Raw genomic sequence first — 42,012 nt, forward strand, 5'->3', positions numbered from 1 at the left:
TGTTCATCATGGTGGCCGAGTCCACCGAGATCTTGCGGCCCATCACCCAGTTCGGATGAGCGCAGGCTTGCTCGGGTGTGACCTCGGCCAGCGTGGCGGGGTCCCGCTGGCGGAAAGGACCGCCAGACGCCGTCAACACGATGTGATCGATGCGCTGCGCCCAGGTTTTGCGATCCTCGGGCAGGCATTGAAAGATGGCCGAGTGCTCACTATCGATTGGCAGCAAGGTGGCACCGCCCTGCTTCACCGCCTGCATGAACAAGGCGCCACCAACAACGATGGCCTCTTTGTTCGCCAACAGCAGTCGCTTGCCAGCGCGCGCAGCGGCCAGGCATGGTGCCAAACCAGCGGCGCCGACGATGGCGGCCATGACCATGTCGACGTCCGCATGGGCCGACACCGTCGAGAGGCTGTCCATGCCGTCCAAGACCTCGGTCTTGCTGCCCTGCTCGCGCAACAAAGCGCGCAGTTGCTGGGCCAGCGCCGCATCCGGCAGCACCGCAAAGCGCGGCTTCCAGGTCAAGCACTGCGCCAGCAAGGCGTCGACACGGCTCATCGCCGTGAGGGCGAAGACCTCGTAACGTTCCGGGTGGCGGGCCAACACGTCCAGCGTGTTAACGCCGATGGAGCCGGTGGAACCCAGCACCGTGATGCGCTGAGGACGGGAGTAACTAGTCATTGAAGAGGGCTCAAAGAACTCAAGGCCATGGCGAGCGGGAACACCGGCAACAAGGCATCCACACGGTCCAACACACCGCCATGGCCGGGCAGCAATTGACTGCTGTCCTTGGCGCCAGCGGCGCGCTTGATCAGGGATTCAAACAAATCGCCGACGACGCTCATGCTGGCCAAAAAGACCAGGGCCAGCAGACCCCATGGCAGGGCGTTGCGCTGCAGCAGGATCTGGTAAAGGCTGGGCGAATCGACTGCGAACTGCACATCGATGTAGTAGGCCCAGAAGAAAGCGAGCGCGATCACGCCGAGCATGCCGGACCAAACGCCCTCCCAGCTCTTGCCGGGGCTGATGGACTTGGCCAATTTGCGGCGACCGAAGGCGCGGCCACCAAAGTAGGCGGCGGTGTCGGCCACCCAGACCAGGCAAAAAATCGACAGCAAGAAATTGATGCCAGTGCTTTTGGCTTCCACCATGGCCAGCCAAGCGGCGATCAATGCCACCATGCCCAGCACCATGCGTGCCGTCTTGGTGGCATGCGGCCATTGTTCAGGTCCGCCACGCAGTGCATAACCACCACCCAGCACCCAGAGCAGTGAGGCCATGAACCAGCTCCAAGGCGGCGCCGCCTCCCAACCGACGAGCAGATGCAAGCCCCAGGCCAAAGCACCAGTGACTGCACCAAAGACCAAGGCCGATGGGCCCGTCACGCCGTTCAGACGCGACCACTCCCATCCTGCGGCAGCAATCATCAACAAGGTCAACAAGGCAAATGGCAATGCCGTGCCCGCCAATATGGTGGGCAACAAGGCCAAGAGCAACAGCACTGCGGTGATGATGCGCGTTTTCAGCATACTTCGTGCTCAGGCCTCGGCGACAGCCGGTGCCTCTTTGACACCGCCAAAGCGGCGATCACGCTCACGGAAGGCTTCAATCGCAGCATCCAACTGCGCCTCGCCAAAATCAGGCCACAGGCAGTCAGAAAACACGAACTCGGTGTAGGCCACCTGCCAGAGCAAGAAGTTGCTGATGCGCACCTCGCCGCCGGTGCGAATGAAAAGATCCGGGTCCGGCGCATAGTTCATGGCCATGAACTCGGACAGCTTGGCTTCGGTCAAGTCTTGCGGCTGCACACCCGCCTGCATCGCGGACTTGCAGGCCTGCACGATGTCCCAACGGCCGCCGTAGTTGAAGGCCACCGACAAGGTCAGCTTGCTGTTGTGAGCCGTGGCGGACTCGGCTTCGTTCCAGGCATTGCGCAGCTTGGCCGAAACGGCTTCCCGGTCTCCAATGATGCGGATGCGCACGCCCATGGAGCCCATGCGGGCGAGGTAGCGGGAGACCGCCGCCAGCACCAAGCCCATCAGGCCCGACACCTCGTCACTCGGACGCTTCCAGTTCTCGGACGAGAAGGCGTAAACCGTCAGATGCTCAATGTCGCGGTCGATGCAGGCTTGCACCACCTTGACCAAGGTGTCCACGCCTTGCTTGTGACCGAAGAAGCGCGGCAAGAAACGTTTCTTAGCCCACCGACCATTGCCATCCATGACGATGGCCACATGGCGCGGCACGATTTTGTTGCTGTCATTGCTCACTGCGTCTTGTCTCTCGTGCTCGGGGCGTCAGCGCTTAAACAGCCAGAATTTCGGCTTCTTTGGCGGAGATCAGACGGTCGATCTCGGCAATGGTGCGGTCGGTAATTTTTTGCGCTTCGTCCAAGCTACGACGCTCGTCGTCTTCGCTGATCAGCTTGTCCTTGGTCAGCTTCTTGGCCTGCTCATTGGCTTCGCGACGCAGATTGCGCACTGCGATCTTGGCGTCTTCGCCCGCATTGCGAACCACCTTGGTCAGATCACGGCGGCGCTCTTCGTTCAGCGGCGGCATCGGCACGCGGATCAAGTCGCCTTGCGAGGCCGGGTTCAGACCCAGATCCGACTCGCGGATGGCCTTTTCGATCTTGGCGCCCATGCCTTTTTCCCAGGGCTGAACGCTGATGGTGCGGGCATCCAGCAAGGTCACGTTGGCGACCTGGGAGATCGGCACCATGGAGCCGTAATAGTCAACGCTGACCTGATCCAGAATGCCCGGGTGAGCGCGCCCGGTGCGGATCTTGTGCAATTCGTTCTTCAGGGCCTCAACCGATTTCGCCATCTTGGTTTCGGCGTTCTGCTTGATGTCTGCAATGCTCATATCTCTAAACCTTGAAAAGCTGATTCACCTTAACGCATGAGGCCACTCAAACGTGGACCAGCGTGCCTTCGTCTTCACCCATCACCACGCGCTTGAGAGCACCCGGCTTGAGGATGCTGAAGACACGAATCGGCAGCTTCTGGTCACGGCACAGCGCGAAGGCAGTGGCGTCCAGAACTTGCAGGTTCTTGGCGATCGCTTCATCAAAGCTGATGCGCGAATAACGGGTGGCGCTCGGGTCTTTCTTGGGGTCGGCGGTGTAAACACCATCGACCTTGGTGGCCTTCAGCACGATCTCAGCGCCGATCTCGGCGCCACGCAGTGCTGCGGCCGTGTCTGTGGTGAAGAAGGGGTTGCCGGTGCCGGCAGCAAACACGACGACCTTGCCTTCTTCCAAATATTGCAGTGCCTTGGGGCGCACATAAGGCTCCACCACCTGCTCGATGCCGATGGCCGACATCACGCGCGCGACAATGCCTTCTTGACGCATGGTGTCCGCCAGCGCCAGCGAGTTCATCACGGTGGCCAGCATGCCCATATAGTCAGCGGTCGCACGGTCCATGCCGACCGAGCCGCCCGCCACGCCGCGGAAGATATTGCCTCCGCCAATCACGACGGCCACTTCAACGCCTGTTTGCGTGACTTCCCGAATTTCTTGCACCATGCGCACAATGGTGGCGCGGTTGATACCGAAAGCGTCATCGCCCATCAGGGCTTCGCCGGAGAGCTTGAGCAGGATGCGTTTGTGCGCGGGCATAGGGACCTCTTGATGCTGTGTTGCTGCGGTGTTCTCGAACCAGTGCCGCGCAGAATCCACCTCGTGAGCAGACCCATGCAGCGGCACAAGTGTAAAGGGCGCCAGAGGCGCCCTTTTTGACTTCAGAGCTTATTGCCCCTTAGCGGCGGCCACTTGCGCAGCCACTTCGGCGGCGAAGTCGTCCACCTTCTTCTCAATGCCTTCACCCACCACGTACAGCGTAAAGCTCTTCACGTTGGTGGCCTTGTCCTTCAGCATGGCGGCGACGGTTTGCTTGCCGTCAGCGGCCTTCACGAAGACTTGGTCCAGCAGCGAGACTTCCTTCAGGAACTTCTGCACCGAGCCTTCAACCATCTTGGCGACGATGTCGGCAGGCTTGCCGGACTCGGCTGCCTTCTCGGCAGCGATCTTGCGCTCTTTCTCGACCAACTCAGGCGCGACTTCGGCGGAAGACAGCGCAGCCGGCTTCATCGCAGCCACGTGCATGGCGACGTCCTTGGCGGCGACTTCGTCACCATCGAACTCCACCATCACGCCGATGCGGGTGCCGTGCAGATAAGAAGCCAGCTTGGCGCCGCTGTTGTACAGCTTGACGCGACGCAGCGACATGTTTTCGCCGATCTTGCCGACCAGACCGCGACGCACTTCTTCCACGGTCGGGCCAAAGCCTTCTTGCGACAGCGGCAGATTGCCCAGAGCAGCCACATCGGCCACGCCGTGCTCAGCAGCCAAGGCGGCGCAAGCATTGGCGAAAGCCAAGAAAGCGTCATTCTTGGTGACGAAGTCGGTTTCGCAGTTCACTTCCAGCAAAGCGCCGGTCGTGCCCACCACGGCAGCAGCGACCACGCCTTCGGCGGTCACGCGCGAAGAAGCCTTACCGGCCTTGTTGCCCAGCTTGACGCGCAGGATTTCTTCACCACGGTCCAGGTCGCCGCCGGCTTCGGTCAGCGCCTTCTTGCACTCCATCATCGGGGCGTCGGTGCGGGCACGCAGTTCGGCCACCATGCTTGCGGTAATTGCAACCATCTTGAATCTCCGGTGTTTGTCAGGGTTTAGCAGTAGAAGATTCCGAGGAATCAGTCATACCGCTCAAAAAATTTTGAAAAAAAGGGGCTGAATCAGCCCCTTTGTTTGGCAGCTGAAATTCAGGCGCCTTCGCTCACTTCAACGAACTCGTCGCCGGCAGGAGCCTGGGCTTGCACGACTTCGTTACCGGCGTTAGCACGGCCTTCCAGCACGGCGTCAGCGACGGCGCGGGCGTACAGAGCCACGGCCTTGGCCGAGTCATCGTTACCAGGAATGACGTAGTCGATACCGACAGGCGAGTGGTTGGTGTCAACCACGCCGATGACGGGGATGCCCAGCTTCTTGGCTTCGGCGATGGCGATCTTGTGGTAGCCAACGTCGATCACGAAGATGGCGTCAGGCAGACCGTTCATGTCCTGGATGCCGCCGATGTTCTTTTCCAGCTTGGCCAGATCGCGTTGGAACATCAAAGCTTCTTTCTTGATGGCGGGCTGAGTGCCGGCATCCACTTGAGCTTGCATGTCCTTCAGGTTCTTCAGCGAAGTCTTGACCGTCTTGAAGTTGGTCATCATGCCGCCCAACCAACGCTGGTCGACGTAAGGCATGCCGCAACGCTGGGCTTCCAGAGCGACGACTTCACGCGCTTGACGCTTGGTGCCGATCATCATGATGGTGCCGCGCTTAGCCGACAGCTGGCGCACAAACTTCATCGCCTCTTCGAACGCAGGCAGCGTCTTTTCGAGGTTGATGATGTGGATCTTGTTGCGATGGCCGTAGATGTACGGGGCCATCTTGGGGTGCCAGAAACGAGTTTGGTGACCAAAGTGGACGCCTGCTTCCAGCATCTCGCGCATAGTGACGGACATATTCTTTACTCCGAAGGTTGTGTCTAAAATCCGGCCCGAATTGCTCTGCGCAGTGACGCTCATTCACCCAGCTGGGGATTGAACTCGAATACAGCAGCAACACCTCTCAGTGGCCGGTTTGCGATTTGTTCGCAAAGGACTTGCGAAACATTTCAAATTTCACCCGCTGCATTGAGCAAAACGCCCAGTGCCGCCCGGCAAAACCCAAAGAGTATACACGATTCATGAGCATTGACCTGAGCGGCGCCCTGCTGCAGCTGCAAGATGGGCGCCTCAGCGCCGCCGAAGCTGCGCAGGAAAACCAGCGCCAGGCCCTCTCGGAAGGCTGCAAAAACGCCTATGTGCGAGAGTTCTTCAAACAGGCCCAGATCTGCGCCGCAGCCATTGACACCCTGGCGCAGGCTGGAGCTCCTCGGCCCCGGCTGGGCGGCTTAGGCATCAGCATCAAAGACTTGTTCGACGTGGCCGGCGCCGTGAGCGGTGCGGGCTCGCGCGTCCTGAGCCAAAACGCGCCCGCCCATCAGGACTGCCCGGCCGTCGCCCGTTTGCGCCAAGCGGGTGCGGTGCTGACCGGACACACGAATATGAGCGAGTTCGCCTTCTCGGGCGTAGGCATCAACCCGCACCACGGCACGCCCCTGAACCCCGTCACCTTTGCAATGGATGGGCAGGCTCGCATCCCGGGCGGCTCCAGTTCGGGCGCAGCGGTCAGCGTCTCGACCGGCGCCGCATGGGCGGCACTTGGCTCCGACACCGGCGGCTCGATCCGCATCCCGGCAGCTTTGCAAGGCCTGGTCGGCTTCAAGAACACCGCGCGACTGACACCGACCGAAGGCTGCATTCCACTGTCTACTACTTTGGACACGGCCTGCGCGCTCACACGGTCCGTGCGCGACGCCATCTTGCTGCATGAGGTGTTGGCAGCACGCCAAGTTCGCATCAGCCCGCGCCCCCTGAAGGCGATGCGCCTGGCCCTGGTCAAGCCGCTTTTTCAAGATGGCATGGACGACGCCGTCAGCCGCGCTTTCGAGCGCAGTCTGAAGCGCTTGCGCGCGGCCGGCTGCGATGTTGAGGAGATCGATCTCCCAGCCTTGAATCAGCTTTCCGAGCTGCAAGCGCAAGGTGGCTTTGCGGCGGCAGAAAGCTGGGCCTGGCATCGCCAGCGCCTGCAGAACTCCGAACAAGCGGCACTCTACGATCCACGCGTCAGTGCACGCATCCGACGCGGTGAGGCCATCAGCGCCGCCGACTACGTCGACTTGCTGAATCGGCGCCGCCAGTGGATCGCCAACATGGAAGCCTCGCTGGCTGGCTTTGACGCGGTGATCAGCCCTACCGTGCCCATCGTTGCGCCCTTGCTGGCGCCACTGCTCGCCAGTGACGAACAATTCTTCGCCACCAACGCCCTGTTGCTGCGCAACCCGTCCGTTGTGAACCTCTTGGATGGCTGCGCCATTTCGCTGCCCTGCCAAGAGGAGGGAGAATTGCCGGTTGGACTGATGCTGTGGAGCACCGCAGCGCAGGACGACCTCTTGCTGAGCCTTGCGCTACAGATTGAACACCTTTTGAACGCGAGACCCTGAGCGCATGCGTATTGCCATCATCGGCGCCGGAATAGCCGGCGTCACCAGCGCCTTCGAGTGCGCAGCCGACGGCCATCAAGTCACCGTTTTCGACCGTCGCGGCAGCGTGGCCGCCGAAGGCAGTTTTGCCAACACCGGCCAGGCCGCCCCCGCCATGGCCCTGCCCTGGACGCAGGCCTCATTTCCTCGGCCAGGCGCCGGCTCGCTGAGCTGGCAATGGCGCCGCTGGCGTGCTGAACGCAGCAAGGACCGAGCCACGAAACAAGCCCAGCTGCTGCAGTTGGCCCTGTACAGCCACAGCCGCCTGCAAGAGCTTCGCAAGCGCTTGCAGCTGGACTTTGAGCGCGCCGAAGGGCAGTTGCTACTGCTGCGCCAGGACCGCGATCTGCGCGCGATTCAAGCGCAGCTGGATCTTTTGCAAAGCCTGGGGCTCCAGCAGCAGTTTTTGAGCGCCGAGCAGTGCCTTGCCCTCGAGCCCGGCCTGAACCCGGACACGGCGTTGCATGGTGGCATCCAACTGAGCCCAGCCGAGGTCGGCAATTGCCGCCAGTTCAGCCACTTGATGCGCATCGAGGCACAGCGCCTGGGCGTGCAGTTCCGCTTTCACACCACGGTTCGCAGCCTCACGCCCGGCACGGTCGCCTCGCTGATTCACGAACACACCATCCCGCCCGAAGGATTGGGCGCTGCGACGCGCGCGCCAGAAAAGCAAGACGCCGGCGACACTCAGCCCGCACCGCTTGGGCCCATGCAAGAGAGCTTTGACGCGGTGTTGATCTGCGCGGGCGCCAGCGCCCTGGATCTCTTGCAGCCGCTCGGCCTCAAGCCCGCCATGGGCTTGGTCCATGGCTACACCATCACAGCGCCCCTGCGACAGCTGGAGGCCCACCCCGACCTCGGCCCCAGAGCCGGCGTTTTCGATCTGCGCGAGCAAACCTCCATCAGCCGCATCGGGCAACGAGTGCGCGTGGCCGGCAGCGTCGAGCCGGGCGCCGCCCCGCAAAGCTTCAAGCCCGCGACACTCGCTTCGCTGCACCGGGTCTTGAACGACTGGTTCCCCGGCGCCATGCAAGTCGGCCAAGAGCAACGCTGGATCGGCTGCCAAGCCCTACTACCCGATGGACTCCCCCTGCTCGGCGCCAGCGGCCTGCCCGGCATCTGGCTGAACTTGGCTCAAGGGGCCGCTCACAGCCTGGACTGGCCGCTGGCCTGCGGCGCAGCGCGGCTGCTGGCCAACCAAGTCAGCAAGCGCAAGACGGACGCCGAAGCCCCGGAGATCACAGGTCTGGACATCTCGCGCTTGGCCTGACAAGCTGGGGCCATGCACAAACTCCTGCCCGCAGAGCACAACTGGCCCCTGCACTCAGCAGCCAGCAGCCGCGCCATCGAACGCGCAGCTCTGGCGACCTTGCCCCCACACGCCTTGATGGAGCGCGCCGGCACTAGTGCTGCGCGTTTGTGTCTAGCCCTGAGTTCGAGCAGACACAGCATCTGGCTGCTCTGCGGCCCCGGCAACAATGGTGGCGACGGCTTGGTGGCGGCGAGACTGCTGCGGACCCACGGCTTGGATGTAAGCGTCAGCTTGATCGGCCATGGGCCGGAACGCCCGCTCCCGCCGGATGCACAGGCCGCATTGGCCTCAGCACAGCTGGCCGGCGTGCACATCAGCGAAGGCCTTCGATCGCCGCAATCCACAAGCCTCGCTGTAGATGCCTTGTTGGGCCTGGGCTTGAGCCGCGCACCCACCGCCGAATTCACCGACGCCATCCACTGCCTGAACGCAAGTGGGTCGCCGATCTTGGCGCTGGATCTACCCAGCGGCCTGCTGGCCGATACCGGCAACTTGGCGGGGTCGGTGGCGGTACGCGCCCAGCACACGCTGAGCCTGCTGACCCTCAAGCCCGGCCTCTTCACGGCGCAAGGACGAGTTCATTGCGGACAAGTTTGGTTTGACTCACTAGGCGCCCAGCACGAAATCGAGGCCGATGCCTTGCTGCTAGGCGCCGCAGCGCTCCAGCCACTGACCCACTCCCGACTAAGCCGCCACGCGCAACACAAAGGCAGCCAAGGCGACGTCCTGGTCCTGGGTGGCGCGCCCGGTATGCGCGGCGCCGCCCGCTTAGCAGCGCGTGCCGCGCTGGCCTCAGGCGCCGGCCGCGTTTATGTTTGTTTGCTGAGTTCCGACTCAACAGCTTCGGTGGAAACCGAAGCCGATGTCATGCGTCCAGAGTTGATGCAGTTCGCGAAGCAGCGCCTGGCGGATGCGCAATCATGGCAAGACAAGGTCGTGGTCTGCGGCTGTGGCGGCGGAGAGGCCATCAGCGAATGGCTGCCTACGGTACTGCGCCACGCCAAACGGCTGGTCTTGGACGCAGATGCCCTCAATGCTGTCGCCAGCAGCGCAGAATTGCGCGCACTGCTGGCCCAACGCGCAGGACAAAGCTTGGCCACCGTACTCACCCCTCACCCGCTTGAGGCCGCACGCCTGCTGAATTGCAGCACCGACGATGTCCAGGCCGATCGATTGAAAGCAGCGCGAACCCTGTCCGCTCAATTCAACAGTCAGGTCATTTTGAAGGGCTCGGGAAGCGTCGTCGCCGACTCAAAATTAGACCGCCTGGCCATCAACAGCAGCGGCAATGCCGCCCTGGCCACAGCGGGCAGCGGCGACGTCCTGGCGGGCTGGTTGGGCGGACTGTGGGCGCAACACCCAGACACACCGCCCGCCCTGCTGGCCAGCGCCGCTTGCTATTGGCATGGACGCGCGGCCGATGAACAAGAGGCCGGCCCCCTGCGCGCAGCCGACTTGGTGGAACGCATGCATGCCCTCCACCGCCTGACATTGGCACCTGAATTGGGATCAAGGACCCCAAGCACCGCTTAACTGCGCTGTGAACAAACAGCTCAGCAAAGTTCTCTGAACTTCACCGACGCTTGCGCGTCCGAGGCTCCAAGCCGGCCGCCGAGGGCTTTACTTCCGCCTTGCCCCGTGCCGCCTGCCTGACCGCCTTGATGGGATGAGCCGCAGACGCCCCCGATGCACCCAAAGCCCCAGGATTGGCCGCACGCCCTGGCTTGCCCTTGCGCCCAGCTTTGCTGGCCTTGGCCGCCTTCTTCACCGCGCGGTCATCGCGCCGCACTTGATCCAGTTCCGCCACCGCCGACAAGGGCTGTCTGTCTGCTGCACCCAAACCCGCTTTGTCTCGCTGCGCGCGCGCGACCAGCTTCGCTTCACCACTCTCTTGCACCAGCCGGAAGTCAATCTTGCGCGCATCCAGATCGACGCGACTGACCTGCACCTGAACCCGTGCGCCGGTGGCATAGCGAATGCCCGTGCGCTCTCCGCGTAGCTCTTGGCGGACCTCATCGAAGCGGAAATACTCACCACCCAACTCGGTGATGTGAATCAGGCCCTCGACATAAAGCGCGTCCAGTTGCACAAAGAGTCCAAAGCTGGTGGCCGCGCTGACCGTGCCAGCGAACTCCTCGCCCAGATGCTCCCGCATATAGCGGCACTTCAGCCAGGCCTCGACGTCACGCGAGGCCTCGTCGGCGCGCCGTTCGTTGGCACTGCAATGCGCGCCCACCACTTCCCAGCGCTCGATCTCGGTCGTCGCCTTGGCCGGATCGATGGGCGCAGCGCGGCCCGGCCGCTTCGCAGCCATCGGCACTTCCATCTTGCCTGCGTCCAAGTGGTAACGCTTGTCGGCCAAGATGGCTTTGATGACCCGGTGCACCAACAAATCGGGATAACGTCGAATGGGGCTGGTGAAGTGGGTGTAGGCCAAGTAAGACAGGCCAAAGTGCCCGGCATTGGCCGAGGTGTAAATCGCCTGCTGCATGGAGCGCAGCAGCATGGCGTGGATCTGCGTCGAGTCGACCCGGTCCTTGGTCGCCGCGGCAATCGCTGCGTACTCGCCCGGCTTGGGGTCGTCACTGATCGATAGACCCAAACCCAGCGCGCGCAAATAAGCTTGCAGCGCAATGCGCTTCTCAGGCGTCGGCCCCTCGTGGACCCGGAACAAGGCGCCATGCTTGGACTGGGCAATGAAGTCAGCCGCGCAGACATTGGCGGCCAACATAGCCTCCTCAATCAGCTTGTGCGCCTCGTTACGGGTACGCGGGATGATCTTTTCGATACGTCCGTTGTCATCGCAAACGATCTGCGTTTCGGTCGTGTCAAAGTCAATCGCACCCCGGCGTGAGCGCTCGGCCAGCAAAGCCCGATAGACCTCGTACAAGTGCAGCAAATGCGGCACCAGATCACTGCGCTTGGCCGCCTCAGGCCCATGGGTGTTGCCCAAAATGGCTGCGACTTCGCTGTAGGTGAATCGCGCATGCGAGCGAATGACTGCTGGGTAAAACTGGTAGGCCTGAACTTCCCCGCTCTCGTTGACCAACATGTCGCAGACCATGGACAAACGGTCTTCATAGGGATTCAGCGAGCACAGACCGTTGGAGAGCTTCTCTGGCAACATCGGGATGACACGGCGCGGGAAGTACACCGATGTGGCGCGCTCGTAGGCATCGGCATCCAAAGGATCGCCCGGCTTGACGTAATGACTGACGTCGGCTATCGCCACCAACAAGCGCCAACCGCTGAAGGCCGTTTTGCCGCGCCCTTGTTTGTGCGGCTCGCAATAGACGGCATCGTCAAAGTCTCGCGCATCTTCACCGTCAATGGTCACCAAGGGCACATCGCGCAGATCGATGCGATGCTTCAAGTCGGCTGCACGCAATTTGTCCGGCAGTTTCGCGGCTTGCGCCAGAGTCTCGGCACTGAAGCGATGCGGCACCTCGTACTTGCGCACCGCAATCTCGATCTCCATGCCCGGATCATCGATTTCGCCTAACACCTCAACCACACGGCCTACCGGCTGCGAGTAAAGGGACGGCGGCTCGATCAATTCCACAGCCACCACTTGCCCAGCGACCGCATTGGCCAAGCCGTTCTTGGGGACCAAGATGTCCTGCCCCATGCGCTTGTCTTCAGGTGCCACCAGCCAGATACCCGACTCCAAGAGCAAGCGCCCGATGATGGGCTTCTTCTTGCGCTCCAAAATTTCGAGCACCCGCCCTTCGGGCCTGCCACGCTTGTCCATACGGACGATGCGCACCCGCAAGCGATCACCATGCATGACTGCATGCATTTCCTGCGATGACAAATAGATGTCCTGCTGCCCCACATCGGGCTGCAAGAAGCCATGCCCGTCCCGATGTCCCTGCACAGTGCCTTCGACCTCGCTCAATAGCGAGCCGATTTCTTGCTGGCCCTGCGTACTTGTGTTCTTAATGTTTTTGATGATAGAATCCTTGCTTTCCTGAAATGCCCAGGTGGCGGAATTGGTAGACGCACTAGTTTCAGGTACTAGCGGGTAACTCCGTGGAGGTTCGAGTCCTCTCCTGGGCACCAAGATTGAAATAAATCCAAAGAGATGGTCTCATGTCGAAATGCATGAGGCCATTTTGCTTTGTGCCGTACGAAGCTCGAATGAATTTCGAAACTTTCGCCCAGTCTTTTTGAACAAGCGCCGGCGAATTCCCTGAAGCGCGCACGCTCACCCCGCAAAGCTTCACCCTCAAAGCAACAAGCCGACAGGTTTTCACACTGCCGGCTTGATTAACTTTCATGCCTTGAAGCCGCTCCAGCGATTCAGACCACAAACTTTTTGGCCAAAGCATCGGGCCGCATATCGTCGTACTCTTCGAATGGCTGGTGAATCCAGGGGCTGGTATCCAGCATCTCGACATAGTAGTCCGGCGTGTAGGCCGAGACGCCCTTGGTCCAAATCACGGCCGAGCGCAACTCGCTGATGGCAGGCATGCTGCGCAGACGCTCAACCACAGCCTTCAGCGTGACTCCCGAATCTGCCAAATCATCCACCAGCAAAACACGGCCAGCCAACTCGCCTTTAGGCATGGTGATGTACTTGGCGATGTCCAAGCGGCCTTGAATGGTGCCCGCTTCGGCGCGATACGAGCTGGTGGACATGATGCCCAGCGGCTTGTCGAAAACGCGCGACAGCACATCCCCGGGGCGCATACCACCACGGGCCAGACATAGGATCTGATCAAACTCCCAGCCAGATGCATGGATCTTGAGCGCTAGGCGCTCGGTCAACATGTGGTACTCGTCCCAGGACACGTACAAGTGCTTGCCGTCGTCGGTCAACATAAATGGTTTCTCCTGTGGAGTGAGGCGGTCAGACTCAGAAATTGATTGAAGGCAAGCAACTCAGACTGCGTAGGGGTGACGCAACAAAATGGTGTGCTCACGGTCTGGGCCGGTCGAGACCATGTCAATCGGAGCGCCGATGACTTCCTTGATTCGTTGCAGATAGTTGCGAGCATTCTGCGGCAAAGCATCCCAGGATGTGACGCCAAAAGTCACCTCAGCCCAACCGGGGAAAGTTTCATAGATCGGCTCAGCGCCGACGATTTCATCACCATCCAAAGGCAGGATGTCCAGTGTTCGGCCATCGGCCAATTTGTAGCCGACGCACATCTTGACCTCGGCCAGGCCATCCAGCACATCGAGCTTGGTGATGCACAGACCCGTAATGCCGTTGATGATGACCGAACGCTTCAACGCCGCCGCATCGAACCAGCCGCAGCGACGAGCGCGACCGGTCACAGTGCCCTTCTCCTGACCCACTGTCGACAGGTGATAGCCCACCGTACCCTCCTTTTCCCACTCCAACTCGGTCGGGAACGGGCCTGAACCCACGCGGGTGGTGTAGGCCTTGGTGATGCCCAGCATGTAGTGCAGCATCTGTGGCCCCACGCCCGCGCCAGCCGCAGCATTGCCAGCCACGCAGTTGCTCGAGGTCACATAGGGATAGGTGCCGTGGTCGATGTCCAGCAGCGTGCCTTGCGCGCCTTCGAACAAGATGTTGGCACCAGCCAAATGGGCCTTGTGGATCATGTAGCCCACGTCAGCCATCATCGGCTTGATCACTTCGGCCATCTTCATGGCTTGGTCGAAGATGGGCTGGAACTCCAATGCCTTGGAATTCAGGTACCCCGCAAGGGCGAAGTTATGCAAAGCCAGCAGCTCTTGCAGCTTCTTGGCAAAGCGCTCGGGGTGCTTCAGGTCTTGCACGCGCAGGGCGCGGCGAGCCACCTTGTCTTCGTAGGCCGGACCAATGCCCTTGCCGGTGGTGCCGATCTTGCCGGCCCCACTGCTCTCACGCAGGGCCTCGCGAGCCTTGTCCACTTCCACATGGAAGGGCAGGATCAAGGGGCAAGACTCGCTGATGAACAAGCGCGAACGCACTTCAACGCCCGCTTTTTCCAAGCGCTCGATTTCGCCCAGCAAATGGGTCGGATCCAGCACCACGCCGTTGCCGATGTAGCAAGCCACGCCGTCACGCATGATGCCCGAGGGGATCAGTTGCAAGGCTGTCTTCACACCCTTGATGACCAGGGTGTGGCCAGCGTTATGGCCACCTTGAAAACGAACGACGCCTTGAGCGTGATCGGTCATCCAATCGACGACCTTGCCCTTGCCTTCGTCACCCCATTGGGTGCCTACAACGACCACATTCCGGCCGCGCGCGATTTCGCTTTTCATCTTGATAATCCGATGATCAAAAAAGTGATGTCGGCCGGTCGGCGCTCAAAGCGCGCGCACCAACCACTGATTGTCGACCTGCACCAGCTCACGGTCACAGTCGAATTCTTCGCCTTCATGCTCGTGGCCCGGCAATATGCAGACCACGGTCTCGCCCGCTTCTCTGAGCTTGCGCACCGCAGCGCGCAATTCAGGATTCTCACCCCAGGGCGCCCGAACTGCGGCTCGCAAAGGCGCCGCAGGACTCAATGCCTCCAAGACCTTCAAATCCAAGCTAAAGCCGACTGCAGGACGACGCCGGCCAAACACGGCCCCCACCTCGTCATACCGGCCGCCGCGCAAGACTGCTTCGCTCGCACCTTCGGCGTACAAAGCAAAACGCACGCCGCTGTAATAAGCAAAGCCTGTCAAATCCGCCAGATCAAGGCCGATCGAAATCTCAGGGTGGGTTTGCTGCAAATGCTTGGTCAACCATTCCAAGTCATTCAGTGCAGCAGTGATCAAGGGATGCGCAGGTAGCTGTCGACGCGCCAAAGCCAGAACCTCGGTGCCCCCATACAAGGACAGCAGTTGCAACAAGCCGCGTTGTACATCTTGGCTCAAGCCCTGACTGGCCAAGCGCAGTGCGGCACCATCTTTGGTCGTCAGCGCAGCAATCAAAGCATCCATCACCACGGGTGCGGGCATCGAATCCGCCAACACACCGCGCAACAGGCGCGCATCTCCCAGATCCATCACCGCTTGCTTGAGACCAGCTCGCTTGACGACATCCAGCGCCAACTCCTGCACCTCCAAGTCAGCCTCCAGCCCAGCATGACCATAGATCTCAATACCGAACTGCAAGGGCTCACGCGTGGCGTGGAGGCCGCTGCTACGGGTGCGCAGCACGGGTCCGCAGTAGCAAAGACGGGTTACACCGCGTCGATTCAGCAGGTGGGCATCGATTCGAGCAACTTGAGGCGTGGTGTCTGCACGCAGACCCAGACTCCGACCCGATAGCTGGTCGACCAGCTTGAAAGTCTGCAGATCAAGTTCGTGCCCCGCACCGGTGAGCAAAGACTCCAGATGCTCCAGCAGCGGAGGCATCACCAGCTCGCAACCGTAGCTTCGGGCCATGTCCAAGAGTTCGCGACGGATCTCTTCGATACGGCGCGCCTGGGACGGCAGAACGTCAGCAATATGCTCAGGCAGCAGCCAGGCAGAAGCCATGTGTATATGGGGAGCGGTTAAAAACGGCATTGTACCGGCGTCACGCGCGGCTGCCAGCTTTTAGCACCGACTTGAATGATTTCGGGGGGCTAAGGCCACACCAAAACCACACCCAGCAAGCCAGCCAGAATGCTGGCCAAGCCGATGAAGCGTATCTGTCCATCGGTCATGGCCAACATGCGAGCAAACACCTGCCGCCACATTTGCGGGCTGAGGAAGGGCAAAAGCCCTTCAACGACCAGCATCAGGCTGAGCGCCAACAGCAGGGTTTGCGACAAGACGAGTCCGCCTTACTTGCGCGGCGCGGGCGCAGCCGCACCACCGCCCGCACCCCGCATGGACTTGAAGAAGTCGCTGCTTGGGTCAACGACCATCACGTCCGTTTTGTTGCGGAAGCTGCTGCGATAAGCCTCGAGCTGGCGGTAGAACTGAGCGAACTGCGGGTCGCGGCCAAAAGCATCCGCATACAAAGCTGAAGCCTTGGCATCACCCTCACCCTTGATCTTTTGCGCGTCACGGTAGGCTTCAGCCACGATCACTTCACGCTGCCGGTCGGCATCAGCACGAATCTTTTCGCCATCCGCGCCACCCGTCGAGCGCAACTCATTGGCAACGCGTTTGCGCTCGGACTCCATACGGCGATAGACCGAGTCCGTGATATTCGCGGCGAAGTCCACACGCTTGATCCGCACATCGAGGATCTCGATACCGAACTGCTTGGCCTCATCTTCCAGACGTTTACGCACGTCGTTCATGACCTTCTCGCGCTCAGTCGCCAGCACCGAGATGACCGTGCGCTTGGTTACCTCTTCGTTGAAGGCCGCTTGAACCACCGGACTCAGGCGATTCTCGACATTACGCATATCAGAGCCGTTGTTCCGAATGAATTGACGGGGCTCGGCGACTCGCCACTTGATCAACCAATCGATCACCAAGCTCTTCTTCTCGGCCGTGAAGATCGGACGCGATTCCGGACTATCCAATGTCTGCACCCGTCGATCCAAAAGGACCACGTTCTGCAGCGGCGGCGGCAGCTTGAACTTCAAGCCGGGCTCGGTGATCACTTCCTTGATCTCACCCAGCGCATACACGACAGCAAACTGACGCTGGTCGATGACAAACAGCATAGAGCTGGCAAGCATCAGGGCGACCAGAGCTCCAGCCACAATGGCGGCAATACGATTCATCTGCATAACTCCCTGATTCATCAGCGACCGTCACGGCTGCGCAAGCCGTCACGGGAACGCACATCGTTGCTGACCGCAGGCGCTGGCGCTTCAGCGGCTGGCGTGGCCACCGGCGGCGACGCCGTCACAGTGCCCGAGGACTGCTGGATCAATTTATCCAAGGGAAGGTACAGCAGGTTGGATCCATTGCGACTGTCGACCATGACCTTGCTGACATTCGAATAGACCTGTTGCATGGTGTCGGTATAGAGGCGATCGCGCGTCACGCCCGGAGCCTTCTGGTACTCGCTCAACACGCTCTTGAAGCGCTGCGCATCACCCTCCGCCTGCGCGACAACGCGGGACTTGTAACCTTCCGCCTCTTCCAGCAAGCGAGCCGAAGTGCCCTGTGCCTTGGGGATCACATCATTGGCGTAGGCTTGGCCTTCATTCTTCAGGCGCTCACGGTCGGCGCCAGCCTTGAAGGCGTCGTCGAACGCGGCCTGCACCTGCTCGGGCGGCGCCACGTTCTGCACGTTGACGTTCTTGATCTGAATGCCGGCCTTCAGTCGATCCAACTGCGTCTGGATGGACTTCACCAGATCCACAGCAATAGCGTCGCGCTGCTCATAAAGCACCGAATCCATCTTGCTCTTGCCGACGATCTCACGCACCGCCGACTCCGCCGCCAAGACCACCGCCTCATCGGGGTTGCGGTTCTCAAACAGATAGTCGCGTGCATTCTTCAGCGTGTATTGGACGGTGAAGCGGATATCGACGATGTTCTCGTCTTGAGTCAGCATCGAAGAGTCGCGCAGCCCAGTGGCCTGCACCACCGAGTTCCGACCCACTTCAACTTGACGCAGCTGCGTCACCGAGACAATTTCGTCCGCCTGGAAAGGATACGGCAGGCGCCACTGGAAGCCCGCCTCAACGGTCTTGCTGTACTTGCCAAACGAAGTCACCACCGCCTGTTGGCCTTCTTGAACAATGAAGAATCCACTGCCCAACCAACCCAACAGAACCACGCCGCCAATCAAACCGGCGCCAATGCCGGCGCTTTTCATATCGGGCTGGAAGTTGTTGCCGCCGCCGTTACCGCCATTGCCACCCGAATCATTGCCGCCGGGCGGCTTGCCGCCAAACATACCGGTCAGCTTGCGATTGAAGTCGCGCCACAGTTCATCCAAATCGGGCGGACCGTCATTCCGGCCATTGTTCAAATGGCGTCCGGCGCGCCAGCCTGCGGGCATCAGGCCGCCCAACAAAGCCAGCGCGGCCAGGGCCAGCGGTTTCAAACGACCGGCGGCCTGATTCTCGGGGCGCCGCTCGCGGCTCACTGGCTCAAAGGTATTCATGCTCATGCCTGTGTGGGGGGGATAAGCTCCGAACCCGTATCGGGTTCAGTAGCAGGGTGCTCGGGATCGAACTCCGCCTCAGCAATTGGGGGGCGTTCGGTAGATTTCAAGACAAGTCCTCGCGGATCTTCAGCATCCAATGTGGGCCTGGGCTGATTTTGCATCGCCTCGACGAGTTGCTGACGCAGCAGATCCAAACCACTGCCATCGAGTGCACTGACGAAAACACGCGGTACTCGCTGGCCGCCTCCGAGGCCGTCACCAGGTCGAGCCAGCCAGTCCATGGGTTCGCGCGGCAGCTGGGACTCTTCCAGCATGTCTTGCTTGTTGTAGACCAAGATCTGCGGAATAGATGCCGCACCGATCTCGTCCAGAACACGCTCCACTTCTAGCATCTGCTCATCCAGCACCGGTGAAGCAGCGTCGACCACATGAAGCAGCAAGTCAGCATCGGCGGCCTCCTGCAAGGTCGCGCGGAAGGCCACGACCAGCTTATGCGGCAGATCGCGAATGAAACCCACCGTGTCGGACAAGGACACACTCGCTCCGGCCTGCTCCAGATAGAGGGAGCGGGTGGTGGTATCGAGCGTGGCAAACAATTGATCCGCGGCGTAAGTTCTCGCCTTCACCAAAGCGTTGAACAGCGTGGACTTGCCCGCGTTGGTATAGCCCACCAAAGACACACGGAATACGCTGTTACGTGCACGCGCTCGCTGCTGTGTGCTGCGCTGGCGTTCGACCTTTTTCAGCTTCTCTTTGATGTTCTTGATGCGGTCGTCAATCATGCGCCGATCCAACTCGATCTGCGCTTCACCCGGGCCGCCACGCATGCCGATGCCACCGCTTTGGCGCTCCAAGTGACTCCAGCGTCGCACCAGGCGCGTGGCCAAGTACTGCAAGCGAGCCAACTCCACCTGCATCTTGCCTTCGTGACTCTTGGCCCTGGCGGCAAAAATTTCAAGGATCAGGGCGGTACGGTCTGCAACCGGCACACCCAGAACGCGCTCCAGATTGCGTTGCTGAGCCGGTGAGATGGCCTGATCAAACAAGACGGTATGGGCCTGGTGGGCCTGAACCAGCAGCTTGATCTCATCGGCCTTGCCGGAGCCGACAAACAAGGCGGCATCGGGCGCCTGCCGCCGTGCGATCACACGGGCCACAGGCGTGTCCCCGGCAGACTCGGCCAGCAAAGCCAATTCGTCGAGGGTTGGATCAAAGGTCGAAGCCGTCTTGGCCGAACGGCCAAAGTCAACACCTACCAAAATGGCGCGGGCCACCTCAGAAGGTGACTGCGCGCCATAGGAGTCTTGTGAGGATGAGGATGAGGTCAAGGTGTTTGGGTCGGGCCCAGGCCAGAGAAAAAGCGAACGGCGCGCAAATCAGGCCGCTGCGTCGTCGCCACCATCGGCGGCGTGAAAGTTCACCGCACGACCTGGGACTACCGTCGAAATGGCGTGCTTGTAAACCATCTGAGTCACGGTATTGCGCAGCAGCACCACGTACTGGTCGAAAGACTCGATCTGACCTTGCAGCTTGATGCCATTGACCAGATAAATGGACACCGGCACATGCTCTTTGCGAAGCAGGTTCAGGAAGGGGTCTTGCAGAAGTTGGCCTTTATTGCTCACGATATGCTCCGTGTTGTGAGAGGGTTTCTAAGTAACAGTTTCGACCTTAACACAGGCGGGGCCATGTGTTCGATGTAAGGTCTGTGACAGGACTCGTTTCAGTCTTTGTCGCTGAATGGGTTTTTGGAGGAGCGCATCTCGATACGCATCGGCGTGCCCACCAACTTGTAATGCGCGCGAATCCGGCCCTCCAGATAACGCTTGTAGGCCTCGGTCACACCTTCCAAAGAATTGCCATGAACAATCACCAACGGAGGGTTCATGCCGCCTTGGTGGGCGTAGCGCAACTTGGGCCGGAAGTGGCCGCTGCGTTTGGGCGTTTGGTGCTCGACCGCTTCTTGGATCAAGCGCGTCAGCACCGGCGTCGTCATCTTGCGATAGGCCGAAGAATAGGCATCCGCGAGCGCGTTCCACAACGGCCCTAGCCCCTGGCGCTTCAAGGCCGAGATGTTGTGGATAGGAGCGAACTTCAAGAAAGCTAGACGTTGCTCGATAGAGCGTTGCAACTGTTCGCGCTGGTAGCTGTCAATGGCGTCCCACTTGTTGACGGCCAACACCACGGCACGGCCACTCTCCAGGATATAGCCTGCAATATGGGCATCTTGATCCGACACGCCTTGGGTCGCATCCAGCAGCAACAAGACGACATTGGCGTCCGCAATCGCCTGCAATGTTTTCACCACCGAGAATTTCTCGATCGCCTCAAACACCTTGCCCTTACGGCGCAGACCGGCGGTATCAATCAGCTGAAACTGCTGGCCGTTGCGCTCGAATGGCACGCTGATGGCGTCTCGCGTGGTGCCAGGCATATCAAAAGCGACCAAACGCTCTTCACCCAGCCAGGTATTGATCAAAGTGCTCTTGCCCACATTGGGGCGACCGGCCACGGCCAATCGAATCACACCATCTGGCGCCTGACTCGGTTCCTCTTCCTCATCGAACTCGAAGGGCTCAAGCACGGCCTCCATCAAGCTTCGAATACCCTGACCATGGGAGGCCGAAATCGGATGTGGCTCGCCCATACCCAACTCGAAAAACTCACCCAACAAGGGAGATTCGCTCATCCCCTCGGCCTTGTTCACGCACAAAAAGATGCGTTTGCTGGCTTGGCGCAGGTATCGGGCGATGTCTGAATCCTGGGCCGACAGACCCAGACGCACATCGACCACAAAAATGACCGCATCCGCCTCGGCCACAGCCTGGCGGGTTTGCTTGGCCATCTCCTTGACGATGCCTGTCGTGCTGTCAGGCTCAAAGCCCCCAGTATCGACAACGGTGAACTCCTGATTGCCGATCCGTCCATCACCATAGTGGCGGTCACGCGTCAGGCCGGCAAAGTCCGCCACGATCGCATCGCGCGTCTTGGTGAGCCGGTTGAACAGCGTGGATTTGCCCACATTGGGGCGTCCGACGAGGGCGATGACTGGTTTCATATTGTTCTTATGCTCTCTAACGACAAAGGGTTCGTGGGCGAATTAGACGCCGATTTTCACCCTCATTCGGGGCGCATGGCGAACAAACCGCCATTGCGCGTGGCCACCAAAATGGTCTGTCCAAGTGCGACCGGCGTCGCGGCAATAGGCGAGCCATCGGTCGACAAGCGCAGCTGGGTCTTGCCAGTTTCCTTGGAAACAAAATGGACATAACCTTCAAAATCGCCCATCACCAAGGTCGTGCCCAGGCTCAAGGGCGCACTCAGCTGGCGGTTCAAAAACTGCTCGGCGGTCCATTGAACATCACCATTGGCAATGTTCCAGGCCGTCAAGCGGTCGGACGCATCAGCACCGAAGAGTTGCTTCGCATCACCTCCCACGCCCAGCTTACCGCCGGTATTGCGGCTCCAGATCAAGCTGCCCCGCTCGGCATTGACACAGCCCACGGCGGACTGGAAAGAACGCGCACAGATGACATCGCCGCTGCGCAGCATCGGCCCCACCAAATCAGCCAATCGTTCCACTTCATTGGTGCCGCGGGGATTGCCCACGCTGGCTTCCCAACGAACGCTGCCCTGCAAAGGATCAACACCGGTCAGTCGCGCGCCTTGACCCACGATCAAGGTGTCTTTGTACGCGCCAATCACGCCAGCCTGGGCCAAGGTCAAGGGTTCACCGGGGCGCCGCAAGACCCAGAGCTTGCGACCTTCTTGCGCATCAAACGCGTGGACCTGCCGATCGACGGTCAAGACAAAGACGCGTTCACCAGCGACCAGCGGCGCAGCGATGGCGGGCGTCGGCAAGGTCTTGCGCCAAAGCACCTGCCCAGCGTCCAAGAGCACCACTTCATTGTCGCGGGTCACAACAGCAGCAAAGCGACCATCGCTCCCCACCCCTGCCGACAGCTTTTTGCCCACATCGGCACGCCAGAGCGATTGACCATCGCTGGCGCGCAGAGCCTGGACCACACCATCCCCGCCGGCCACCACGAACTGCTCACCGCGTGCGGCGATGGCGAGTGGGAACTTGACACTGTCGACGCGCCCAGTCCACACCACACGGCCTGCGATCGCAGGCGTGACTTGCTCCAAGGCTGCGGGCTTGGCCGCGTTGGATGAACCGAACAAGGCGCAGCCCGACATCAGGCCACCAACCAGCAAAGCGCCAAACAGGTGCAGCAATTTCATTTCGAAGCTCCCTTGGCGGGTACTGCAGAAGCGGCCGCATCCGGCGGCGCCACACCCAAGGTGGCCAACTTGGCTTCAATCAAGCGGCGATAGTCTTGTTTGTCGCTCATTGCGGCCCAAGCCTTTTGATACTCGGCGCGAGCCAACTCGGGCTTGCTCTGCAAAATCAGCAGATCACCACGACGATCCGCCTGCAAGGCAGCGAACTCGACCGAATTGATCTTGTCCAGGGTTTTGCCGGCTTCGTCGTATTGCTTGGCGTCCATCTGCAGCGCAGCCAAACGCAAACGAGCGATCTGTCGGTACTCATCTTCGGCCGCATGATCGGCGGCCCAGGCCAAACTGGCCCGCGCTTTGTCGGCCTGACCCTTGTCAAACTGGACTTTGGCAGCCATCAAGGCGGCCTGGGCGGCGTAGCTGGTGCTGGGGTAGCGCTCTTTCAGGTCCGCAAACACTTGGCCCGCCTTGTCAGCCTCCGACGCTTGAGCGGCACGATCAAACTCGTCATACATGGCCGCGGCCTTGGTGGCTTGGTCTCGTTGCCACCAGTTCCAGCCGTTCCAAGCGGCAAAGACGGCCAGCACCACCGTGATGCTCCAGGTGATCAGATTACCCCAGCGCTTCCAGAAAGACTTCAGCTGGTCCAGTTGTTCTTGTTCTTCGAGGTCGAGATGCGAGGCCATGGATGAATGTTTCAGGAGTACTTAAAAAAGGGCGGATTCAATGATCGCAGGGCGCGATTATGCGTTGCGCAACTCAGCCGCCCAATCGGCAGCGGTCGAAATGCTCCGCAGCACCTGCTCACCACCTTCGGAACGCAAGGGCTTCACCGCCACCATGCCCTGGGCCAACTCGTCTTCACCGAAGATGAGGGCGAAGGTCGCGCCACTGGCATCCGCCTTCTTGAACTGGGATTTCATGCTGCTCTGCCCAGGGTGCAAGACCACCGACACCCCTGCCTCACGCAAGGCTTCGAGAGTGACCATGACCTGTGGCAAGCCCTGCGCAGAGGGCACGATGGCATAGGCCTGCGGCGCAGGAGCCGCCGGGATCACGCCGACTTCCTCCAGCAACAACAGCATGCGCTCGATCCCCATGCCAAAGCCAACAGCGGGCGCAGCCTTGCCGCCCAGTTGTTCGATCAAACCGTCGTAGCGTCCGCCACCACAGACCGTGCCTTGGGAACCGAGCTTGTCGGTCATCCACTCAAAGACAGTGAGGTTGTAATAGTCAAGGCCACGAACCAAGCGGGGATTGATTCGGTAGGCAATACCGGCCGCATCAAGAATGGCACGCACGCCATTGAAGTGCGCCAAGGAGGAGTCACCCAAGAAGTCCAGCAGCTTGGGGGCTGCATTGGCCATGTCTTGCAGGGCGGGGTTCTTGGTGTCCAGCACGCGCAAGGGGTTGGTGTAAAGGCGACGCTGACTGTCCTCATCGAGCAAGTCTTTGTGTTGCTCCAGGTAGGCGATCAAGGCCTCCCGGTGGGCGCGGCGCTCGGCCGCTTCGCCCAGGCAGTTCAGCTCCAAGGTGAAGTGCTCACCGTCTATCAGACCCAATTCACGCAGCAGGCGGCTGCCCATCAGGATCACTTCGGCATCCACATCAGGGCCGGCAAAGCCCAAGGCCTCAACACCCATCTGATGGAATTGCCGGTAACGACCTTTTTGCGGTTTCTCGCGGCGGAACATCGGGCCAAAGTAGTAGAGCCGGCGCCCCGATTCACGCAAAAAAGAGTGCTCGGTCATCGCGCGCACCACACCGGCCGTCATCTCCGGGCGCAGCGCCAGATGCTCGGCCTGACCGTGCTTATCGGCTCTGTCTTCGAAGGCGTACATCTCCTTCTCGACGATATCGGTCACCTCGCCGATGCCTCGCACAAACAAAGCCGTCTGCTCAACGATGGGCGTGCGCACATTTTGGTAGCCATAGCGTTGCAGCACGCTGCGCATCTTGGCTTCCAGCCATTCCCAGCGCGCCGACTCCGGCGGCAAGATGTCATTCATGCCTTTGACGGCACGCAATGGCTCGACTTTGGCGGCGCTCTTTTTTACTTCTTCTGTCATGCTGAAATCTGTTCAGGCCGACACCGGGGTGCCAAAGCGCTTTTCAATATAGTTTTCAACCAGAGTTTGGAACTCGGTCGCAATGCCGTCGCCACGCAGGGTCAAGGCCTTCTCGCCGTCGATGAACACAGGCGCTGCGGGCGCTTCACCGGTACCCGGCAGGCTGATGCCAATGTCGGCATGCTTGCTCTCACCGGGGCCGTTGACGATGCAACCCATTACCGCCACTTTCATGTTCTCCACGCCGGGATACTTGGCGCGCCAAACAGGCATTTGCTCTCGCAAAAAATCATCGATTTGCTTGGCCAGCTCCTGGAAGGTGGTACTGGTCGTGCGGCCACAGCCGGGGCAAGCCGTCACGCTGGGATTGAAAGCACGCAGGCCCAAGGACTGCAAAATCTCCAGGGCGACCGCCACCTCTTGGGTGCGGGCTTCGCCCGGCTGCGGCGTCAAGGAAACGCGAATGGTGTCGCCAATCCCTTCTTGCAAGAGGATGGACAGCGCAGTCGCGGAAGCGACCGTACCCTTGGTGCCCATGCCGGCTTCGGTCAGGCCCAGATGCAGCGGATAGTCGCAGCGTTGGGCCAAGGCGCGGTAGACCGAGATCAGATCCTGGACCCCGCTGACCTTGCAGCTGATGATGATGCTGTTGGGATCCAAACCCAACTCACGAGCATATTCGGCCGATGTGAGCGCCGATTGGATGAGCGCGCGATACATCACCTGCTGCGAATCCCAGGGCTGGGCACGCAAGGCATTCTCATCCATCATCTGAGCCAGCAATTCGGAATCCAAGCTGCCCCAATTGACGCCGATGCGCACCACCTTGTCGTAGCGAGCCGCAGCTTCAATCATCATGGCGAACTGACGATCTTTCTTGTCGCCCTTGCCGACATTGCCAGGATTGATGCGGTACTTGGACAAGGCCTGCGCCATGGCCGGAAAGTCGGTCAACAAACGGTGGCCGTTGTAATGAAAGTCGCCCACCAAGGGCGTATCGATGCCCATGCGGTCCAACTGCTCGCGGATATGCGGCACAGCCTCAGCGGCCTCGGGCGTATTGACGGTGATGCGCACCATCTCTGAACCAGCGATTGACAACTCCTTGACCTGGATGGCCGTGCCAATCACATCGACCGTGTCGGTATTGGTCATTGACTGCACCCGCACCGGTGCATCACCGCCAATGGTGACGACGCGACTCCCCCAGACCACACGTGCTTGACGTGAACGGCGCGCCGCCGGTCGGGCTGCCGCGATGGCCTGGTCCAATGTGCTGGTGGTGTCAATCATGTTTGCGCTCTTGCAGGTATCTAAAGAAAACGGCTCAATTCAACTCAAGGCGGGCCACGTTGTCGCGCGACTGCGAAGCCAAGTCGACGCTGCTGCCGCGCAAGATCAACTCGGTGCCCGCCACATTGCCAACCCGCACCTTCAGTGGCGGCAGGCCAGACAGACTCTGCACATCGCCAGGGCGCAAGAGCTTGGACAGCAAGGTCTGACCCCGCGCATCCACCACTTCCACCCACGACTCGGCATTGACCTTGACGAGCAAAGGCACGGCCCCTGCTATCGGCGTCGCTGGTAGCAGCGAGGCTGGCGCCTGGGGCGCAACGGCCGGGCTGGTGGCGCCGGTCGTTGTGACACTCGGTGTAAGGCCATTGGGGCCACCGGTCGGGACGGGGCCAGGCGCTTTGGTCGGCGCCGAGGCCGTCACCGCAGGCACAGCAGGCACATTGCCCGCAACGCTGAGCGCCACTTCACTCGCGGGCGCTTGAGCCAAAGGTGCGTCAACAAGAGTCGCCGGGACTGCGTCGACTGGGGCGGCGGAAGCTGACTCCACTTCGGCTTTCTGATTACGCTCGAAAACATCGGCCGGCAACACATAAACAAGCGCCGCCGCGGCCAACAACAAGCCAGAGCCCCAGACCACCGGACGTTTCACGAGGTCCAGGGAAAGCCCTTCGGTCCGACTGTCGCGCTCCCGATATGGCTTGTTCAAGCCTCTGGAAACATTCAACTCAGGTTCGGTGCTGCGCGGCAGCAGAGCCATCACCGGCGCGGCATCGACCTTCAAGGCACGGCACATCGCTGTCGCCAGAGCGCGTGTAAACGTCGCATCGGGCAACTCATCCAAACGATCGGCCTCCAGAGCCTCCAGCTTGCCCTGAGGTACCTTCAACATGGCCGCCAGGGCCACGATGTGCAGGCCGCGCTGCTGCCTTTGTTGTCGCAACCACGCGCCCGCCGTTTGGGCCAAAGCGGGCTCGTTCTGCAGGGGCGCAGCCTCGCTCACGATAGAAGACATGCGTTCTCCCTCACTCATCGAATCGCCCACTGTCCAAGGCCTGCAATTCGGGCGACTGCGGATACCCGCGCCGCAATAATTGCCCCAATTCGTCCACGGTCTTGGTATTGCCTAGCCGACGCTCAATGCGCAATGCCAACCAGAGACTCTGGGCATTGCTTTGCTCGGGCTGTCCATTGACGCGTTTGATGTAAAACTGAGCCCGCTGATACTGACCGTTGCGGTACAAGACCTCCGCATAGTTGACCGCAACAGCCGGGCTGCCTGGGTCGTACTCGAAGGCTTTCGCCAAGCTCTGTTCGGCTTGCGCCATACGCCCGGAGCGGGCCTCACAAACGCCACGAGCCATCAAGCTGCGCGCCGGAGCTCGGTAATTGGCTTGCGCCAAAGCTTGGTTGAAAAAAACATCGGCCTCGGCCCAGCGCTGCTGCTGACACTTCAGCCAAGCAAAGTTGTGCAAGGTGTCGGCATCATTGGGATAGAGCACCAAGGCACGCTTGAAACTGTCATCAGCCAATTTCGCTTCACCCATGGCGGCGTAGACCAGGGCCCTCAGATTGAGAGCCTCGCGCATATCAGGCTTGACCGCCAATGCCTGCTTGATTTCATCCAGGGCCGTGTTGAACTGCCCACGCGAAAAATAGCCCGCAGCCAATTCCATGCGAACCCCAGCACGTCGATCGGCTTCGGTTTGGTCGGAGTCGGTTCTGGGTGCAGAGCGCTCGCTGCCGCTGGGGGCAGCACAAGCCGCCAAAAACCCGGTCAGCACAAGCGCAAAAAGCCAAGAAGCAGAGGCGCGAGACTCGGGGATAGGCTCGGGCCGCTCGGAGTGAAGCACAGGTATGGCTTTGCGGTCGTTCATGCGGCTCGATCTCGTCGTTAGCATTCAGGTCGTCGGGTTGTTGCCTTTTACCACCACAGGTGCACGAACCATGCGCACATGGACTTGGGTTCGGTCTTGCACTTCACCCGCCAATTGGCCGCAGGCCGCATCAATATCGTCACCTCTGGTCTTGCGCACGGTGGTGACCAAGCCGGCTTTGAGCAAGACTTCAGAGAAGGCCATCACCCGCTCCCGCGAGCTGCGCTTCAAACCGGAGGCCGGGAAGGGATTGAACGGGATCAGATTGATCTTGCAGTTCACATGGCCGCGCAGCAGCGCCACCAATTCCTGCGCCTGCTCGGGCGTGTCATTGACGCCGTCCAGCATGCAGTACTCGAAGGTGATGAAGTCGCGCGGCGCTTTGTCCAAGTAGCGATTGCAGGCGTCCAGCAACTCGGCAATCGGATACTTTTTGTTCAAGGGCACCAATTGGTCGCGCAACGGGTCGGTCGGCGCGTGAAGCGACACGGCCAGGGCCACCGGGCAATCGTCGCGCAAGCGGTCGATCATCGGCACCACGCCGGAGGTCGAGACGGTGACTCGGCGGCGCGACATGCCGTAGCCGTGGTCATCCAGCATCATGCGCAGCGCCGGCACCAAGGCGTTGTAGTTCTGCAGCGGTTCGCCCATGCCCATCATCACCACATTGGAGATGACGCGCTCGCTGCTGCCGAATTTTCTTCGCAAGGTGTGCTCAGCAAACCAGAGCTGGGCGATGATTTCCCAGGTCTCCAGATTGCGACTGAATCCTTGATGTCCAGTGGAGCAAAACCGGCAGCCCACGGCACAACCGGCCTGGCTGGAAATACACAGGGTGCCGCGGTCGGTCTCGGGTATGAACACCGCCTCGACCGCATTGCCCGCGCCCACGTCAAACAGCCACTTGACCGTGCCGTCGGCGGAAAGATGTTCGGAAATGACCGGCAGCGCTTTGATATACGCCCGGGAGGCCAATTTGTCGCGCAGCGACTTGGCCAGGTCACTCATCTGATCGAAATCAGCGGCGCCTTTTTGATGAATCCAACGAAACAGCTGAGTGGCGCGAAAGCGCTTCTCACCCAGCTGTTCGCAGTACGCGGCCAGGCCCTCTAGATCAAAACCGAGCAGGTTGACCGCGTCCATTTTTGTCGTCCTCTTGCTGATCAGGCCTCAAGGCCTGAGAGCACAAGAGGCAAAACATAAACAGTCCGAATTAACGGCTGTAAACGTTCATGCCGGGGAAGAAGAATGCCACTTCAACAGCGGCAGTCTCAGCGGCGTCGGAACCGTGCACGGCGTTGGCGTCGATGCTGTCGGCGAAGTCAGCACGGATGGTGCCCTTCTCGGCCTTCTTAGGATCGGTGGCGCCCATCAGGTCACGGTGCTTCAGGATGGCGTTCTCGCCTTCCAGAGCGGTGATCACCACGGGGCCGGAGATCATGAAGTTCACCAGGTCGTTGAAGAAGGGGCGAGCCTTGTGCACGGCATAGAAAGCTTCGGCTTCGCCGCGCGACAGATGAGTCATCTTGGCAGCGACGATCTTCAGACCAGCGCCTTCGAAGCGGGCGTAGATCTGGCCGATGACATTCTTAGCCACGGCATCGGGCTTGATGATGGAAAGGGTGCGTTCGATAGCCATGGTCATTTCTCCTGAAATCTAGGGCTTGGCAAAACCAAGAATTGTACTGTGTGCGGGTGTCAGGGTCATGTGTGAGGACTTGCAAATGCCTCACCAAAACTCGTTGACCCTTTGCTTAGCGGTTCGGCGGCGCGCGAACCGAAGATTCGCCCTGCGCCGAACGCAAGTCAAACGACCACTTCAGCGGCTTCTGCCACCGTAGCCGCCACCGGAGCGGCCGCCCCCCCCACCGCCGCCACCTTGCCCGCCACGGCCACCGCCACCACCACGACCACCACGGCGCACGAAGGCATCAGCGCCGATATAGCCCACCGAGGTCTGCAGCGGATCGGGCTGGCGCGGGCCATCGCCCTTGCCGCCTTGCGAACGCCCACGGCCTCCGCCTTGCCCGCGGTCAGGCCCGCTGCCACCGGCACCAAAGCCCGCAGGAATACCACGACCCTTGCCGGCGAAACGGCGATCGAAGGTCTGCTCCAGCGGGTTGATATTGCGCGGGATCACGTCATCGAAATCGTCGTCACCACGATCGTAGGGGCGGTCGTTGGATCGATCAATTGATCGGTCATTCGGGCGATCATTGCCACGATCCTGACCCCGCGATTGCGGGCGGTCATTGCGCTCGGCACGATCCGGGCGCTCAGGAGCTCGGCTAGGCCGGGGTCCGACGCCAGCTTGGCGACCATCGGCGCGTCGGCCACGATTGCGGTCGCCGCGGTCATTGCCGCGATCGCCGCCTCGATCCGCACCGCGTTCACCGCCGCGGGCATTGCGATCCACGCCACGGTCACCTCGCTCGCCACGCTCCCCACGGTCATCGCGACCACCACGCGCCTGGTCGCCACCAGCCAAGCGACGGATGATGCGCACATCATCCTCACCCAACTCGATCCAAACGCAACGCTTCAGGCCACGCGGCAACACGACGGTGCCGTAGCGAATTCGGATCAAGCGACTGACGGTCAGGCCCATCGAGTCAAACAGCTTGCGCACCTCGCGATTGCGACCTTCGGTGATGACCACGCGGTACCAGCGGTTGATGCCTTCGCCGCCGCCTTCTTCGATGCTCTTGAACGCTGCCTTCTGGCCCTCGATCATCACACCATCCAACAAGCGCGCCTTCTGATCGGCAGCCAGCGTTCCCAATACACGCACCGCGTATTCACGCTCCACGCCAAAGCGCGGATGCATCAGCTGATTCGCCAACTCACCCGAGTTGGTGAACAGCAGCAAGCCTTCGGTATTCATGTCCAAACGACCCACCGCCTGCCACTTCCCCTGCTGCAAACGCGGCAAATGCCGGAACACGGTCGGGCGGCCTTCGGGATCATTGAAGGTCACCACTTCGCCTGCGGGTTTGTGATAGGCCAGGATGCGCGGCGCTGGCGGCGAAATCCGCACGCGGATCGGCTTGCCCGCCACGCGCACCTGATCGCCAAAGGAAATGCGCTGGCCGATATGGGCCACTTCGCCATTCACCTCGATCTTGCCTTCGGCAATCATGTCCTCAATGTCGCGGCGTGAGCCGACGCCCGCTTGGGCCAAGACCTTCTGCAACTTGGGCGCATCCGGCTCAGGCGCCAAGACACGCTTGGTATCGCCTTCTTCAGACGATTCGCCAGCAGGCTCGACCAATTCCTCATCGTCAGCATCGAAGTCACCCGCCAACACTTCGGCAAATCGCTCGCCAACCGCCACCAGCACTTCGGGCGCCGGCGCCGCTTGTTCAGCGACCGGACGCGGTGCGCGCTCCTCGCCACCGTCCGCAAAATCCTTGCGACCACGACGGCGATTGCGATTGCGATTGCGGCCCGAGCGTTCTTGGCCTTCGCCTGCTCGATCGTCTGGCGATGACTCGGAAGCCCCTTCAGAGTCACTTGCCGATTCCACCGACTGAGCATCGCTAGGCGCTGGCGCAGCAGACTCAATCACCTCGGGCGCCAGCGTAAACAAGGGCACCTGCTCGGTGGCCGGGGACTCCGCTGCCACTTTTTCAGCCGCTGTTTTGCGCGGCGCACGGCGCTTTGGAGCCACAGGCGCTTCGGCTGCCATCGCTGACTCGGCTTGAATCGCTGGCGCCGTCGCTGACGCAGATGCACCCTCTTCCACAGCACTCTCGACCTCAGACTTCTTGGCCGCCGTCTTGCGCGGGGCGCGCGGCTTCACCGCCTTGACCTCGGCCACGGCATCCGCCGCATTGGCAGCATCTGCCTTCGGCTTGGCCGGCGCGCGCTTGCGCTTGGGCGCCGCCTCGGCGGGCGCCTCGTTCAAAGAAGCACCGGATTGGGCTTGGGCGTCGGGGTCAATATCGTTTGAATTCATGCGTTGGTTTGCACCTGTTCGGCGGCGTCAGACAAAGGATCCGGCTCGGCCGGAACGGATACGCCTGCATCGCTGACGATAGGCGCTTGAAAAGATTCGGTAGAAATTTCGCTGGAAGATGATTGAAGCTCGACGCCTTCACCCAGCGTTGATGAAGACTCCATGAAGACGGGATCCAGACCCAACTCCAAGTTTGATTTTTGAGAGTCTTGCACCTCTTCAGGCTCAATCAAGACCCCTTGCAAGCCTGCAGCATCGGCTTGTGCCGAGGCCTCGGCCAAAGCCTGCGCAGGCGCCACACCGAACTCCAGTGCCGGCAACTGCTCAAGACTGTTCAGACCCAGATCGTCGAGGAACTGACGGGTGGTGGCGTACAGCGCCGGACGACCCGGTGCCTCGCGATGACCAATCACATCAATCCAACCACGATCTTCCAATTGCTTGACGATCTGGGTCGAGACCACAACGCCTCGAATGTCCTCGATATCACCCCGCGTCACCGGCTGGCGGTAGGCAATGATGGCCAAGGTCTCCATCACCGCCCGCGAGTAACGCTGCGGCTTCTCGGGGTGCAGTCGATCCAAATACTCTCGCAACTCGGGTCGACTTTGAAAGCGCCAGCCCGAAGCCACCGCCACCAACTCAACGCCGCGACCTTCCCAGTCTCGGGTCAACTCATCCAAGACGCTGCGCAAAGTATCTGGCCCGACTGCATCGGCAAACAGGCTACGCATTTCGCGCAGGGTCAAAGGCTGCTGGGCGCAAATCAGCGCGGTCTCGAGGACGCGCTTAGCATCCTGTGTGTTCATTGACTTTCGTCATTTGTCCCGATTCAAGCGGGTGTTTTGCAATCCAGACCTCTGGAGCTGACCTGGGCCACCCGGCACTGCCGAGCGAGCAACTGTCTAGGGCTTGAGAGGCGGGAGGGTTGTGCGGCAGGGCGGACTCACTTCATGTCCAAACACCACCTGCACAGTGGGCTTGATGCGCGCCCACCGGGCTGAAACTGCGATCCGTCGTGCGACTGCACCATCAAGCAAGCCTTATTGTAGCCTGCTCAATCGCTCAAAACCGGCAGGCACGGCGCCTCCAGCCCCAGCAAAGCCCAGGCAGATGCCAAATCCTGTGGCAAAGACGCGTCAAATTGGAGTGCCTGGCCGCTGATGGGGTGCTGGAAAGACAGGCGGGCCGCATGCAAAGCCTGGCGAGTCAAGCCCAAGGCCGGCACACCGCCGTACAAGGCATCCGCCACCAAGGGATAGCCTTTGTAGGCCAGATGGACACGGATTTGATGGGTGCGCCCGCTGTGCAAGACACAGTGCACCGCGCTGATGCTGCGCACGCCCTGCTCGCCCACCCCCAGCAAATAGACGTCGGTCCGCGAGGGCTTGCCGGTGGCCAACACCGCCATCTTGACGCGCGAGATCAGGTCACGCCGCAGAGGCGCATCGACAGTCATTTCTTCCGGCACGCGACCAAAGGCCAGCGCCACATACTCGCGATGCACCTCGCGGGCGGCGATCATGCGGGTCAAGGCAGTCACGGCCTCTCGGCTCTTGCCCACCATCATCAAGCCGCTGGTGTCCTTATCCAGCCGGTGCACGATGCCGGCGCGCGGCAAGCTGGCCGCAGCGGGGTGATGCGCGAGCAAGCCATTCATGACGGTGCCCGACCAGTTGCCCGACGCCGGGTGCACCACCATGCCGGCGACCTTGTTGAGCACCAAGAGATGCTCGTCTTCATAGACGATGTCCAAGTCCAGCACTTCGGCGCGGAAGGCCTGGCTTTCGGCCGTGGGCTGCAACTCGATGCGCATGTTCTGCCCGGCCTGCAACTTGCGCGAGGCACTGCTGGCCACCGCGCCATTGATGCTGACGCAGCCGCGCTCGATCAGACTTTGCAAATGGTTGCGAGAGAACTCTGGCGCCAGATGAACCAACCAACGATCCAGCCGTTTGCCGTGCCATTCGGCATCGACCTGCGCCTCTCGCACCTCCGGCTCATCGGACTCAGTCCCCGCTTCCAGCGACTCTGCTTCGACAGACCATTCATCATCCCCAACCGTCGGGTCGATGGGCTCAATAACAGGCAGGGCCTGAACCATATAATCAAAGCTCCGTCTTCAGCGTAAACAGCAGAATCAAAGGCAAGGTCAGCGCCACGCGCAACCCCTGCCGAGATCAAGGAATCATGATAGAAAAAAGCGTGGAACGCCACCCGTCAGCAGCGCCGCAAGCCCAGCTTGCCGCGCCTTCGGGCCTCGGCCGGGATTTGTCCCACAAGAGTTCGCGCCGCTCCGGCTGGGTATTCGGAGCTGCAGCCGTGATGGCCTTGACGCTGGCAGCCTGCTCTTCCAATCCCAAGGATGATCCGAGTTCGCAGGCCAATCTGAACAAATTGTACGCAGAGGCCAAAGAAGACCTGTCCTCAGGCGCTTTTGACCGAGCCATCAAATCGTTGGAACGCATCGAAGGACGCGCCGCCGGCACGGTGATGGGTCAGCAAGCGCAACTGGATCTCGCCTGGGCCTACCACCGCACCGGTGAGCGTGCCCAAGCGGTGACCACCCTGGATCGGTTCATCAAGCTCAATCCGTCCAGCCCCGCGCTGGACTATGCGGTCTACATGAAGGGCTTGGTCAACTTCAACGAAGACCTGGGGCTGTTCGGGCGCCTCGCAAGCCAAGACATTTCGGAGCGTGATCAGCAGGCGTCTCGTGATGCCTTGCTGTCTTTCCGTCAGGTGCTGGAGCAATTCCCGGATTCGCGCTACGCCCCAGACGCGAAGCTGCGGGTCGACTACATCACCAACACACTCGCGACCTATGAGGTGCATGTCGCGCGCTACTACTACAACCGTGGCGCTTATGTCGCGGCAGCCAATCGTGCCCAGATGGCCACGGTGGAGTTTCAGTATGCCCCTGCCGTTGAGGACGCACTTCACATCATGGCGCAGAGCTACGACAAGCTCGGCCTGATTCCGTTGCGCGATGACGCCCAACGCGTGCTGAAGCAAAGCTTCCCCAACAGCGCCTATGTGGTCGGCAACGCCACTGGCAAGAAGTCGTGGTGGCAGCTGTGGTGAAGCCCACCCGCTGAACCTCAAAAAAAGCGCGTCGTACTCACGCGCTTTTTTTACGCCTGCTCGCTGCGCATCTCGGCCAGCAGCGCCAGCCAATCCAAGGCCTCAGACTCTTCGGCCAAACGTGTCATCGGCGGCAAAGCGGCACGCAAACGCCGGCCGTAGTTCATGCCTGCCATGCGCGGATCACACACCACCAACAAGCCCCGATCTTCTTCGGTACGGATCAAGCGCCCGCCGCCCTGCTTCAAGGCAATCGCCGCTTCGGCAATGAAGTAATGCGCGAAGGCATTGCGCCCCGAGGCTTCGAGTCGCTTGACTCGCGCCTCCACCAAGGGATCATTCGGCGGCGGGAACGGCAGCTTGTCGATCAAGACACACTGCAAGCCTTCCCCGGGCACATCGATACCCTCCCAAAAACTGGCCGACCCGACCAAAACGGCACGCGGATCATCCAGGAACTGCTGCAACAACACCCGCTTTGGCGCTGCCCCTTGTTGCAGAACCATCAATGCGTCACCGGCTTCTTCAAACTCGCGCCTCAGACCCTCACCGATGCTTTGCAAAGCCCTCAAGGTGGTGGTCAAAACAAAGGTGCGCCCCCCCAAGGTGCGCGCGCAGCGCGCAGCCAGTGCCGCGACCTGCTCAGGATGATCGGGCTCACTGGGCTTGGGAAAGCTGCGAGGAATGTACAGACGGGCGTTCTCGGCGTAGTTGAAGGGGCTGCCGACTCTCAGCACCGTTGCACCATCGAGCCCCGCAGGCTCGGTAAACCAACTCAGCCGATCGTCATCACCCAAGGTCGCCGAGGTAAAGATCCAAGCCTTGGGCGGGCCTGCCAATTGCTCCTTCATCGATTCGCGAATGTCCAGTGGTGACTCGATCAGTCGCGCCTGATGCGGACTCAAATCGATCCAGCGCACATCGGCATCGTCGGGCGTGGCGGCGAACACCTGGGCCAAGCGACTCAGCTCAAGCGCTCGCTCATGCAGGCGCACAAAATCCGGTGAGGTCTCTGTGACCGTGGCCAGCATCTCGGCAGCTGACTGCGCGACCTCCGCCACATCGTCCAGCGCTTTGTCAAAACCTGGGCGATGGGCCCGCTCATTCCAGGCCAACTTGAGGATGCCGCGCACCTCGCGCATCGGACCGGCGCAGACCAGGCGCAACTCGCGCGCGGCACGCTCCAGACGCAAATGAAGATCCTGCCAATCCTGCAGGCCACGCGCCTGCGCGAGCCCGAGCCCCAGCACATCGCGCGCGAAGTCCAGAATCTGCGCGCTCCCCAGCATGGTGCCGAGAAACTGCACCCCGGCCTCGGCCAACTGGTGCGCCTCGTCAAACACCGCCAAGTCCACGCTGGGCAGCAACTCGGCCACGCCGCTGTCGCGCAGCGTCATGTCCGCGAAAAACAGATGGTGATTGACCACCACCACATCGGCCTCCATGGCCTCGCGACGCGCCCTCACCACATGACAGGCACGGAACTCCGGGCATTCGCTGCCCAGGCAGTTGTCACGCGATGAAGTCACCAAAGGAATCACTGGTGAGCGCTCATCCAAGCCGTCCATCTCGGCCAAATCGCCGCTCTTGGTTTGCTGCGCCCAAATCTCCACGCGCGACAGCGCCATCACCGAGCGGCGATCCGGCAACTCGGCACTGTGCCGCGCCTGCTGCATCCGATGAAGACACAAGTAACTGCTGCGCCCCTTCAGCAAGGCCACCCGCACCGGCACCTGCAGGGCCGAGCACAGGCGCGGCAAATCCCGCATGAAGAGCTGATCCTGCAGATTCTTGGTTGCCGTGCTGATCAAGGCGCGGCCGCCTGACAACAAGGCCGGCACCAAGTACGCAAAGGTTTTGCCGACGCCGGTACCCGCCTCGACCACCAGCGTTTCGCGCTTGGCGATGGCATGGGCTACCGCCTGACTCATCGCCAACTGTGGCTCCCGGGGACGATAGCCGGCATCACTGCGCGCCAACGGTCCGCCTTCGTCAAAGGCTGCGGCTACCCATTGCTCCAACTCGCTCGCGACTGCGGCCTGGGGCGCGGGCTCGGCTTCGAAGGCGGCAATCCACTCGTCGCTGAATTCGTCAATCGGGGGCGAATCGTTTGAAGTCAAAGCGGCGACATTGGCAAATGGTTCAGGAACAAGAGGCGAGGCGCAAACGCAATCAGCCATTCAGGCCAGATCATCCGGCTCACAGGCTTGCTCGAGTCGGACAATCAGATCTCGCAAACCAAGCCTGCGCTTCTTCAAGCGACGCAAGCTCAGTTCATCGACCGGCTGTTCCTGGGCCACGCGGTCGATCAAGACATCCAAATCGGCGTGTTCCATCCGCAGTTCAATCAAACGACGCGGCAGTGAGTGAAGTTGTTCATCCATAGTGGCCCCAGCCAGGAGGATGGGCTGCAGTTTCGGGATTATAGTTTTGAGGAACTTCCAGGCCTCCCATGACTCGCACCCCCACAGGCTTTCGCCTGAGCGCCGCCACTGGCACCCACCGCGGTGACCGGCTCTACCAACAAGACCAAGTAGAGATACTCACCCACGCACGCTTCAGCAATTGCTTGCTGGCCATGGTGGCTGATGGCATGGGAGGCAAGAGTGGCGGCCGCAAGGCAGCCGACCAGGTGCTGCTGACCGGGCAACAGTTGTTTGAGCGTTTTGTTCCCAACGAGGAAAAGCCCGAAGATTTTTTGCAGCAGATCGTCTCCGAAGCGCATCTGATGATTCGGCTCACCGCGCTCTCTGCAGAAGAAGAGCCGCACAGCACCGTCGCTGCCTTTCTGATTGGCGCCGACCGTCGCTGCCACTGGATTCACTCCGGCGACTCACGCATCTACCAATTCCGCGGCCCCAATATGATCAAGCGCACGCTGGATCATTCCTATGTGCAGAAACTGGTCGATGAGGGCCAGATCAGCGAGGAAGAAGCCGCCACCCATCCTCAATCCAATCTGCTGACCGGATGTTTGGGTACCGTGCAAGAGCCCAGCTTTACCCAAGCCGTCATTGAGGATTTGCAAGCGGGCGACACCTTGATGAGCTGCAGCGATGGCCTGTGGCACTACTTCACCCCCTCAGAGCTGGGCACCGTCTTGCACAGCCTCCCGCCGCGCGAAGCCGCCGAACTGCTGATCAGCAAAGCCAGGCAGCGCGCACGCGGCGGTGGCGACAACCTCTCTTTGGCCATTGTTCAGGTGCAAGCCCTGAGCTAAGCCCAACAACGGAGGCGCAGCCTCGACTAGCGCAAAGGGGCAGAGGCTGGCGCCTTAGGTGCAGACCCGCCCGCCTTGCCGGCAGCGGCAATGTCTGCGGCACTCGGGATTGGCAAGGTCAACGCTGGTTTTTTGCTCTTGAGCTCGGCCTCGCGCTGTACTTGACGCTCGCGCGCTTCTCGCTGGTGTTGCGCCTGCCGGCGCTCGAAAGCTTGCTTTTGGGCCAGTCGTCGCTGCGCCTCTTGTTCGGCCAGCAAGTGCTTGGCCTTTTGCGACTGAGCCAAGTCTTGCGCCGAGGGCTTGGGTTTGATGGCCTCCGGCTCCGGCCGCGCTTCACTGTCCTCAATCACTCGGCGGGCCCGACGCTGTTCGGCCAACAGCTCGGCAGTACGCCGCTGGGCCTCCTGCGCCGCGGCTTCACGCTCGCGTTCGATGACCCGTAGGCGCTGCGCCTCGGCTCGTTCACGACGCTCGAGTTTGTCAATCTCCTGCTCACGAGCCACGACTGGCGCCAAGGCCTGCTTGCGTTGAACGCGCGCGCGCTCCAAGCAGTCATTGACCGCAAAACGCTGCTCACACAACAGAGATTCGGCATTGAAACGCTGATCCAAGTCGGCACGTTGCTGCGACAGTTTCTGCAACTCCAGCTGACGCTCCAACTGGACGGAGTCTGCTGGCCCAGCCATCGCGCTGCCAACCAGCGTCCAGCTCAGGGCCATCAAGCCAAGGCCGAAGAACCGTTGCGCGCTCCGTCCCCGATCAAAAAAGTAGGCGGCCATAGCGTCTCGTCAAGTCAGCGAGGTATCGACATCACGACGCTCCAGCGCCAGGTACTCGGTGGACTGCATTTCCTGCAGCCTTGACACGGTACGCGGGAACTCATGCGACAAAGGGCCATCGGTGTAGAGCCGCTCCGGCGGCACCGCGGCCGAGATGATCAACTTGACGCGGCGGTCATACAAGACATCCACCAACCAAGTGAAACGCCTGGCCTCACTCGACAAGCGCGGCGGCATCTCAGGCACGTCAGACAGCAGCACAGTGTGAAACTGCGTGGCCAGCTCCAGATAGTCGTTCTGCGAGCGGGGCCCCCCGCACAGATCCTTGAAATTGAACCAAACCACCCCGCCTGCACGGCGCCGGGCTCGGATTTGGCGCTGCTCGATCTGCAGCAAGGGGTTTTCCTCTCGGGCCTCCGCCAACGCATTGAAGGCATCGGTCATGGCCTGATCGGCCGCCTCGCTGAGTGGCTGGTGATAAAGGGCCACATGGTCCAGCGTGCGACGCCGGTAGTCGAAGCCGTTGTCGACGTTGATAACCTCGAGCTTTTCCTTCAGCAACTCAATGGCGGGCAAGATGCGGTCGCGGTGCAAGCCGTTGGGATACAGGCCATCGGGTTCGAAGTTCGAGGTGGTAATGATGCTGACGCGGTTCTTGAACATCGCATCCAAGAGGCGATGAAGAATCATCGCGTCGGTGACATCGGCCACATGGAATTCGTCGAAGCAAATCAGGCGAAAGCGCTTAGCCATGCGCTTGCCCAATTCCTCCAGCGGATCGGCAATGCCCTTAAGATCCTGCAACTCGCGGTGCACTTCGCGCATGAATTCATGGAAGTGCAAACGCGTCTTGCGGGTCAAAGGCACGGCCTGGAAAAAGCAGTCCATCAAAAAGCTCTTGCCACGACCAACGCCGCCATACATGTACACGCCACGCGGCAAGGGTGGGCGCACCAGCAGCTTGGTCACCGCATTGCTGCGCCGGGCTTTGTAATCGGCCCATTCATCTTGGCAGCGCTGCAAGGCGGCCACCGCACGCAGCTGCGCGGGGTCTGCGGTGTAGCCGCGCTCCGCCAAGGTCTGCTGGTACAACTCGGTCACTGAAGTCACTGCACTCATTCGCGCTCTTGCTCGATCTCAAATGAAAAAGGGCGACCGATTCGCCGCCCTTTCCTCAACTCAGGGCCTGGGGCCCGTTCAGAAGTTCAAAGTACGCTTGTCCACGGCCAACGCCGCTTCCTTGGTCGCTTCGGACAGCGATGGGTGAGCGTGGCAGATGCGCGCGATGTCTTCGGCCGAGGCCTTGAACTCCATCGCGACCACGGCTTCAGAGATCAACTCCGAAGCGAAGGGGCCGATGATGTGCACGCCCAGGATTTCATCGGTCGTGGCGTCAGCCAAGAACTTGACGAAACCATTGGTGTCACCCAGCGCGCGCGCGCGGCCATTGGCCATGAAGGGGAACTGACCGGCCTTGTAAGCCACGCCATCCGCCTTCAGCTGCTGCTCGGTGCGACCGACCCATGCGATCTCAGGGCTGGTGTAGATCACCCAAGGAATGGTGTTGAAGTTGACATGACCGTGTTGACCGGCAATGCGCTCGGCCACGGCAACGCCTTCTTCCTCGGCCTTGTGCGCCAGCATCGGGCCGCGCACCACATCGCCCACCGCCCAGACGTTCGGCAGATTGGTCTTGCAGTCGCCGTCCACCTCGATGGCGCCGCGCTCGTCCAACTTCAGGCCCACCGCTTCGACATTCAAGCCGATGGTGTTGGGCACGCGGCCGATCGAAATGATCAGCTTGTCGAACTCAGCCTTTTGCTCGGCGCCCTTGGCGTCGGCATAAGTGACGGTGACGCTCTTCTTCGTCGCCTTGACTTCGCCTATCTTCACGCCCAGCTCGATCTTCAGGCCCTGCTTCTTGAACAGCTTGGCGGCTTCCTTGGCCACGCCTTCGTCGACTGCGCCGAGGAAGGTCGGCAGACCTTCCAGCACCGTGACATCAGCACCCAGGCGACGCCAGACAGAACCCATTTCCAGGCCGATCACGCCGGAGCCAATCACGCCTAGCTTCTTCGGCACTTCGGCGATGCGCAGGGCACCGTCGTTGGAGAGGATCATCTCTTCGTCAAACGCTGCGCCGGGCAGCTGACGGGCGTTCGAGCCGGTCGCCAGAATCACATGCTTGGCCAGCACGACTTCCTCGCCGGCCTTGATCTCGTACAGACCATCCTTGGCGGCGACAAAGGAGCCGCGGCCATGGAAGAACGTGACCTTGTTCTTCTTGAACAGATACAAGATGCCATCGTTGTTCTGCTTCACCACTGTGTCTTTGCGACCCAGCATCTTGGCCACATCGATCTTGACGTTATCGGCCGAGATGCCGTGTTCGGCAAAGTGATGGTTGGCGTGGTCGAAATGCTCCGACGATTGCAGCAGGGCCTTGGAAGGAATGCAGCCGACGTTGGTGCAGGTGCCGCCCGGTGCGGGGCCGCCCTTCTCGTTTTTCCACTCGTCGATACAAGCGGTGTTGAAGCCCAATTGGGCTGCACGAATCGCGGCGATATAACCGCCGGGGCCGCCACCGATCACGACGACGTCAAATTGTTTTGTGCTCATCAAATGCTCCTGCGCCCACGCTTCAGTGGGCGAGCTTGAGGGTGATAACGCCGCCGACGATCATCGCCACGCCGAGGAATCTCCACAGCGTGGCGGCATCGCCAAAGAACATCACCCCGATCAAAAAAGTGCCGGCGCCGCCGATACCCGTCCAGACGGCATAGGCCGTGCCGATGGGAATCTCACGCTGCGCCATCCAGAGTAGCCAACCACTCACACCCATGGACACCACGGCCGCCACGATGCCGATGATCCGGTACTCCGCTTGCTGAGACAGCTTGAAGCCCAGCGGCCAGCCGATCTCGCAGACACCGGCCAGCAGCAGGTAGACCCAGGCCATGGTTTGAGTCATTGCGCGGTCGACAGATTTAGATGTCGAACAGCAGGCGAGCTGGATCTTCCAGCGCTTCCTTCATGGTCACCAGACCCAGCACGGCTTCGCGGCCGTCGATGATGCGGTGGTCATA

39 protein-coding genes, 1 tRNA gene and 1 pseudogene are annotated in these 42,012 nt (G+C 60.9%); 6 read left to right on the forward strand and 35 right to left on the reverse strand.

The window, feature by feature from the left end:
- The 7 genes and pseudogenes from ACOVRJ_RS09535 to rpsB all read right to left on the reverse strand — a co-directional run.
- Nucleotides 1-679, reverse strand: a pseudogene (locus ACOVRJ_RS09535) (1-deoxy-D-xylulose-5-phosphate reductoisomerase); the annotation flags it as partial.
- The gene (locus ACOVRJ_RS09540) at nt 676-1,527 is read right to left on the reverse strand and encodes a phosphatidate cytidylyltransferase (protein WP_422043619.1); all 852 of its coding nucleotides are present in this window, start codon (nt 1,525-1,527) and stop codon (nt 676-678) included. The pseudogene ACOVRJ_RS09535 and the gene ACOVRJ_RS09540, both read right to left, overlap by 4 nt.
- Nucleotides 1,528-1,536: 9 nt before the next feature.
- Nucleotides 1,537-2,268, reverse strand: a complete 732-nt coding sequence (uppS, locus tag ACOVRJ_RS09545) for a polyprenyl diphosphate synthase (protein WP_422043620.1) — start codon at nt 2,266-2,268, stop codon at nt 1,537-1,539.
- Nucleotides 2,269-2,302: 34 nt separating this feature from the next.
- A complete protein-coding gene (gene frr / locus ACOVRJ_RS09550; protein WP_422043621.1) occupies nt 2,303-2,863 on the reverse strand; it encodes a ribosome recycling factor in 561 nt (186 codons plus the stop codon).
- 46 nt (nt 2,864-2,909) lie between these two features.
- Nucleotides 2,910-3,620 (reverse strand): UMP kinase, encoded by a 711-nt coding sequence (pyrH, locus tag ACOVRJ_RS09555; protein ID WP_263537054.1) that lies wholly within the window; start codon nt 3,618-3,620, stop codon nt 2,910-2,912.
- 129 nt (nt 3,621-3,749) lie between these two features.
- Nucleotides 3,750-4,646 (reverse strand): translation elongation factor Ts, encoded by an 897-nt coding sequence (gene tsf, locus ACOVRJ_RS09560; RefSeq protein ID WP_422043622.1) that lies wholly within the window; start codon nt 4,644-4,646, stop codon nt 3,750-3,752.
- Nucleotides 4,647-4,765: 119 nt separating this feature from the next.
- Nucleotides 4,766-5,512: a 30S ribosomal protein S2 gene (rpsB, locus tag ACOVRJ_RS09565; protein ID WP_263537056.1), complete on the reverse strand. Its 747-nt coding sequence runs from the start codon at nt 5,510-5,512 to the stop codon at nt 4,766-4,768.
- Between the two features lie 224 nt (nt 5,513-5,736).
- Here rpsB and ACOVRJ_RS09570 point away from each other — a divergent pair, with 224 nt between their 5' ends.
- Genes ACOVRJ_RS09570 through ACOVRJ_RS09580 form a run of 3 tightly spaced genes read left to right on the forward strand, consistent with a single transcriptional unit; the run spans nt 5,737 to nt 9,979 of the window.
- Nucleotides 5,737-7,095, forward strand: coding sequence for an amidase (locus ACOVRJ_RS09570; protein WP_422043623.1), 1,359 nt, complete (start codon nt 5,737-5,739; stop codon nt 7,093-7,095).
- A gap of 4 nt (nt 7,096-7,099) precedes the next feature.
- Nucleotides 7,100-8,404, forward strand: a complete 1,305-nt coding sequence (locus ACOVRJ_RS09575) for an FAD-dependent oxidoreductase (protein ID WP_422043624.1) — start codon at nt 7,100-7,102, stop codon at nt 8,402-8,404.
- Nucleotides 8,405-8,416: 12 nt separating this feature from the next.
- On the forward strand, nt 8,417-9,979 hold the full coding sequence (locus ACOVRJ_RS09580; protein WP_422043625.1) for an NAD(P)H-hydrate dehydratase: 1,563 nt from the start codon (nt 8,417-8,419) through the stop codon (nt 9,977-9,979).
- 40 nt (nt 9,980-10,019) lie between these two features.
- On the opposite strand, the gene rnr is transcribed toward ACOVRJ_RS09580, so the two are convergent.
- Nucleotides 10,020-12,344: a ribonuclease R gene (gene rnr / locus ACOVRJ_RS09585; RefSeq protein WP_422043626.1), complete on the reverse strand. Its 2,325-nt coding sequence runs from the start codon at nt 12,342-12,344 to the stop codon at nt 10,020-10,022.
- A 79-nt stretch (nt 12,345-12,423) separates the two neighbouring features.
- Between rnr and ACOVRJ_RS09590 the strand changes: the two genes are divergently transcribed.
- Nucleotides 12,424-12,508, forward strand: a tRNA-Leu gene (locus ACOVRJ_RS09590).
- Nucleotides 12,509-12,748: 240 nt separating this feature from the next.
- On the opposite strand, the gene ACOVRJ_RS09595 is transcribed toward ACOVRJ_RS09590, so the two are convergent.
- From ACOVRJ_RS09595 to ACOVRJ_RS09690, 20 genes are all read right to left on the reverse strand, one after another.
- On the reverse strand, nt 12,749-13,270 hold the full coding sequence (locus ACOVRJ_RS09595; protein ID WP_422043627.1) for a phosphoribosyltransferase: 522 nt from the start codon (nt 13,268-13,270) through the stop codon (nt 12,749-12,751).
- 60 nt (nt 13,271-13,330) lie between these two features.
- Nucleotides 13,331-14,668 carry an adenylosuccinate synthase gene (locus ACOVRJ_RS09600; RefSeq protein ID WP_422043628.1) on the reverse strand — a complete coding sequence of 446 codons (1,338 nt, stop codon included), beginning with the start codon at nt 14,666-14,668 and terminating at the stop codon, nt 13,331-13,333.
- A gap of 45 nt (nt 14,669-14,713) precedes the next feature.
- Complete coding sequence (locus ACOVRJ_RS09605; protein ID WP_422043629.1) at nt 14,714-15,877, reverse strand: ATP phosphoribosyltransferase regulatory subunit; 1,164 nt, start codon at nt 15,875-15,877, stop codon at nt 14,714-14,716.
- An 89-nt stretch (nt 15,878-15,966) separates the two neighbouring features.
- On the reverse strand, nt 15,967-16,155 hold the full coding sequence (locus ACOVRJ_RS09610; RefSeq protein ID WP_422043630.1) for a DUF2065 domain-containing protein: 189 nt from the start codon (nt 16,153-16,155) through the stop codon (nt 15,967-15,969).
- Nucleotides 16,156-16,167: 12 nt separating this feature from the next.
- Entirely contained in the window at nt 16,168-17,064 is an 897-nt protein-coding gene (gene hflC, locus ACOVRJ_RS09615; RefSeq protein WP_422043631.1) for a protease modulator HflC, read from the reverse strand.
- Between the two features lie 20 nt (nt 17,065-17,084).
- Nucleotides 17,085-18,296 (reverse strand): FtsH protease activity modulator HflK, encoded by a 1,212-nt coding sequence (gene hflK / locus ACOVRJ_RS09620; protein WP_422043650.1) that lies wholly within the window; start codon nt 18,294-18,296, stop codon nt 17,085-17,087.
- Between the two features lie 107 nt (nt 18,297-18,403).
- Nucleotides 18,404-19,678 carry a GTPase HflX gene (gene hflX / locus ACOVRJ_RS09625; RefSeq protein WP_422043651.1) on the reverse strand — a complete coding sequence of 425 codons (1,275 nt, stop codon included), beginning with the start codon at nt 19,676-19,678 and terminating at the stop codon, nt 18,404-18,406.
- Nucleotides 19,679-19,780: 102 nt separating this feature from the next.
- Nucleotides 19,781-20,029, reverse strand: coding sequence for an RNA chaperone Hfq (gene hfq / locus ACOVRJ_RS09630; RefSeq protein ID WP_422043632.1), 249 nt, complete (start codon nt 20,027-20,029; stop codon nt 19,781-19,783).
- Between the two features lie 98 nt (nt 20,030-20,127).
- Entirely contained in the window at nt 20,128-21,462 is a 1,335-nt protein-coding gene (gene der / locus ACOVRJ_RS09635) for a ribosome biogenesis GTPase Der (RefSeq protein WP_422043633.1), read from the reverse strand.
- A 62-nt stretch (nt 21,463-21,524) separates the two neighbouring features.
- A complete protein-coding gene (bamB, locus tag ACOVRJ_RS09640) occupies nt 21,525-22,649 on the reverse strand; it encodes an outer membrane protein assembly factor BamB (protein ID WP_422043634.1) in 1,125 nt (374 codons plus the stop codon).
- A complete protein-coding gene (locus ACOVRJ_RS09645; RefSeq protein WP_422043635.1) occupies nt 22,646-23,332 on the reverse strand; it encodes a YfgM family protein in 687 nt (228 codons plus the stop codon). The genes bamB and ACOVRJ_RS09645 overlap by 4 nt, the downstream gene beginning before the upstream one ends.
- A 57-nt stretch (nt 23,333-23,389) precedes the next feature.
- A complete protein-coding gene (hisS, locus tag ACOVRJ_RS09650) occupies nt 23,390-24,715 on the reverse strand; it encodes a histidine--tRNA ligase (protein WP_422043636.1) in 1,326 nt (441 codons plus the stop codon).
- A 12-nt stretch (nt 24,716-24,727) separates the two neighbouring features.
- Entirely contained in the window at nt 24,728-26,008 is a 1,281-nt protein-coding gene (gene ispG / locus ACOVRJ_RS09655) for a flavodoxin-dependent (E)-4-hydroxy-3-methylbut-2-enyl-diphosphate synthase (protein WP_422043637.1), read from the reverse strand.
- Nucleotides 26,009-26,042: 34 nt separating this feature from the next.
- A complete protein-coding gene (locus tag ACOVRJ_RS09660; protein ID WP_422043638.1) occupies nt 26,043-27,023 on the reverse strand; it encodes a RodZ domain-containing protein in 981 nt (326 codons plus the stop codon).
- 10 nt (nt 27,024-27,033) lie between these two features.
- On the reverse strand, nt 27,034-27,885 hold the full coding sequence (gene pilW / locus ACOVRJ_RS09665) for a type IV pilus biogenesis/stability protein PilW (RefSeq protein WP_422043639.1): 852 nt from the start codon (nt 27,883-27,885) through the stop codon (nt 27,034-27,036).
- Nucleotides 27,886-27,909: 24 nt separating this feature from the next.
- The gene (gene rlmN / locus ACOVRJ_RS09670) at nt 27,910-29,028 is read right to left on the reverse strand and encodes a 23S rRNA (adenine(2503)-C(2))-methyltransferase RlmN (RefSeq protein ID WP_422043640.1); all 1,119 of its coding nucleotides are present in this window, start codon (nt 29,026-29,028) and stop codon (nt 27,910-27,912) included.
- 70 nt (nt 29,029-29,098) lie between these two features.
- Complete coding sequence (ndk, locus tag ACOVRJ_RS09675) at nt 29,099-29,524, reverse strand: nucleoside-diphosphate kinase (protein WP_263537074.1); 426 nt, start codon at nt 29,522-29,524, stop codon at nt 29,099-29,101.
- Between the two features lie 180 nt (nt 29,525-29,704).
- On the reverse strand, nt 29,705-31,843 hold the full coding sequence (locus ACOVRJ_RS09680) for a pseudouridine synthase (protein WP_422043641.1): 2,139 nt from the start codon (nt 31,841-31,843) through the stop codon (nt 29,705-29,707).
- Complete coding sequence (gene scpB / locus ACOVRJ_RS09685; protein ID WP_422043642.1) at nt 31,840-32,652, reverse strand: SMC-Scp complex subunit ScpB; 813 nt, start codon at nt 32,650-32,652, stop codon at nt 31,840-31,842. Before scpB ends, ACOVRJ_RS09680 begins: the two co-directional genes overlap by 4 nt.
- A gap of 248 nt (nt 32,653-32,900) precedes the next feature.
- Nucleotides 32,901-33,947 carry an RluA family pseudouridine synthase gene (locus ACOVRJ_RS09690; protein WP_422043643.1) on the reverse strand — a complete coding sequence of 349 codons (1,047 nt, stop codon included), beginning with the start codon at nt 33,945-33,947 and terminating at the stop codon, nt 32,901-32,903.
- A 221-nt stretch (nt 33,948-34,168) separates the two neighbouring features.
- Here ACOVRJ_RS09690 and ACOVRJ_RS09695 point away from each other — a divergent pair, with 221 nt between their 5' ends.
- Entirely contained in the window at nt 34,169-34,927 is a 759-nt protein-coding gene (locus tag ACOVRJ_RS09695) for an outer membrane protein assembly factor BamD (RefSeq protein ID WP_422043652.1), read from the forward strand.
- A gap of 50 nt (nt 34,928-34,977) precedes the next feature.
- Here the strand turns inward: ACOVRJ_RS09695 and ACOVRJ_RS09700 are convergent, their stop codons facing one another.
- Nucleotides 34,978-36,948, reverse strand: a complete 1,971-nt coding sequence (locus ACOVRJ_RS09700; RefSeq protein ID WP_422043653.1) for an ATP-dependent DNA helicase — start codon at nt 36,946-36,948, stop codon at nt 34,978-34,980.
- Nucleotides 36,949-37,107: 159 nt separating this feature from the next.
- Entirely contained in the window at nt 37,108-37,311 is a 204-nt protein-coding gene (locus ACOVRJ_RS09705; RefSeq protein ID WP_422043644.1) for a YdcH family protein, read from the reverse strand.
- Nucleotides 37,312-37,379: 68 nt separating this feature from the next.
- Here ACOVRJ_RS09705 and ACOVRJ_RS09710 point away from each other — a divergent pair, with 68 nt between their 5' ends.
- Nucleotides 37,380-38,147 (forward strand): PP2C family protein-serine/threonine phosphatase, encoded by a 768-nt coding sequence (locus ACOVRJ_RS09710; protein WP_422043645.1) that lies wholly within the window; start codon nt 37,380-37,382, stop codon nt 38,145-38,147.
- Between the two features lie 26 nt (nt 38,148-38,173).
- Here ACOVRJ_RS09710 and ACOVRJ_RS09715 read toward each other — a convergent pair whose 3' ends face one another.
- The 5 genes from ACOVRJ_RS09715 to ACOVRJ_RS09735 all read right to left on the reverse strand — a co-directional run.
- Nucleotides 38,174-38,926 (reverse strand): hypothetical protein, encoded by a 753-nt coding sequence (locus ACOVRJ_RS09715; RefSeq protein ID WP_422043646.1) that lies wholly within the window; start codon nt 38,924-38,926, stop codon nt 38,174-38,176.
- Nucleotides 38,927-38,935: 9 nt separating this feature from the next.
- On the reverse strand, nt 38,936-40,045 hold the full coding sequence (zapE, locus tag ACOVRJ_RS09720; protein WP_422043647.1) for a cell division protein ZapE: 1,110 nt from the start codon (nt 40,043-40,045) through the stop codon (nt 38,936-38,938).
- A 78-nt stretch (nt 40,046-40,123) separates the two neighbouring features.
- On the reverse strand, nt 40,124-41,545 hold the full coding sequence (lpdA, locus tag ACOVRJ_RS09725) for a dihydrolipoyl dehydrogenase (protein ID WP_422043648.1): 1,422 nt from the start codon (nt 41,543-41,545) through the stop codon (nt 40,124-40,126).
- A gap of 22 nt (nt 41,546-41,567) precedes the next feature.
- Complete coding sequence (locus ACOVRJ_RS09730; RefSeq protein WP_422043649.1) at nt 41,568-41,897, reverse strand: DMT family transporter; 330 nt, start codon at nt 41,895-41,897, stop codon at nt 41,568-41,570.
- Nucleotides 41,898-41,913: 16 nt separating this feature from the next.
- A partial coding sequence (locus ACOVRJ_RS09735) for a 2-oxo acid dehydrogenase subunit E2 (RefSeq protein ID WP_422043654.1) occupies nt 41,914-42,012 on the reverse strand: 99 nt, incomplete at its 5' end.

Source organism: Roseateles sp. (assembly GCF_049240545.1).
Lineage (GTDB): Bacteria > Pseudomonadota > Gammaproteobacteria > Burkholderiales > Burkholderiaceae_C > Paucibacter_A.

Excerpts from the sequence above, each read along its gene's own strand:
- ACOVRJ_RS09540 (WP_422043619.1), bottom strand. The coding sequence starts at position 1,527 with ATGCTGAAAACGCGCATCATCACCGCAGTGCTGTTGCTCTTGGCCTTG.
- frr (WP_422043621.1), bottom strand. The coding sequence starts at position 2,863 with ATGAGCATTGCAGACATCAAGCAGAACGCCGAAACCAAGATGGCGAAA.
- pyrH (WP_263537054.1), bottom strand. The coding sequence starts at position 3,620 with ATGCCCGCGCACAAACGCATCCTGCTCAAGCTCTCCGGCGAAGCCCTG.
- tsf (WP_422043622.1), bottom strand. The coding sequence starts at position 4,646 with ATGGTTGCAATTACCGCAAGCATGGTGGCCGAACTGCGTGCCCGCACC.
- rpsB (WP_263537056.1), bottom strand. The coding sequence starts at position 5,512 with ATGTCCGTCACTATGCGCGAGATGCTGGAAGCAGGCGTCCACTTTGGT.
- ACOVRJ_RS09570 (WP_422043623.1), top strand. The coding sequence starts at position 5,737 with ATGAGCATTGACCTGAGCGGCGCCCTGCTGCAGCTGCAAGATGGGCGC.
- ACOVRJ_RS09575 (WP_422043624.1), top strand. The coding sequence starts at position 7,100 with ATGCGTATTGCCATCATCGGCGCCGGAATAGCCGGCGTCACCAGCGCC.
- ACOVRJ_RS09580 (WP_422043625.1), top strand. The coding sequence starts at position 8,417 with ATGCACAAACTCCTGCCCGCAGAGCACAACTGGCCCCTGCACTCAGCA.
- ACOVRJ_RS09595 (WP_422043627.1), bottom strand. The coding sequence starts at position 13,270 with ATGTTGACCGACGACGGCAAGCACTTGTACGTGTCCTGGGACGAGTAC.
- ACOVRJ_RS09600 (WP_422043628.1), bottom strand. The coding sequence starts at position 14,668 with ATGAAAAGCGAAATCGCGCGCGGCCGGAATGTGGTCGTTGTAGGCACC.
- ACOVRJ_RS09605 (WP_422043629.1), bottom strand. The coding sequence starts at position 15,877 with ATGGCTTCTGCCTGGCTGCTGCCTGAGCATATTGCTGACGTTCTGCCG.
- hflC (WP_422043631.1), bottom strand. The coding sequence starts at position 17,064 with ATGAATCGTATTGCCGCCATTGTGGCTGGAGCTCTGGTCGCCCTGATG.
- hflK (WP_422043650.1), bottom strand. The coding sequence starts at position 18,296 with ATGCCCGCAGGCTGGCGCGCCGGACGCCATTTGAACAATGGCCGGAAT.
- der (WP_422043633.1), bottom strand. The coding sequence starts at position 21,462 with ATGAAACCAGTCATCGCCCTCGTCGGACGCCCCAATGTGGGCAAATCC.
- bamB (WP_422043634.1), bottom strand. The coding sequence starts at position 22,649 with ATGAAATTGCTGCACCTGTTTGGCGCTTTGCTGGTTGGTGGCCTGATG.
- ACOVRJ_RS09645 (WP_422043635.1), bottom strand. The coding sequence starts at position 23,332 with ATGGCCTCGCATCTCGACCTCGAAGAACAAGAACAACTGGACCAGCTG.
- hisS (WP_422043636.1), bottom strand. The coding sequence starts at position 24,715 with ATGACAGAAGAAGTAAAAAAGAGCGCCGCCAAAGTCGAGCCATTGCGT.
- ispG (WP_422043637.1), bottom strand. The coding sequence starts at position 26,008 with ATGATTGACACCACCAGCACATTGGACCAGGCCATCGCGGCAGCCCGA.
- ACOVRJ_RS09660 (WP_422043638.1), bottom strand. The coding sequence starts at position 27,023 with ATGTCTTCTATCGTGAGCGAGGCTGCGCCCCTGCAGAACGAGCCCGCT.
- pilW (WP_422043639.1), bottom strand. The coding sequence starts at position 27,885 with ATGAACGACCGCAAAGCCATACCTGTGCTTCACTCCGAGCGGCCCGAG.
- rlmN (WP_422043640.1), bottom strand. The coding sequence starts at position 29,028 with ATGGACGCGGTCAACCTGCTCGGTTTTGATCTAGAGGGCCTGGCCGCG.
- ndk (WP_263537074.1), bottom strand. The coding sequence starts at position 29,524 with ATGGCTATCGAACGCACCCTTTCCATCATCAAGCCCGATGCCGTGGCT.
- ACOVRJ_RS09680 (WP_422043641.1), bottom strand. The coding sequence starts at position 31,843 with ATGAATTCAAACGATATTGACCCCGACGCCCAAGCCCAATCCGGTGCT.
- scpB (WP_422043642.1), bottom strand. The coding sequence starts at position 32,652 with ATGAACACACAGGATGCTAAGCGCGTCCTCGAGACCGCGCTGATTTGC.
- ACOVRJ_RS09690 (WP_422043643.1), bottom strand. The coding sequence starts at position 33,947 with ATGGTTCAGGCCCTGCCTGTTATTGAGCCCATCGACCCGACGGTTGGG.
- ACOVRJ_RS09695 (WP_422043652.1), top strand. The coding sequence starts at position 34,169 with ATGGCCTTGACGCTGGCAGCCTGCTCTTCCAATCCCAAGGATGATCCG.
- ACOVRJ_RS09705 (WP_422043644.1), bottom strand. The coding sequence starts at position 37,311 with ATGGATGAACAACTTCACTCACTGCCGCGTCGTTTGATTGAACTGCGG.
- ACOVRJ_RS09710 (WP_422043645.1), top strand. The coding sequence starts at position 37,380 with ATGACTCGCACCCCCACAGGCTTTCGCCTGAGCGCCGCCACTGGCACC.
- ACOVRJ_RS09715 (WP_422043646.1), bottom strand. The coding sequence starts at position 38,926 with ATGGCCGCCTACTTTTTTGATCGGGGACGGAGCGCGCAACGGTTCTTC.
- zapE (WP_422043647.1), bottom strand. The coding sequence starts at position 40,045 with ATGAGTGCAGTGACTTCAGTGACCGAGTTGTACCAGCAGACCTTGGCG.
- lpdA (WP_422043648.1), bottom strand. The coding sequence starts at position 41,545 with ATGAGCACAAAACAATTTGACGTCGTCGTGATCGGTGGCGGCCCCGGC.
- ACOVRJ_RS09730 (WP_422043649.1), bottom strand. The coding sequence starts at position 41,897 with ATGACTCAAACCATGGCCTGGGTCTACCTGCTGCTGGCCGGTGTCTGC.